Raw genomic sequence first — 56,772 nt, forward strand, 5'->3', positions numbered from 1 at the left:
TCGCCGGGCGGCTGCCGGATGCCGGTCACGGCCGCCAGCTCACTCGGTGTTCACCCAGGTGGGCCAGGACGGCGTGGTTCGCCTCCCAACCGTCCGGACTGTGTTGGTCGGCCGCCTCCGGCGGCGTGCCGGACTCCGTCCGGCGGGTGGGCGGCGATGGGCTGGGCGCTCGCCGGGCGGCTGCCGGATGCCGGTCACGGCCGCCAGCTCACTCGGTGTTCACCCAGGTGGGCCAGGACGGCGTGGTTCGCCTCCCAACCGTCCGGGAACTTCACCAGCGTGCCCAGCTGGACCGGTTCCGTGGAGGGATAGTCGTCCAGGAGGTCGCCCACGCCGGCCCGGCAGACCACGATGCAGGCGTGGCGGTGCCGGGAGGCCAGGACGCACAGGCGGCCGGTCTCCAGGTGGAAGGCGGTCGCGTCGGGGCGTCCGGAGAGCGGGTGCAGGACGACCGTGACGTCGTACTCGCGGCCCTGGAGACGGTTCGCGGTGTCGACCGTCACGTCGGACACGCCGAGGTCGGTCAGGGCCGCCCGGACGGCCGCAGCCTGGTCGCGGTGGGCGGTGCCGACGGCGATGCGGTCGGCGGTGAGGGGGGAGGGCGCCGGGGAGCGCTCCGAGGTCGCCGCACCGCCGCGGTCCAGCAGGCGGCGGACGACCGTGGCCACCGCGCGCACCGCCTCCGGGTCCGTGCGCGGAGTGTGCCGGGCGGGCAGTTCCAGCAGGCCCCAGCCGGACTCCGCCGCCTCGTCGATCACCCGGTCCGGGCCGGACCCGTCGGAGGGGACGGCGAAGGTGAGACGGCGGTCGCCGTGGCCGGTGCCGCTGCGGAACGGGGTGTACGGGTAGAAGGCGTCCGAGACCAGCGGGGCCGCCGAGGCTGGCAGCCGCCAGGAGACCGGGAGGCGGTGCTGGGGAAGGCCCGGATTGTGGGCCAGAAGGGTGGTGACCGCGGAGGCCGACGGGTCGTACGACAGGCCCGCCCACTGCTCGCTGCCGACGATCGCGAAGGGGTCCAGCTGCCCCGGGTCGCCCACGAACAGCGCCCGCTCGAACAGGCCGGCCACGGCGAGCAGGGAGTCCGAGCGCATCTGGTACGCCTCGTCCACGATCGCGTGCCGCCAGCGCTCGTCCACCTTCACGTGCGCCCACTTCGCGGCCGTGGAGAGCACGACCGGCAGGCCGTTCAGGTCGGCCGCCTTCGCCGACGTACGGACGTTCGGCAGGTCGTCCAGCGTCTTGTCGTACGCGTCGGTGTCGTTGCTGTGCAGGCGCCCCACCGGCAGTTCCGGGTCCTTCTCCGCCAGCCGCAGGACCAGGTCGTCCACCTGGGCGTTCGTCTGGGCCACCACCATCAGCGGGCGGCCCGCGCCGGCCAGTTCCAGGGCGGCGCGGACCACCAGCGTGGACTTGCCGGCGCCGGGCGGGGAGTCGACCACCACGCCCCGCTCGGTGCCGTGCAGGGTGTCGCGCAGGATCGCGTCGGTGGCGCGGGCGGCCGCGGCTCCGGGGTCGAAGTCGACGGTCGTCACAGCACGTCCTCCTCGGTGACGGTGTCCGGGGCTTCCGCCGCGGGCTCGCCCGGCGGGCCGCCGTGCGTCCATGGGGTCTCCTCCGGGTCGGGCAGCTTCGCCCCGCCGCGCTGCTCGTGCTCGAAGAGGGTGAAGCAGACCCGGTCGCCCTTCTCCGGCACCGAACCGGGCTCCGGCTCCTTGCCGCGGCCCATCTTGTCCACGATCCGCAGCACCAGCAGGCTCCCGTCCGCCCCGGCCTCGAGGCCGACGAACTCCGCCGACTGGGGCTTGCCGCCCAGCGAGCGGTAGACCTTCGCACGCTCCGCCAGATGCGGCCGGTCGTCCGTGCGGACCGTCACCAGCGGGCGCGGGCTCGGCCGCTTGCCCTCGCTGTACGTCATCACGACATCGGTCACCTCGCCCGCGAAGGCCTCACCGGCCAGCCGCCGCCCCGCCATCACCAGCGGGTCGTCCAGCGCCTCCTGCGCCTCCAGTCGGGCCTGCTCACGCTCGCGCGTGGCCAGCTTGTTCGCCGCCGTCACGGCGTCGTCCCGGCGCGGCTGCGGCGGCTCGCCGGCCAGCACCCGGTCCCGGTGGCCGGTGAACGACCAGCGGTCCCGGGTCCAGCGCTCCTCGACGCGTGCGCCCTCCGGCAGCGTCCGCAGCAGGTCCAGGCCCCGCCACACCGCGTCCCAGGTCGGCCGCGTGCGGCTTTCGACCAGGTCGCGGATCTCCCGCTCGGCCCTGGTGAGCGCACCGAGCCGGTCGTCGGCGACCAGCGGGTCCTCGGCGGCGGCGAGGGCGGTACGCGCGCGGTCGTAGCGCTCGATCGCCGGGGCCAGCAGCTTGTTGTCGAACGCCGGGTCGGTGGCCGGACCGGCCGGCGGGCACAGCAACTGCCCGGCCGGGTCCCGCTCCAGCTCGGCCCGCCGGGCGGCCTCGGCACCGGTCGCGCCCTCGGGAGGGTCGATCCAGGCGAGCAGCGCGCCCAGGTGCTGGTCCTCCAGGCTGGACTGGCCCGTCGCCCAGTGACGGGACAGCACCTCGGTGAGGGCGAGCAGCAGCGAGGAGCCGGGCACCCGGGCCCGCTCGGCGTAATGGGTCAGCCACCGGCCGAGCAGCGGCACCCGGGGCGGCGCCGGATAGGGCGCCTCCGGGTCCTGCTCGGCGGTGCGGCGGAACCGCATCGAGCGGCCGAGCAGCCGTACGAAGTCCAGGCCCGCGCGGCTCGGCAGGATCAGCTGGGGCGCGTCCGCGCACAGCTGGACCTCGACCTTGACCCGCTTGCCGGTCTCCGGGTCGGTCTCGGTGCGCTCGGCCGCCTCCACGGACTGCGCGTGCGAGTCGATGTACGGCAGGACGACGTCGGCCAGCTCGGTGAGGAACGCGAAGCGCAGGTCGCGGTCGCGGGGCTGGGGTACGACCAGCAGGCGGGGCGCGTCCCGGTCGGTGCCGACCAGCGCGCCGAGCGGGGCGCCAGCCTCGCCGGCGGTGGTGAGCGGCACGAACACCAGCGGGCGGTCGGACAGATGCCGGTGGCGGACGGTCGCGGCGGGCTGGGCCCGGCCGCTGCTGACGGCCTCGAGCCGGGCGAGGGTGGTGATCAGGGACACCGGGCCACCTCCCGGCCGGCGGTCTCGCCGCGCGCTCCGGCCGTCCCGAGGGCCTCCGCGCGCAGTTGTGCCGCCCGGCGCAACGCCGCCACCGCCGGGTCGTCCGGGTCGCCGCTCTCGCCGCGGGCGGCGGCCAGGACCTCCTCGACCGTGGTCAGGCCGCCCAGTTCGGCCCGCAGGGGCCGGCCCAGGCGGGTGACGGCGCCGGCCGCGCGGGAGCGTTCCCGGCAGTGGAAGGCCAGTTCGCAGGCGGACAGGCACTCGGGCGCGTACGTCGCCGGTACCGCCGCCACGGCGGCCGTCAGCTCCTCGGCGGGCCGGTCGGGCGCGAAGCACGTGCCCTCGGGAAGGGCGTCGGCGATCTCCTCGATCCGGGTGAGCCGGGCCAGCTGGCGCGCGGTGACCGCGCGCTGCTTGCGGACGTCCACGGCGGAGCCCGCGGGCAGGTTGGAGAAGTCCTTGGGGCACACCAGCAGCACCCGGTGACGCACGACCGGAGCGGGATCCAGACGCGCGGCGACCTCCTCCAGGGCGAGCACGTACACCGCCGCCTGCCGGGCGGCCGCGCCCACCTTTCCGGGGTCCGCCGAACCGTCCAGCACCGGGAAGGACTTGATCTCCACCACCGACCAGCTGCCGTCCGGGTGCACCACCACCGCGTCCGGCTCGAGGAAGGCGAGCGAACCCGCCACGTCCAGGGCGAGCATCGGATGGTCCAGCAGCGTCCAGCCGCCCGCGCGCGTGGCCTCGCGCAGCGCCAGCGCCGTACGAGCCGTGCGCCCCTCGGGGCCCTGCGCGGTCAGGTCGGGTACGACCGCCGTCTCCGGCGGTACGGCGCCCGGGTCCAGGCGGGCGTGGGCCAGCCGCAGCAGCTCCGCGCCGCCGTCCGCCTTCACCTTCGCCTCGAACGCGTTGCCCCGGGTCAGCGCGAACTGCGACTGCCCGAAGCCGGACGGCGCGCCCAGCGCGCTCGCCAGCCGCGCCTTGTCCACCCCGGCGCCGTCCAGGATCGCCCGCCTGCGGCACCCGGGGTTCGCGGCGAGCGCCGCGAGGGCGCGCGCGTCCAGGGCCTTGGCCGGTACGTCGGGACCGCGCAGCTCAGCGAGCCGGTGCCGCAGCCCCTTCGCCCGCGTCCGCGGGGGAGGCGTCCGGCCGGCCGCCGGCGTCGAGCTGCGACTCGCGCTGCCGTGGAATTCGCTCACCCGCGGAAGTCTGGCATCCGGCACTGACAATCGGGGCACCGGTGCCGCTCGTGACCGGTGTGGTGCGCAGCGACAGGCGGGCCCGGAGCAAGTCCACGGCCCGCATCAGGCGCGGCGCCAGCAGCAGGCCGACGCCCATCACGGCGACGCCCGCGGCCGCGTCCAGGAAGTAGTGGTTGGCGGTGCCCATGACCACGATCGCGGTCAGCAGCGGGTAGGCCACGCCGCAGACCTTGGTCAGGCGCGTGCCGCCGTACCGCCACAGCATCACACCGCACCACAGCGCCCAGCCGACGTGCAGGCTGGGCATGGCCGCGTACTGATTGGTCATGCCGCCCATGCCGCGCGGCGCGCTGGCCTCGCCGCCCCACCAGCCGTACGAGCTGTAGTGGGCCATCGTGTCCACGAAGCCGTGGCCGGCCGAGAGCAGGCGGGGCGGGCAGGTCGGCAGCAGCGTGAAACCGATCAGGCCCATGAAGGTCGACGTCATCAGCCAGGTGCGGGCTGCCCGGTAGTGGCGGGCGCGGGCCCGGAACAGCCAGACGAGGACGGCGGGCGTGACCAGGTAGTGCAGCGAGGCGTACCAGAAGTCGGCCGGCACCCCGAGCCACGGCTCACGCGTGAACAACCGGTTCAGCGGGTGCTCGGCGTTCAGGTACAGCAGCTTCTCGATGCGCAGGATCGCCAGACCGTGGTCGACGGCGCCGCTCACGTCACCGCGCGCGAGGAGGCGGCCGGCCGAGTAGCAGCCGTAGACCAGGAGGATCAGGGGCAGCTCGGTCCACCAGCGCAACCGGGGACGGGCAGCCACCTCGGTGCCCGGTGTCTCGGTCTGCGGCATCCGATCGCCCTCCCCCTTCGGCTGTGCGGCGCGCCCCCGCGGGCGACCGTGCCACTTTACGGTGTCCTTGGACCGCCCTCGAGGGCGCTCCCGTCCCGCCCGCGCGGGCGCTCAGTCCTCGAAGACGTCGAGATCGCCCGCCGGGTTGCCCGGTCCCGGGGTGAGCGATGATGGAGGGATCCCGTCCCCCTGTTCTCGTGTGGTCTTCGTGGCGTCCGTGTGGCGCCCCTCTTCCGGAAAGGTCTCCCATGGCACCGCGCATCCTGCTGGCCCGGCACGGACAGACGGCATGGTCGCTGTCCGGCAAGCACACCGGCCGGACGGACGTACCGCTGCTGGAGGAGGGCCGGCGTGGGGCCAAGCTGCTCGGCGAGCGGCTGCACCGCGCTCCGCTGGACGGGCTGGCTGAGGCGGAGGTGCGGACGAGTCCGCTGTCCCGCGCGCGCGAGACGTGCGAACTCGCCGGCTTCGGTGACCGTGCCACCGCGTGGGACACCCTCATGGAGTGGGACTACGGCGCGTACGAGGGCATGACCCCGGACGAGATCCAGGCCGTCCGGCCGGGGTGGCTGATCTGGCGGGACGGTGTCCCCGAGGGGGAGGGCATCGCCGAGGTCACCGCGCGCGCGGACGAGGTGGTCCACTGGGCCCGCTCGGCCGACCGTGACGTGCTGGTCTTCGCCCACGGGCACATCCTGCGGTCGATCGGTGCACGCTGGCTGGGACTCCCGCTGGACTTCGCGGCCCGCATACGCCTGAATCCCACCTCACTGTCCGTGCTCGGCTGGGCGTACGGCGAACCGGCGATCGAGAGCTGGAACGATCTCGGGCATCTCGCGGGGTAGCCGGTCGCCTGTGCCGTGAGCGCCCCGCGCGGGCGCGCGCAACGCGCCGTCGGCCACGGCGTGCCCGCCGCCGACGGCAAGCCGCTACACCCGCCCCGTCCGTGGCAACGACGCGTGCCGGTCCAGGAAGTCCGACACCCCCGACGCCCGCCGGTGCGGCAGCAGCACCCTCGCCGTGCCCGCCAGCATCGTCTGGATGCGGGAGGACTGGACCTGGTCCAGCAGGGCCAGCACGCGCAGCCCCGCCGCGGCCGCCTCGTCGGGGCGGCCCTCGCGGGCGAGGTCGTCGGCCAGTTCCGCGGTGTACAGCGCGATGTTGCGCGTGAAGTGCGGATCCTGCAGGTGGGCCGCACGGCGGGCGTGCCGGGACGCGCGCCGCCAGTCGCCCAGCGTGGACCAGCACTGCGCCTTCAGTCCCTCCAGCTCGGCCTCTCCGTAGAAGCTCATCCACTCGGGGTCGGCGTCCGAGCGTCCTCGCTCGAAGAGGGCCTGGGCCCGGACCAGCGCCTGCTCGCACCCGGTGCGGTCGGCGAGCCCCGCCCAGCCGCCCGCCTCGCGCAGTGCGAGCAGGGACATCAGGCGCGCGGAGCCCAGGGGGCGGGCGGCGCGCTGGGCGGCCTGCGCGGCCCGGACCGCTTCCCGGGGGCGGCCGGCGTCCCGGGCGAGGAACGCGGTGTTGCAGAAGGCGTGCGCCTCCAGTGCCGGATCGCCGGTCATGCGGGCGGTGGCCAGTGCCTCCGCGTAGTGCGAGCGGGCGTCGTCGAAGCGGCCGGAGTCATGGGCCAGCCAGCCGACGGAGATGGCGAGTTCACCGGCGCCCGCGTGCAGCCGGTCGGCGGTGGTCTGCCGGGTCGCGCCTGCGTCCAGCAGCGCGTAGGCCGCACGCAGCGGGGCCGCCGCGCGCCGGTAGAGGCCGTCCGCGCCGTGCCGGTCGTCGAGCAGCCGGATGCGACGGACGGCCTCCTCCAGGGCGGCCGCCTCGGAGGTACCGGGCCGGCGCGAAGGCCGGGTCGCGGCCGCCGCGTCCGTGGTGAGCCCCAGCGGGCCCAGCGTGGCGGCGGCCACCGTGGCGCCTCCGCCGGTCATGAATGCGCGACGCAGCACGTCGCTCTCCTCGTGGTTCAGGTGGTCTTTCGCGTACGGCTCGTGCGGGTCGTACGGGTCCTGGGGGTCATACGGGTCGTGCGGGTCCTGCGTCTCATACGGCTCGAACGCCCCTGTGGTCTCAGCGGACCCGTCGGCCTCGGCGGCCCCCGGCGTGCCGGCGGCGGCTAGCTCCTCCGGTGCCTCGGGCGTGTCCGGCGCCGTGCGCGCCGCGCGTCCGCGGACGGACGAGCGGGGCGAGAAGCCGAGGTCGGTGAGCGTGCGGCCGGGGAACATGTGCAGGAACACCCGTTCGTACGCGTAGTTGGGGCAGCGGATCTCACCCGCCTCGACCCGGCCGACGTAGCGCGCGTCACAGCTCACCCGCTCACCGATCTCGCGCGCGGCACGCCGTACGAGCGCCGCGAACTCGGCCGGTGAACGCCTGCCGCGCAGGTGCCGGAAGGCGAGGTTCGGCCGGGGTGGCCGTTCGGGCTGTGACGAGGTCACGGTTGACGACGCCATGGCCGGGTCCTCTCGTGCGAACCGTCGAACCATGCCGGTGCCGGGGCGGTTCGGGACGAGTTGTCCGAGTGGCGCCCTGGTTCCGGCGGGCATGAACGTACCTGTTGTGAAGGACCCGGCACGCAGTGTTTAGCTACAAACCGGATATGTCATCCACGATCTGCCATGAAGTGCCATCCTTTGCGGCGCACTTGTGCCGTAGCCGTTGACGCGCTCACGCGTTGGACTCCATGGACCGCAACAGGGCTGTGTGGTGGAGGCCGGCATGGAGACCAGCCAGAGCAACGAACCTTGTACGTCGCCGTTGTCGGCACCCCCGTCGGGGGGTGACACGGGATGCGACCTCGTGACGGTGCCGGCCCGGCAGGGGCTGGAGGCGGTCGACATCCTGCGGCGCGGTGCCACGGACGCGATGGGGCCCGTCCTGCACGACGACGGCTGCGGCACCCTCGGCTTCCTGGTGCCGGCCGGCACGGCGGCCTGCTGGGACGTACCGGGCAGCACCTGCACCGAGACGAACGGCCGCGGGCTGCGGCTGAACCCGGAGCCACCGGTGGAGGGCTCCGACTGGCTGCTGCCGCCCGGCGAGGCCGACCTCGCCACCGACCCGGTGGTGCTGCGCCGGGCCCTCGGGGAGGCCGCCCGGCTGATCGAGGCGGCCGACAACTGCCGGTGAGGCGACGGGCAGGTCCCGCGGCCCCCCGGCGCCGGTGCGGCACCCGCCCGGGGCACCTGGGAGACTGGACGGATGGGCAGGTCCAGGAACACGCGGCGGGGGTCGGCCGCCGTCGAAGCCGTCGAGGAAGCGGTCGACGGCGGGCTCGCGCAGCTCGTACCCGATCCCGACCGCGGCCGGGCCTGGACCCTGCTGATCGACGGGGCGCCGCAGTCGCACGTCGACCTGGACGATCCCGCGTACCTCTCCTTCGAGTACCAGCGCCGCCTCGGCCATGTCATCGACCTCGCCGCCCCGCCCGGCAAGCCCGTGCACGCCGTGCACCTCGGCGGTGGCGCCCTCACCCTCGCCCGGTACGTCGCCGCGACCCGGCCCCGCTCCACCCAGCAGGTCGTCGAACGGGACGCCGGGCTGGTCCGGCTGGTGCGCAGGGAGCTGCCGCTGGACCCGAACGCGCGCATCCGGGTGCGGTCGGCGGACGCCCGCGCGGGGCTGGCCAAGGTGCCGGACGGCTGGGCCGACCTGGTCGTCGCCGACGTCTTCAGCGGCGCCCGCACCCCGGCCCACCTCACCTCCGTCGAGTACCTGGACGAGGTCCGCCGGGCCCTGAAGCCGTCCGGGGTCTACGCCGCCAACCTCGCCGACGGACCGCCGCTCGCCCACCTGCGCGGCCAGATCGCCACCGCCGCCGCCCGGTTCGGTGAACTCGCGCTGATCGCCGACGCGGCCGTGCTGCGCGGCAAGCGCTTCGGCAACGCCATCCTCGTCGCCGCCGACCTGCCGCTGCCCCTCGCCGAACTCACCCGCCGCGCCGCCTCCGACCCGCACCCCGGCCGGGTCGAACACGGCAGGCGGCTCACCGACTTCACCGGCGGCGCGCTCCCCGTGACGGACGAGGCGGCGGTGCCCTCACCGGCCCCGCCGCCCTCGGTGTTCCGCTGAGCACCCGCCCCCTCAGTAGGTCCCGACCTCCACCCGCGGCGGGCCGTCGTGCCAGGTGCAGAACACCGACACCCGGTCCGCACCCCTGCTGAACTCCACCCGGATCCAGTTCTGCGTCTTCCACAGCTGCATCGACCAGCCGGCCCCCGGCGTGGCCGAGACGAGGGTCGCGCTGGACGTGCCCAGCTCGAACACCGCCCGGCCGCCGTCGGTGTCGTAGGCCTTGACGTGACCGGACGCCGGGGCGGAGGCGCCGGGAGCGGGGCGGTGGGTGCGGGCCGGGGTCCGCGAGGGTGTGGGTGCCGGTGCTGCCGACCGCTTCCGCGACGGGGTCGGCGAGACGGACGGCGCCTTCGACGCCGACTGCGCGTCCGGTGCCGCCGCGTCGGCCGCCGTGACCGGCAGAGCGCGCGGCGGGTCGTACGCCGTCCCCGCCATCACCGTGTGCACACCCCACCACGACAGCGTGACCGCCGCTCCCGTCGCGAGCAGCCACGCCAGTACGTGTACGAGTCCTCTGCGCATCGCGGGCCATACTGCCCCAGGGGCACCGCCGTACGCACTCGGGGCGAGTTGTCCACAGGCCCCGGACCGGTGTCCGGCACATGGCGTACGGTGCGGCGCATGGCAAGTGTGCTCGTGGTCGAGGACGACCAGTTCGTACGCTCGGCGCTCATCCGGCATCTGACCGACGCCTCGCACACCGTGCGCAGCGTCGGTACGGCACTGGAGGCGCTGCGCGAGGTCGCCCATTTCCCTTTCGATGTCGTCGTCCTGGACCTCGGACTGCCCGACCTGGACGGCTCCGAGGCCCTGAAGATGCTGCGCGGCCTCACCGACGTGCCCGTCATCATCGCCACCGCCCGGGACGACGAGACCGAGGTCGTCCGGCTGCTGAACGCCGGCGCGGACGACTACCTCACCAAGCCCTTCTCCGTCGAGCACCTCTCCGCCCGTATCGCGGCCGTGCTGCGCCGGGCCCGCTCCGGCGCGGCGGACGCCCCGCCCTCGTCCGTGCTGCGCGTCGGCGGGCTGACCGTCGACCCGCTGCGCCGCCAGGCCGAACTGGACGGCACGCGCCTGGATCTGACCCGCCGTGAGTTCGACCTGCTCGCCTTCCTCGCCGGCCGCCCCGGCGTCGTCGTCCCGCGCAAGGAACTCCTCGCCGAGGTATGGCAGCAGTCCTACGGCGACGACCAGACCATCGATGTCCATCTGTCCTGGCTGCGCCGGAAACTGGGGGAGACGGCCGCCCGGCCGCGCTATCTGCACACCCTGCGCGGCGTCGGCGTGAAGCTGGAGCCGCCCGTGCCGCCCGAGGGGGAAGGGGCGCCGCCGCGATGAGATGGGCCCTGGTCAAGGTCTGCCTGGCGGTCACCACGATGGTCGTGGTCGCCTTCGCCGTCCCGCTCGGCCTGGTCGTCAAGGAGATGGCCCGCGACCGCGCCTTCTCGAACGCCGAACGGGAGGCCGCCGCGGTCGCGCCCGCGCTGTCCATCACCACCGACCAGGACAAGCTGGAACGGGCGGTGGCCTCCGCCGGTGCCGACTCCGGGATGGCGGTGCACCTGCCCGCCGACAGCGGCCGGCCCGCGCTCGACCTCGGCCGGCGGCGCGCCGCGGAACGCGACATCCAGACCGTGCGCCGGCTCGGCCGCGCCTCCACGACCACCGTCGCGGGCGGCTCCACCCTGCTGCAGCCGGTCGCGCTCGGCTCCGGTTCCATCGCGGTCGTCGAGGTGTACGTCCCCGAGTCCGAGGTGACCAACGGCGTCGGCACCGCCTGGGCGGTCCTCGCGGCCGTCGGCCTCGCGCTGATCGTCGGCTCGGTCGCCGTCGCCGACCGGCTCGGAGTGCGCATGGTGCGGCCGGCCCGGCGGCTGCTCGAGGGCGCGCACGAACTGGGCGAGGGCAAGCTGGGCGCCCGGGTGCCGGAGGAGGGCCCGACCGAACTGCGGCTCGCCGCGGTCGCGTTCAACTCCATGGCCGACCAGGTCGTCCAACTCCTCGCCAACGAACGGGAACTGGCTGCCGACCTCTCCCACCGGCTGCGCACCCCGCTCACCGTCCTGAGGCTGAACGCGGCCTCCCTCGGCGCCGGACCCGCCGCCGAGCAGACCCGGGCCGCCGTCGCCCAGCTGGAGGGCGAGGTGGACACCATCATCCGTACGGCACGTCAGGCCAAACCGCAGACGGCCGCGGCCGGTCCCGGTGCCGGGTGCGACGCGGCCGCCGTGGTCCGCGAGCGCATGGAGTTCTGGTCCGCGCTCGCCGAGGACGAGGGCCGCAAGTGGCGGGTGGCCGGAGTCGACCGGCCGGTACGCGTACCCGTGGCCCGCGCCGACCTGGCCGCTGCGCTCGACGCCCTGCTCGGCAACGTCTTCCGGCACACCGCCGAGGGCACCGCCTTCGCGGTCGACGTGCACAACGGCGAGGACGCGGTGATCGTGCTGGTCTCCGACGCGGGCCCCGGCATAGCCGACCCGGACGCCGCGATGGCCCGTGGCCGCGGCTCCGGGAACGCCGGTTCGACCGGCCTCGGCCTCGACATCGTCCGCCGGCTCGCCGAGTCCACCGGCGGGGACGTCCGTATCGGCGCCTCGGTCCTGGGCGGCGCCGAGGTGCGGATCTGGTTCCAGCTGGACGGCCGGGGACCGGTGCGGCGGGGCCACCGGGGAGCCGTACGGAGACGACGATCGGGCAGATCGGTCTCGACCTTTAACCGTTCCCGATCGCTTCCTTAAGCGAACCCTAAGGTCTTCGACAGCGGTCCCCGACGGGCCGTTTGTCCGGTTCCGGATCGCTAGCGTGCTGCCGCACCCACAGGCCGGGAGACCCCTGTGAACCCCCGTGAGCAGCGAAAGCAGGCACGCGCATGAGCACGCACCGGCGCAGGATCAGTGGCAGGAACAAGGCGATAGGCGGCCTGCTGGCCGCGGCCGTGGCCGGTGGCGGCGCGGTCCTGCTCACCGGCACCGCGAACGCGGCCGGAGTGAACGCCGCGTACACCAGGACCAGCGACTGGTCGACGGGCTTCACCGCCCAGTACGTCGTCACCAACAACAGCGGCCAGACCGAGAGGACCTGGACGCTGGAGTTCGACCTCCCGGCAGGCGCCGAGCTCTCCTCCCTCTGGAACGGCGAGTTCGGTGTCAGCGGCCGGCACGTCACCGTGAAGCCCGCGAAGTGGGACACCGACGGCCTCGCCCCCGGCACGTCGGTGACCGTCGGCTTCGTGGTCGACGGCAGCGGCGACCCGACGGGTTGCCGTATCGACGACGCCCGGTGTTCGGCGGACGACGGCGCCACCCCCGAGCCGAGCGGCCGCCCCACCGAGACCCGGCCCCCGGCACCGGCCCCCACCACGCCGGCCACCCCCACCCGGAGCGCGACGCCCACCCCCACGGGCAGCACCGGCAGCGGCACCACCGCCTCCGCCGGGTTCGCCCCCTACGTCGACACCTCCCTCTACCCGGCCTTCGACCTCGTGGGCGCCGCCGACGCGACCGGCGTGAAGAACTACAACCTCGCCTTCCTCACCGACGGCGGCGGCTGCACCCCCAAGTGGGGCGGCGTCACGGACCTGAACAGCGACGGCGTGGCCGCCCAGATCGGCTCGCTGCGCGCCGAGGGCGGTGACGTCCGGGTGTCCTTCGGCGGCGCCTCCGGCTCGGAGCTGGCCACCACCTGCTCCTCCGCGGACGCCCTGGCGGCGGCGTACGGCAAGGCCGTCGACGCCTTCAAGCTGACCAAGGTCGACTTCGACGTCGAGGGCGGCGCGCTGCCCGACACGGCCGCCAACACCCGCCGCGCCCGGGCCATCGCCAAGCTCCAGGCCCAGCACCCCGACCTGGACGTCTCCTTCACCCTCCCGGTGATGCCCGAGGGCCTCACCCAGGACGGCGTGAACCTGCTGTCCGACGCCAAGTCCAACGGCGTGCGGATCCACACCGTGAACATCATGGCGATGGACTACGGCGCCTCCTACAGCGGCGACATGGGCACCTACGCCGAGCAGGCCGCCACCGCCACCGAGGCCCAGGTCAAGGGCGTCCTCGGCCTGTCGGACCCCGCCGCCTGGAAGACGGTCGCCATCACCCCGATGATCGGCGTCAACGACGTCTCCTCCGAGGTCTTCAAGGTCGACGACGCCACCCAGCTGGTGAACTTCGCCAAGTCCAAGGGCCTCGGCCGGCTCTCCATGTGGTCCGCGACCCGTGACAAGCAGTGCGACGGCGGCCCCAAGCCCACCGCCGACGCGACCTGCAGCTCGATCAGCCAGGAGAAGTTCGCCTTCTCGAAGGCGTTCGGGGCGCTCGACTGACGCCCACCCGTTGACGGGGCGCGGCACCACGGTGGGGTGCCGCGCCCCCGTGCGGCCGGGTCAGGCAGCCGGCTCCACCGGCGGCAGCGCCCCCGTCCGCGCCGCCTGCGCGTACCACCGCGCGCTCGACTTCGGCGTCCGCTCCAGCGTCGCGTAGTCCACGTACACCGCGCCGAACCGCTTGCCGTAGCCGTACGCCCACTCGAAGTTGTCCAGCAGGGACCACAGGTAGTAGCCGCGGACGTCGGCTCCGTCGGTGAGGGCGCGGCGCACCTCCGACAGGTGGCCGTGCAGGTAGGCGATGCGCTCGGGGTCGTGCACGCGGCCGTCCGGGTCGGGCTCGTCGTCGTAGGCGGCGCCGTTCTCGGTGATGTACAGGGGCAGGCCGGGGGCCTCGCGCGTGTAGCGCATCAGCAGGTCGTACAGGCCCGTCGGGTCGATCGTCCAGCCCATCTGCGTGCGCTCGCCGGGCGTCTGGTGGAACAGCACGTCGTCGGCGGCCGGCCAGGGGGAGTGCTCGCCGCCGCCGTGACCGTCCGCGCGCGGGCCGTCGATCGTGCCGGAGGCCGCCGAGACCAGGGCCGGGGTGTAGTAGTTCAGGCCCAGCGCGTCCAGCGGCGCCTTGATCGTGCCGAGGTCGCCGTCGAGGACGTACGACCAGTCGGTGACGGAGGCCGTCGCCGTGAGCAGCGTCTGCGGGTACGCCCCGTGCAGCATCGGCCCGTGGAAGATCCCGTTGGCCAGGTCGTCGATCCGGCGGGCCGCCGCCAGGTCGGCCGGGTCCTGGGAAAGGGGCCGTACGACCGAGGAGTTGAGGCTGATCGCGATCTCGTTGCCCGCCGGCATCACCGAACGCAGGGCCGCCGCGCCCAGGCCGTGCGCCAGGTTGAGGTGATGGGCCGCGCGCAGGGCGGCGGCCGGGTCGGTACGGCCGGGGGCGTGGACGCCGGAGCCGTAGCCCAGGAAGGCGCTGCACCAGGGCTCGTTGAGGGTGATCCAGTGCTCCACCCGGTCGCCGAGCGCCTCGCCGACGAGCTGCGCGTACTCGGCGAACCGGAGCGCGGTGTCCCGCTCCGGCCAGCCGCCCGCGTCCTCGAGCTCCTGCGGCAGGTCCCAGTGGTAGAGGGTGACGGCCGGCTTGATGCCGTGCGCCAGCAGTTCGTCCACCAGGCGGCGGTAGAAGTCCAGGCCCCGCTGGACGGCCGGGCCCCGGCCCGTCGGCTGCACCCGCGACCAGGAGACGGAGAAGCGGTACGCGCCCAGGCCCAGCTCCGCCATCAGCGCCACGTCGTCGCGGTAGCGGTGGTAGTGGTCGACCGCGATGTCACCGTGGTCGCCGCCCGCCGTCCTGCCCGGCGTATGGCTGAAGGTGTCCCAGATCGACGGGGTGCGGCCGTCCTCCCGCACCGCCCCCTCGATCTGGTACGCCGAGGTCGCCGCGCCCCACAGGAAGGCGGGAGGGAAGGTCACGGTCATCGGTTTGGGCATGGAATCGCTCCCACGAGTCGACTGGGCCCCATTATGCATGGGAGCGCTCCCACAGCGCCATGGGCCGGTCCCCCGTGCGGCAGGTGCGCCCGCCGGGGCACCGCCGGCCGGTGTCACCGCGTGCCACGTCCCGCGCCCGATCTGCGTCGGCGTGGGACGGGACCCCTACGCCGACTCGCGCACCACCAGCTCCGTCGGCAGGACCACTTCACGGTGACCGGTGCCGCGGTGGGCGATCTCGTCCAGCAACAGGCTCGCCATGGTGCGGCCCATCTCCTCCAGCGGCTGGCGGACGCTGGTCAGCGGCGGATCGACGTGCCGGGCCACGATCGAGTCGTCGAAGCCGACGAGGGCGACGTCATGCGGCACCCGGCGCCCCGCCGCGCGCAGTTCCAGCATCGCGCCGGACGCCATCACGTCGGAGGCGGCGAAGACGGCGTCCAGCTCCGGGTGGCGGCGCAGGAGCCGGCGCATCGCCGCCCGCCCGCCCTCCTCGGTGAAGTCGCCGCACGCGATCAGGTCCTCGTCGGCGGCGGCCCCCGCCTCCCGCAGCGCCTCCCGGTAGCCGTCCAACCGGCCCTGCGCCGCGTCCATGTCCAGGGGCCCGGTGATGGTGCCGATGGTCCGGCGGCCGCCCGCCAGCAGGTGCTCGACCGCGATGCGGGCGCCGCCCCGGTTGTCCGCGCGGACGTGCCCCAGCCGCTCCCGGTCGCTGCGCCGCCCCGCCAGCACGGTCGGCACGGCCAGCTCGTCCAGCCGGTCGGGCAGCGTGTCGTCGCCATGGACCGCCATCATCAGCACCCCGTCCACCCGTTGTGCGGACAGGTAGGCGGCGAGCCGGTCGTACTCCCTCTCGTCGCGCGCCAGCACCAGCAGCAGCTGCAGCCCCGCGTCGGCGAGTCCGGCGGACGCCCCGAGGATGATCTCCGAGAAGTAGGGCTCGGAGAAGAGCCGGGTCTGGGCGTCGGGCACGACCAGTGCCACCGAGTCCGTGCGGCGGGTGGCCAGGGAGCGGGCCGCGCGGTTGGGTACGTATCCGAGTTCGGCGATCGCCCGCTCGACGGCCTTCCGGGAGCGGTCGCTGACCTTCGGGGAGCCGTTGATCACCCGGGACACCGTGCCCCGGCCGACGCCGGCGCGGGCGGCCACGGCGTTCAGGGTCGGGCGCCGGACGGCCGCGGTCTGGTGCGGCTGCGACTGTTCGGCAGGGCTCATCGTTCACCTTCCGGCGTTCCTTGGCGTGGCCGCCTCATTCTGGCCCAGGAAATCCCCCAGCCACCGGGCTGCGCGGGGCAGTTGCCGCCCGGAGCCGGTTCACCCGGCTGTGACCTGCTGGAATCCTGGACGGGGCGGGCATATGACCGGCCGGTGACGGCTTGTCGCGCGACACGTTCGCGTGACGTGCGGAACACGCTTACGCAACAACGCCGTTTTCAAGTCTTGACACCCGGCCCGGCAGCAACGAGTCTTCCGGCATGCCGCGTGGGAGCGGTCCCACGGGGGGACCGGGCCTCTCTCCCATGCGGATCGAAGCACTTACGGCCTTCCCCTCTACCCTGCATGGCACACCGTTGACCAGCACCGTTTCACCGCACGCCGCGTGCTGTGGGCTGGCCGCTGCTCGAACCAAGAGGGCAGGTCCGGACCGTCGGATCCGGCGGTCCGATTCCTGAGGTCCCGTTCCCCACTGGAACAAGGAGTAGTGGAATGCGCATCACCCGTACCGGCGGCGGTCACGGCCGCAGGGCAGCGGCTCTGACCACATCGGTCCTGACGGCCTCGGCCTTGCTGCTGACCGGCTGCAGCAGCGACGACGACTCGAGCACGGATGCCAACGGGAACATCACCCTCAAGGTGGCGGACTTCGGGCAGTTCGGCTACAAGGAGGCCGATCTGTTCGCCAAGTACCACAAGTTGCACCCGAACATCACGGTCAAGGAAGAGACCACTGCCAACGAGCAGGACTACTACCCGAAACTCCTTCAGCAGCTGAACACGGGCAGTGGCCTGGCGGACGTCACGGGTATCGAGGTCGGGCGCATCAAGGAGGTCGTGGACACCCAGTCGGGCAAGTTCGCCGACCTGAGCAAGACGATCGACGTGAACAACTGGGTGTCCTGGAAGGAGAAGCAGGCAACCGCCAAGGACGGCACGGTCATCGGCGCCGGCACCGACATCGGCCCGATGTCCCTGTGCTACCGCAAGGACCTGTTCGAGAAGGCGGGCCTGCCCACCGACCGCGAGGCCGTCGCCAAGGCCGTCGCGGGCGGCTGGGAGGACTACCTCAAGCTCGGTGAGCAGTACAAGAAGAAGGCGCCCTCCGGCACCTACTTCATGGACTCCGCCTCCGCCATGTACAACGCGGTCGTCAGCTCCTCCTCCGAGCAGTACTACGACGCCGACGGCAAGCCGGTCTACAAGGACAGCCAGTCCGTGAAGCAGGGCTGGGACCTGGCCGCCGAGGCCGCCGACAAGAAGCTGTCCCAGGGCCTGCCCCAGTTCACCGACGCCTGGACGGCGGCCCTGCGCAAGGGGTCCGTGGCCACCGTGGCGTGCCCCGCCTGGATGGCCGGCCAGATCTCCACGAACTCCGGTGACGCCTTCAAGGGCAAGTGGGACATCTCCCGCGCGCCCGGTTCCACCGCGGCCAACTGGGGCGGCTCCTTCCTCGCCGTCCCCAAGAGCGGCAAGCACGTGAAGGAGGCCACCGAGCTGGTCAAGTGGCTGACCGCCCCGGAGCAGCAGGCCGAGGTGTTCAAGGCGATCGGCGTCTTCCCGTCCAACAAGGGCGCCTATGACCTGGCCAGCGTGAAGAACGCCAAGCTTCCGTACTTCAGCGACGCCCCGATCGGCCAGATCTACGCCGAGGAGGCCAAGTCCATCCCCGAGGCGGTGCTCGGCCCGAAGGACGGCGTGATCAAGGACACCATCTCCACGCAGATCAACAACATGGAGCAGCGAGGCACCAAGCCCGCCGACGCGTGGAAGGCCGCGACCGAGTCGATCGACAAGGCGCTCGGCTAGACACCCCCGGTGCGGGCGGCCCGTCGGCCGCCCGCACCACGCCTGCGCGCGGGGGCCGTCCACGCGGCACCGGGCGGACGGCGCACCGTACGGCACGGGCCGCGCGGGAGGCGGAAGGCACCGCACCGTCCGCGGCGGCGCACCACCTGGCGGGCCCGGTGGCCGGGCTCCGCCTCACACGCACGTCAGGCCGCGCGGGCCGCTCGGCACCGCACCGATCCGCGCAGGGGGCGGCGGGACCGCACCCGGCCCCTGAACTCCCCTCCCGCCCCACCGGCCGAAACCTCCAGGGAAGGACTCCCTCCGTGGCAACGACAACCCCCGCACGGGGTGCCTACACTCCGCCACCCGGCGGCACCGGCGCCGCGTCGAACGGACGCGGCAAGTGGCGTACCCGGCTGTGGCGCCTCGACGACAAGGCGTCGCCGTACGCCTACATCGCCCCCTTCTTCCTCATCTTCGGCGCCTTCGGGCTCTACCCCCTCCTCTATACCGGCTGGATCGCCCTGCACCGGGTGGAGATGACGAGCCTCGACCAGTCCCAGTGGGTCGGCTGGGACAACTTCGCCAAGATCCTCCAGGACTCCGAGTTCTGGACGGCCGTCGCCAACACCTTCATCATCGGCGTCATCTCCACCGTTCCGCAGCTCCTCGTGGCCCTGGGTCTGGCCCACCTGCTCAACTACAAGCTGCGGGCCAGCACCTTCTGGCGGACGGTGATCCTCACCCCGTACGCCACCTCGGTGGCCACCGCGGCCCTCGTCTTCGCCCTGGTCTTCCGTGCCGACGGCGGCATCCTCAACTGGGTGCTGCACTTCTTCGGTGTCGGCAACACCGACTGGGGCAACGGGGAGTGGACCTCCAAGATCGCCATCTCGGTCATCGTGATCTGGCGCTGGACCGGTTACAACGCCCTGATCTACCTGGCGGCCATGCAGGCGGTGCCCACCGACCTGTACGAGGCGGCCTCGATCGACGGAGCGTCGCGCTGGCAGCAGTTCCGCAAGGTGACCATTCCCTCGCTGCGGCCGACGATCCTGTTCACCATCGTCATCTCGACCATCGGCTCCATGCAGCTGTTCGGTGAACCGCTGCTGCTGCAGGGCGGCACGCTCGGATCCATCGGCGGCAGCGAGCACCAGTACGAGACGCTCAGCATCTACCTCTTCAACTACGGCTGGAAGCTGGGCCACTTGGGTCCGGCGGCGGCCGTGGCCTGGGCCATGCTCGTCCTGCTGCTGCTCATCGCCCTGATCAACTGGATCGTCGGCCGGTTCGTGCGCAAGAACGCGGCCTGACGGGAGCGACATCGATGACCACGACCAGTCCCACCAAGACCGCGCCGGGCCCCGCTCCGGCACCGCTCGCCCCCGCCGACGGCAAGGGCCGCAGCCGTTTCAGGATCGGCGCCGGCCAGCAGCTCAGGGGCGGCCCGTTCACCTACGCCGCCCTGATCGTCGTCGGTCTGGGTTCGATATTCCCGCTGTACTGGACGCTGGTGGCCGCTTCCCACGACCAGCAGCGGGTCCTGGACAGCCCGCCGCCGCTCGTGCCGGGCGGCCGGCTGTGGAGCAACCTCCAGGCGGCCTGGGAGCAGGCCAACCTGGGGAAGGCCATCGTCAACAGCGTCATCGTGGCCGGCTGCATCACCGCCGCCACCCTCTTCTTCTGCACGCTCGCCGGCTACGCCTTCGCCAAGATGCGGTTCCGCGGCCGCGGGGCGCTGATGACCGCGGTCATCGCCACGCTGACGATTCCGCCGCAGCTCAGCGTCGTCCCGCTGTTCATGATGATGTCGGACATCGGGTGGGGCGGAAAGCTGGAGTCGGTGATCTTTCCGACCCTGGTCGGCGCCTTCGGTGTCTTCTTCATGCGCCAGTACCTGCTGGAGGCCCTGCCGTACGAGCTGATCGAGGCGGCCAAGGTGGACGGGGCGAGCAACATCCGCATCGTGTGGAACGTGGTCCTGCCCGCGGCCCGGCCCGCGATGATGGTGCTCGGCATGCTCACCTTCGTCCAGGCGTGGAACGACTTCTTCTGGCCCTTCCTCGCGCTGAACCAGGAGAACCCGACGATCCAGGTGGCCCTCGGCCAGCTCAGCGCCTCCTACACCCCAGACCAGAGCATCGTCATGGCCGGCGCGCTGATCAGCACCCTGCCCCTGCTGCTCGTGTTCGTCGTCTTCGGCAAGCAGATCGTCGGCGGCATCATGGCGGGCGCGGTCAAGGGCTGACCGGCAGGCATCCGTACGGCCCGTCCGGTACGACCCGCCTCCAAGGCCGCCCCGCACGCGGGCCGTACCGGACCGGGCGTCGTCCCGCCCCGCGGCCTGCCGCACCTTCCCCGCCCCTCCTCGCGCGCCTCGCGCCGTCCCCCTTTTCCCCGGCCGCCGGACCCACGGTCCGCCGTCGCCCTCACCTGACGCCACTTTGGGAGCGCTCTCACCATGACTGCCGTACGACCCGAGACCACCACCCGGTCGGCATCGGACACCTCCTTCCCGGCCGGATTCGTCTGGGGCGCCGCCACCGCCGCCTACCAGGTGGAGGGCGCCGCCGCGGAGGACGGCCGCACCCCGTCCATCTGGGACACCTTCAGCCACACCCCCGGCAAGGTCCGCAACGGCGACACCGGTGACATCGCCGCCGACCACTACCACCGGTACCGCGACGACGTGGCGCTGATGAAGGACCTGGGCCTGAAGGCCTACCGCTTCTCCATCTCCTGGTCCCGCGTCCAGCCCACCGGCCGCGGACCCGCCGTCGAGCGCGGCCTGGACTTCTACCGCAGGCTCACCGACGAACTCCTCCAGGCGGGCATCACCCCGGTCGCCACGCTCTACCACTGGGACCTGCCGCAGGAGCTGGAGGACGTGGGCGGCTGGCCGCACCGCGACACCGCGCACCGCTTCGCCGAGTACGCCGACATCATGGCCCGCGCCCTCGGTGACCGCATCGGCGTGTGGACCACCCTCAACGAACCCTGGTGCTCGGCCTTCCTCGGCTACGGCTCCGGCGTTCACGCGCCCGGGCGCACCGACCCGGCGGCCACCCTGCGTGCCGCGCACCACTTGAACCTGGCCCACGGCCAGGCGGTGGGGGCGCTGCGCGCGGTGCTGCCGGCGTCGGCCCAGACCTCCATCACCCTCAACCTGCACCAGGTGCGCCCGCTCACCGACAGCCCCGAGGACGCCGAGGCCGCGCGCCGCATCGACGCGGTCGGCAACCGGATCTTCACCGGCCCTCTCCTGGACGGCGCCTACCCCGAGGACCTGCTCGCCGACACCGAGCGCCTCGTCGACTGGGGGCAGCTGGTGCAGGACGGCGACCTGGCGGAGATCTCGCGCCCCATCGACGTGCTCGGCGTCAACTACTACTCGCCGACCGTGGTCTCCCAGCCCACCGACGGCAGGGGCAGCGCCCGCAACGACGGCCACGGCGCGAGCGACCACTCCCCGTGGACCGGCTCCGAGGACGTCGCCTTCCACCTCGCCAACGACGAGCTGACCGCGATGAACTGGGCCATCGACGCCAACGGCCTGCACACCCTGCTGACCGGCCTGGCGGCCTCGCACCCGCACCTGCCGCTGATGGTCACCGAGAACGGTGCCGCCTTCGACGACTACATCTCGCCCGAGGGCCGGGTCGCCGACCCGCAGCGGATCGCCTACCTCCACTCCCACCTGGACGCCGTCCGCCGGGCCATCGCCGACGGGGCCGACGTGCGCGGCTACTTCCTGTGGTCCCTGCTGGACAACTTCGAGTGGTCCTACGGCTACTCGAAGCGCTTCGGTGCCGTCTACGTGGACTACTCCACCCAGCGCCGCATCCCCAAGGCGAGCGCGCACTGGTACACCGAGGTGATCCGGAAGAACGCCCTGCCGGCCTGAGTCCGCGGTCATTCCGTTCCCGACACAGGGATGGGGCCCGCGCGCACGAGGGAAGATGGCATCGGGGTCGCGCGGGCCACGGCTGTTACATTCCTGGCCTGACGGCGGTGAACGGAAGGCGACGACTATGGCGGTCAACGGAGGGCGGAGCCGGGGTGGCCGGCGGCCGACCCTGGAAGAGGTCGCCGCCCGGGCCGGTGTCGGCCGGGGCACGGTCTCCCGGGTGATCAACGGCTCGCCCCGGGTCAGTGACACCACCCGTGCCGCGGTCGAGGCAGCGGTCGCCGAACTGGGCTACGTCCCCAACACGGCGGCCCGCGCCCTCGCGGCCAACCGCACCGACGCGATCGCCCTCGTCGTTCCCGAGCCGGAGACGCGCTTCTTCGCCGAGCCGTACTTCTCGGACATGCTGCGCGGTGTGGGCGCCGAACTCTCCGAGACCGAGATGCAGTTGCTGCTGATCTTCGCGGGCAGCGACCGCGAACGGCAGCGCCTCGCGCAGTACCTGGCGGCCCACCGGGTGGACGGCGTCCTGCTGGTCTCGGTGCACGCCGACGACCCCCTGCCCGATCTCCTGGCCGAGCTGGAGATCCCGGCCGTGATCAGCGGTCCGCGCTCGGTCGGCGAGACGCTCACCTCGGTGGACTCGGACAACTACGGCGGCGCCCGCTCGGCGGTGGAGCACCTGCTGTCCCGGGGCCGCCGCCGGATCGCGCACATCACCGGCCGCCTGGACGTCTACGGCGCCCAGCGCCGCGTCGACGGTTACCGCGCGGCCCTGCGCGACGCGGGCCACGAGGTGGACGACCTCCTCATCGAGCCGGGGGACTTCACCGAGGAGGGCGGCCGCCGCGCGATGACGACCCTGCTGGCCCACCACCGCGACCTGGACGCTGTCTTCGCCGGCTCGGACGTGATGGCGGCCGGCGCCCGCCAGGTGCTGCGCGAGGCGGGCCGCCGGATCCCGGACGACGTGGCGCTCGTCGGCTACGACGACTCGGCCATCGCCCGCCACATGGACCCGCCGCTCACCAGCGTCCGCCAGCCCATCGAGGAGATGGGCCGGGCCATGATCGACCTGCTCCTCGCGGAGATAGCCGACCGCCGACCGGCCGCGTCCCAGGGACGGGAGCGACGGCACGCGGTACTGCCGACGGAACTGGTGACACGGGCGTCGTCGTGAGCGGGGGCGCCATGCCTGCCGTCGCGCCTCCATGACCGCGGTGCCCCTGCCGGGTGAGCCCGGCCAGGGGCAGGGGCGCCGCAACGCAAACAGCCGGTGACCCGTCTTGCGACGGAGTCACCGGCTGATTACTCAGGGTGAGTGACGGGACTCGAACCCGCGGCATCCTGGACCACAACCAGGTGCTCTACCAGCTGAGCTACACCCACCATGACCGGAAGTTCGGGGAGTGTTTCCCCGACCGGCCGAGAAGAAGTCTACAGGGTCCGAAGGGGTGCTCGCGCACAGGTTTTCGCGCGGGCCTCCGAGCGGACCCCTTGGCGGTTACTGCGCGGGCAGCACGTGCTTGGCGGCGATGGTCTTCGCGGTGTCGGAGTCCGGGCCGGGCTGCGGGACGAAGATGGCCTCGCGGTAGTAGCGCAGTTCGGCGATCGACTCGCGGATGTCGGCGAGGGCCCGGTGGTTGCCGTTCTTCTCCGGGCTGTTGAAGTACGCCCTCGGGTACCAGCGGCGGGCCAGTTCCTTGATCGAGGAGACGTCGACGATCCGGTAGTGGAGGTAGTCCTCCAGGGTCGGCATGTCCCGCAGCAGGAAGCCGCGGTCGGTGCCGACGGAGTTGCCGCACAGCGGGGCCTTGCCGGGCTCCTTGACGTGCTCCCGGACATAGGCGAGGACCTGCTCCTCGGCGTCCTTCAGCGTCGTGCCGTCCGCCAGTTCGGCGAGCAGCCCGGACGCGGTGTGCATCTGACGCACCACCTCCGGCATCGTCTCAAGCGCCCGCTCCGGCGGACGAATGACGATGTCGACTCCCTCGCCGAGTACGTTCAGCTCGGAGTCGGTGACGAGGGCGGCCACCTCGATGAGAGCGTCGTCGGACAGCGAGAGGCCGGTCATCTCGCAGTCGATCCACACCATGCGATCGTTCATGCGACCACCCTAAAGCTGGCGTGCGCTTTTGGGATGCCCCCTGCCGCGGCCAGGACCCGGGGGCTGCCGTCCCCGGGCCCCGCTGCCGGCGCTCCGGGCCCCGCCCTCGACGCCTGACGGGGCTCGAGGGCGAGGCCCGGCCGAAGGTTCAGCCGGCGCTGCGCGGTCCCGGGAGCAGGCTCACCGCGCCGGCTGCCGTGCGGCGACTCTGGATCGGCACGCCGCTGTCGGGATGCAGCACGGCGGGCACGTGGCCCACCGGTCCGGGGCCGCCGGGCAGACCCGCGGGCGGAGCCTGCTGGCCGGCCGATGACACCTGGGTCTCCGGGTCACTGTGCTTGTCGCCCTGCGGCCGGCGGGCCCGGTAGGCCGCGCGGTAGGCCGCCGGGGACGAGCCGAGCTGGCGGCGGAAGTGCCCGCGCAGCGCGACGGGGGAGCGGAAACCGCACCGGCCCGCCACTTCGTCCACGGAGTAGTCCGACGTCTCCAGCAGCCGCTGCGCCTGCAGCACCCGCTGCGTGATCAGCCACTGCAGCGGTGCGCTGCCGGTCAGCGAGCGGAACCGGCGGTCGAAGGTACGGCGGCTCATGTAGGCGCGTGCCGCCAGTGTCTCCACGTCGAACTGCTCGTGGAGGTGTTCCAGCGCCCAGGCGACGACCTCGGCGAGCGGGTCGGCGCCGATCTCCTCGGGTAAAGACCTGTCGAGATAGCGCTCCTGTCCGCCGCTGCGGCGCGGCGGCACCACCAGGCGCCGGGCGAGCGCGCCGGCCGCCTCGTTGCCGTGGTCCGTCCGCACGATGTGCAGGCACAGGTCGATGCCCGCGGCCGTACCGGCGCTCGTCAGCACGTCGCCGTCGTCGACGAACAGCTCCCGCGGATCGACGTGCACCGACGGATAGCGCTTGGCCAGCGTCGGTGCGTACATCCAGTGGGTGGTCGCCGGGCGTCCGTCCAGCAGTCCGGCCGCCGCGAGCACGAACGCGCCCGTGCACAGCCCTACGATGCGGGCGCCCTCCTCGTGTGCTCGCCGCAGTGCGTCGAGCGCTTCCTCCGGCGGCGGCGAGGTGATCGAGCGCCAGGCCGGTACGACGACCGTCCCGGCGCGGGAGATCGCCTCCAGCCCATGCGGCGCGGTGAGTTCCAGGCCCCCCGTGGTCCGCAGCGGGCCTTCCTCGCCGGCGCACACCAGCAGTCGGTAGCGCGGCACTCCGGCGTCCTGGCGGTCGATCCCGAACACCGACAACGGAATGGAACTTTCGAAGATGGGGCCGCCGCTGAACAGCAGCACCGCGACGATCTCCTTGCGGCGTCGCCCGGACAGTTTCCGGGCCGCGGCTTCCGGCGCGGCAGTGGAGTCGTGGCTCATCCTGCTAAGCCCCCCTCGGTGGTCGCGGCTCCTCGGTTGTGTCGCTCCTGCACGTTTCCCCTCGGTCCTGCACGAGTCCCCCGCCGTAAGACAGTCAAGATCGAATCTACTGGCTCCCGCGGTCTCACGGTGGCCAGTTCGACACGCCGGACATTGTCGACATGACAACTTGGCGTGAAGCATTCGATCACGAAGGGTTGCACTCACGGGCCGTGGAGGGAAGTACGCCTTGTCGCAGTGGCCAAACCGCGTAGGGTGCGCAGCGGTCCGTAGACCCTTTCCGTGCAGGTGGAACGGGGGTTGGGGGGTGGTCCGGACCCCTCCTGGTCGATATCCAGAAGTTGGCTGAAAAGATGCGCGCGAGGGTGCGGAAACCGGTCAGTCGACCGGTGTCTGTCCCCGGGTGTGACGTCCGCCTCTTTGCGTGGCGCAATCCTCGGCACACCGCTCGGAGCGGCGCAGCAGCAGCCGGCAGACGGCCGTGACGGCTGCCAGGCCCAGCGCGGTGCCCGCCGCCCCGGCCAGCGAGGTGCCGTACCAGAGCAGGACCACGGGGACGAGGACGCAGCTGAAGGCCGCCCAGCGGATCACGTCACTCACGGTGTCCGGCGCGGGCTGCGGGTCGCGGGTCGGTCGGGGTCCGGACATCTCGTACTCCCTGTGGCGGTGGTTCACCCCGGTACAACGCCCGTTCGACGGGACGGTCACCGGCCGCGCATCTGTGAATCCTGAGCAAACCGCCTGTACGGGGCAGCAACCATTGCGTTACGGGCGCCGCTCGTGCATGCTCCGGTGAACCCCTGCGGACGTCGGGGGCCGCTCACGGAGCGTGCGCGGGATCTGGGCTCAGGAGGCGTGCCGCCGTACCCTTGAGGGTATGGGGTCCGGAAGATGTTTCCCGGACACAGCTCCGCCGCACACTTCCGCCGCACACTGTCGTCCCACCCATAAAGGATCACAACGCCGAGACAGCCATGGCCGGTCACGAATTCTTCGAACCCGCGGACCGCAAGCGGCCGGTCGCCGACCCCACGGCGGCCGATCCCCTGGCGGCGGCGCAATCGCGCCCTTCCTGCGACCCCGCCTTCCGGCATGGAGTCGTCGTCGGCTTCGACGGCTCGACCTCCAGCGAGCGCGCCCTCGCCTACGCGATCGGCATGGCCCACCGCTCCCAGTCCGGCCTGATCATCGTGCACGTCGCCAACCGGCTGCCCACCACCGTGTGGGCCGGCTGTGAGCCGCCCGTCTTCGTCGACGTCCCCGACCACCGCACCGAGGTCCTCGGGCTGGAGCTGGCCTGCGCGGACTATCTGGCCGAGGTGCCGTGGATCCTGGTCGAGCGGGGCGGGGACATCTGCCACGAACTCGAAGAGGTGGGGCGGGAGTACGAGGCCGACGCGATCGTCGTCGGCTCCACCCACGGCATCGTCGGCCGGATCTTCGGCTCCGTCGCGGGGCGGCTCGCCAAGCGGGCGCAGCGGCCCGTGATCGTCATCCCGTGATCGTCATTTCGTGATCTTCATCCCCGTGACGTCTCACACATCGTCAACTTCCTTTGTGCAGCGCGAAACTACTCGCGCGTAGAGGTGGTTTGTGCCCTTGTGAAGGGCATATACCGGTCACCGCACAACTGCACATGCATGAAGGGAGCCCGCCGTGGACAATGACGTCTCCGCGGGAAGCGTGAGCACTACCGTGGCCGGCCGACTCGCCCTGGGCATCACCCTGTTGGCGTTCGGACTCGGCACGACCGGCGTGATCGACGGCGTGGGCACGTCGGACGCGGTGACCGTGGCCCACTACGTGGGCGGCGTCGCCCTCTTCCTCATCGGCCTGTCGGTGCTCCGTGACGGCGCCTTCGGCGTCGGGTACGTGGCTCTCGGCGCCCTCTGGTTCACCTGGGCGGTGTCGGATCACGGGTCGGCGAACGCCGCCGGGCTGTTCCTGCTTCTGTTCGCCCTCGTGGCGCTCACGTTGACCGTGGCCGGTGGGGACGCCCTGGGCCAGGTCGTGCACGGGCTGCTGTTCCTGGCGATGCTCGTGCTCGCCGTCGCGGCCTTCGCCGACAGTTCCGCTCTCGCCAAGGTCGGGGGCTGGCTGGCCGTCGCGTCCGGGGCGGTGGCCTGGTACGCGGCGACGGCGGCGCTGGCCCACTGGCCGACCATGCTTCCTCGGCGTGCCGCGGGCCGGGGGGTGACGGCCACCGGCTGATGCGCAGCGGCACGGGAAGGACCCCCACGTGACGGGTGGCACACGTGGGGGTCCGTCCTCTTGTCGCGCCTGTACCGGTGCGCCGGGTTGCTCGCGCGGTTCCCCGCGCCCCTTCGGGCGTGCTACTCGACCGTGACCGACTTGGCGAGGTTGCGCGGCTTGTCGATGTCCCGGCCCAGGGCCTTGGCCGTGTGGTACGCGAGGAGCTGCAGGGGGATGCCCATCAGGATCGGGTCCAGCTCGTCCTCGTTCTTGGGGACGAGGATCGTCTGGTCGGCCTTCTCCTGGTCCTGGTGGGCCACGGCGAGGATCTTGCCCTCGCGGGCCTTGATCTCCTCCAGGGCCGCGCGGTTCTTCTCCAGCAGGTCGTCGTCGGGGACGATCGCGACCGTGGGGAGGGCCGGCTCGATGAGGGCCAGCGGGCCGTGCTTCAGTTCGGAGGCGGGGTAGGCCTCGGCGTGGATGTAGGAGACCTCCTTGAGCTTCAGGGAGGCCTCGCGGGCCACCGGGTAGCCCCGGACGCGGCCGATGAAGAGCATCGAGCGGGCGTCGGCGTAGGCCTCCGCCAGCTTCTTGATCTCCTCCTCCTGCTCCAGGATCTCGGAGATCTGCCGCGGCAGCTTGCGCAGGCCCTCGATGATCCGCTTGCCGTCGCGGACGGAGAGGTCGCGGGTGCGGCCGAGGTGCAGGGCGAGCAGGGCGAAGGCGACCGTGGTGTTGGTGAAGCACTTCGTCGAGACCACGCAGACCTCGGGGCCCGCGTGCACGTAGATGCCGCCGTCCGCCTCGCGGGCGATCGCCGAGCCGACCACGTTGACCACGCCGAGGACGCGGGCGCCCTTGCGCTTCAGCTCCTGCACGGCGGCGAGGACGTCGTAGGTCTCACCGGACTGGGAGACGGCGACGTACAGGGTGTCGGGGTCCACGACCGCGTTGCGGTAGCGGAACTCGGAGGCCGGCTCGGCGTCGGCGGGGATGCGGGCCAGCTCCTCGATCATCTGGGCGCCGATCATGCCCGCGTGGTACGAGGTGCCGCAGCCGAGGATCTTCACGCGGCGGATCCGGCGCGCCTCGCGGGCGTCCAGGTTCAGGCCGCCGAGGTGCACGGTGGAGAAGCGGTCGTCGATGCGGCCGCGCAGCACGCGGTCCACGGCGTCGGCCTGCTCGTGGATCTCCTTGTGCATGTAGGTGTCGTGGCCGCCCATGTCGTACGACGCGGCCTCCCACTCCACGGTGGTGGGCTCGGCGCTCGTGCGGGTGCCCTCGGTGGTGTAGGTGCGGAAGTCGTCGGCCTTGAGGGTGGCCATCTCGCCGTCGTCGAGAGTGACTATCTGCCGGGTGTGGGTGACCAGGGCGGCGATGTCGGATGCGACGAACATCTCCTTCTCGCCGATGCCGAGGACGACCGGGGAGCCGTTGCGGGCCACCACGATGCGGTCGTTGAAGTCGGCGTGCATCACGGCGATGCCGTAGGTGCCCTCGACCACGCGCAGGGCCTGGCGGACTTTCTCCTCCAGGGTCTCGGCCTGGGAGCGGGCGATGAGGTGGGTGAGGACCTCGGTGTCGGTCTCGGAGAGGAACTCGACGCCGTCCGCCTCCAGCTTGCGCCGCAGGTCGGCGGCGTTGTCGATGATGCCGTTGTGCACGACGGCGACCTTGTCGTCGGCCGACATGTGCGGGTGGGCGTTCACGTCGGACGGGGCGCCGTGGGTGGCCCAACGGGTGTGGGCGATGCCGGTGGTGCCCTTGAAGCGCGCCGGGACCTTGGCCTCCAGGTCGCGCACCCGGCCCTTGGCCTTGACCATCTTCAGGCCCGGCGTCTTCGGGGAGGTGACGACGATGCCCGCGGAGTCGTAGCCGCGGTACTCCAGCCGCTGCAGGCCTTCCAGCAGGAGGGGGGCGACGTCACGCTTCCCGATGTATCCGACAATTCCGCACATATATAGAGGTATCCCTTGGGTGTCGCTCGTCCGGTCCGGCTGGTTCTCAGCCGTAGACCATGCGGCGCAGCTGCCTGAGCGTCAGCTCCGGCGGCGCCACCGCCCGGTATTTCAGGTCCGCCTCGATCCGTCCGAAGATCTCCGTGTTCACCAGGCCCTGGGCCTGGAGTTCGCGGTGGCGGCGACGGACGAACTCCTGGGTCGTCTCGTCGAAGTAGGCGAGCACGTCCTGGACCACCCGCAGCGCCTCGCCCCGGCTCAGGGGCGTGGATCGCATCAGATGATCAACCAGTTCGTCGTGCACCCGGTAGATCCTGGAGTACCGGCCGCCGTTTCGCAAGAATCGTGCCCGATTTCGGGCAAGCGCCTGTTGAAGCTCTTATGGTGCCCTGTTCGCGCGCTGTCCATCCCGTGTCCTGTGTCTCGTTGCCGGGACCCACGAGTTTCGGACGCCATGGACATACCTCGTATGGGAGTACCCGAGAAGCTGGCCGCGCGCATGAGTATGGCCGAGCAGCATGAGTACCTGCGCGCCAGGTTCTCGCGGCGCACCATGATCAGAGGCGGCGCCGTCACCCTGGGCGCCGTCACGGGTGGCGCGTTCGTGTCGGGCGCCACCGCCCAGGCTGCCGTGCCGGCCGTGGGGGTACCTCCCACGCCCTTCAGGCAGTGGGGGAGCACCGCCCCCGCGGCCGAGTCGGTCGACGGCTCCCTCGTCGCCCCCTTCGGCCGCCACCTCGCCTTCGGCAACGACCCGCGCACCCAGATCACCGTCTCCTGGCAGGTCCCGGTCGCGGTGAAGAAGCCCTTCATCCGCATCGGCGCCCACCCCTGGGACCTCTCCCGCAAGATCGACGCCGAGGTCCGCGCCCTGTACACCCCGGCCGGTGTCGGCGCCAGCGGCGACCACACCCAGTACTACGTGCACGCCGAGCTGACGCATCTGCGCCCCGGCCGGACCTACTACTACGGCGCCGGCCACCAGGGCTTCGACCCGGCCGAGCCGCACCTGGCGGGCACGCTGGGCACCTTCACGACCGCTCCCGCCCACAAGGAGCCCTTCACCTTCACGGCGTTCGGCGACGAGGGCGTCGGCTACCACGGCCTGGCCAACAACGCCCTGATCCTCGGCCAGAACCCGGCCTTCCACCTGCACGCCGGCGACATCGCCTACGGCGACCCGTCCGGGGCGGGCAAGACCACCGACACCGGGTTCGACTCGCGCACCTGGGACCAGTTCCTGTACCAGACCGAGTCGGTCGCCAAGCAGGTCCCGTGGATGCCCGCGTACGGCAACCACGACATGGAGGCCTGGTACTCGCCCAACGGCTACGGCGGCGAGGAGGCCCGCTGGAACCTCCCGGACAACGGTCCCGACGCCAGGAACCTGCCGGGCGTCTACTCCTTCGTCTACGGCAACACGGCGGTCATCTCCCTGGACGCCAACGACATTTCCTTCGAGATCCCGGCGAACCTGGGCATCTCCGGTGGAACCCAGACGAAATGGCTGGAAGGCCAGCTGAAGAAGTTCCGGGCCGCCAAGGACATCGACTTCATCGTGGTCTTCTTCCACCACTGCGCCTACTGCACCTCCACCGCGCACGCGTCGGAGGGGGGCGTGCGCCAGGAGTGGGTGCCGCTGTTCGAGAAGTACACGGTGGACCTGGTCATCAACGGCCACAACCACCAGTACGAGCGCACCGACGTCATCAAGGGCGGCAAGGTCACCAAGAAGCTGCCGATCGGCGCCACGGCCTACCCGGAGACCGAGGGTGTGGTCTACGTCACCGCCGGCGCGGCGGGCCGCAGCCTGTACGCCTTCTCCGCCCCGGACTCCTACGAGGGGCACGAGCACGAGACCGACTCCGTGGCCTCGTTCGTCAACACCAAGGACGGCAAGGTGAACGAGACCGTCGCGTGGTCCCGGGTGCGCTACCTCGACTACTCCTTCCTGCGCGTGGACGTCACCCCCGCGCCGAAGGGCCGGCAGGCCACGCTGAAGGTGTCGGGCATCGCCGAGACCGGCAACCGCATCGACCACTTCACGGTGTCCCGCAAGGCGAAGTAGGGCCGGCCCCGCGGCAGGCCGGAACGGGCGCCGCCGGGGGGGGCAACTCCCCGCCCGCGTCGGCGGGTTGCGCCCACCGGCCGGCCGCGCCCGGGGCGGGGGGCCCGGGCGCGGGGCCCGGCGGCGGACACCCCGATAGGCGTAACAGACTGCGCACGCGTACTCACTCGCTGTTTGACTGGCGCCGAGGGGCCCGGACCCCCGGTGCCCTTCGTTCGAGAGAGGACGGACATGAAGCACCTGATACGCACGATGGTCCCTGCCGCCGCCGTGGCCCTGGCCCTCCCCCTGGCCCTGGCGACGCCCGCGGCCGCGGCGGGATCGACGGTCACCCGGTACGGCTCGAGCCTGGCCTTCACGGCCCTGGCAGGCGCCCAGAACGGTGTCACCGTCGACGTCGTCGGCGGCGTCCTGCGCATCACCGACACCTCCGGCATCCTGGCCGGCCCGGGGTGCCGGGCGGTCTCCGCGACCACGGTGACGTGCGGCACCGCGGCCGACCTGACCAACTTCACCGCGGTCCTGCGCGACCGTGCCGACTCGCTGGCCTTCACGACGCCGCTCACCGCCGCGCTCACCGTCGACGCGGGCACCGGCGGTGACTCGGTCGCCGGCTCGAGCGGCTCGGACATCATCCTCCTGCGCGACGGGACCGTCGACACGGTCACCTGCGGCGCCGGCAACGATCTGGTCATCGCCGACACGGTGGACGCGGTGGCCGCCGACTGCGAGCGCGTCATCCGCTCCTAGCGCCCATCACCGAGAGCACCGGGCGGCGGACCACGGGGGAGTGCCGCGCCGCCCGGAACTCCCGGGACAGGGCGGGGGTGCGCCTCATCGACCAGGCGGAGCCGTCACATCCGCTTGAGGACCGCCTGCTTGGCCAGGGCGAACTCCTCGTCGGTCAGCACCCCTTCGCGGCGCAGCTCGCCCAGCTCCCGCAGCCGCCGCAGCAGCGCGTCGTGGTCGTCCTCGGCCGGCTCCTTCGCGAGCGGCGCCGGCTTGGGGCGTACGGTGTCCTGCGCGGCGGCCGGGGCCGACGGGTGCGGCAGGCGGGCCTGGACCGCCGCCGCGACCAGCGCCATCAGCGGGTCCTTCTTGAAACCCCACAGCTCCACCGCGTTGGGGTCGTACTTGGGCGGTGCCGTGACGGGCGCGCCGCGCACCTCGAAGCGCACGTGCCCGTTCTCCAGCCCGGCCGCCGGCTGCCACTCCACGCCGACGATCTTGGCGAGCGGGATGGTCCGGGGGCCCGTCGCGGCCTTGGCGTCCTCCGTCTTCCAGTTCCACTCCAGCCGCACCCGCTCCCCGTCGAAGCTCGCCGTGCCGTCGCCGGCGGAGACGGACACCGGCAGTGCCGGACCCGGCAGCAGGTACTCGGCGACCGGATCCGGCGGAACCCCGTCCAGCAGCAGCGCGTTGCGCACCTCGTCCGCGACGTACTCCGCGACGCCGTACCGGTCGGGCTCCACGGTCAGCTGATACGGGTCGTTCGCCTCGGTGAGCCGGCCGCCGGTGGCCTGCAGCAGCGGGTCGGCGCCGTCGCGCAGCCGCAGCCGCAACCTCCCCGCCCTGCGCCCCTGCTCGACGGAGACACCGGCCAACGCGCGCAGCGGTACGGTGAGTTCACCCAGTTCACGGCGGAGCGGGCTCACGTTCTTGTCCCGGCCCGGGGTGAGCCGCAGGGCGTCGCCGTCGAAAACCCAGGTGCCGTCCTTCTGGATGATTTCCGCCATGCGGGGATTGTTTCACCGGATCTGCGGGACAGTGGTCTCGACCAGAACCGAAGGGAGCGCATGTGAGACGGAACCGCGGCACGACTCCCCGAACGACCCGCATCCTCGGATCCCTGCTGCTGTTGGCGGCGGTCGGCGTGTTCACCTCCGGCGCGGCCCCCGCGGCGCGCGCCGCCGCACCGATCCCGCCGGACCGCGTGGTCCCGGCACCCGCCTCCGTCAAGCCGGGCGGAACCCCCTACCGCATCACCCGGGCGACCAGCGTCCGGGTCGACGGCTCCGCCGCGGTCCGCCGGATCGGCGCGTACCTCGCCGGCATCCTGCGGCCCTCCACCGGCTACCCGCTGCCACTCACCGACCACGGCACCGGCGGCATCCGACTCCACCTGGAACAGGGTGACTTCGGTGCCGAGGGATACCGGCTGCACAGCAGCGCCGGCGGCGTCACCCTCACCGCCGCCACCCCCGCCGGCCTCTTCCACGGCGTCCAGACCCTGCGCCAGCTGCTCCCGGCGGCCGTCGAGAACAAGACCGTCCAGCCCGGCCCCTGGCAGATCGCCGGCGGCACCGTCGAGGACCGCCCCCGCTACGCCTACCGCGGCGCGATGCTGGACGTCTCCCGGCACTTCTTCACCGTCGCCGAGGTCAAGCGCTACATCGACCAGTTGGCCCTCTACAAGATCAACGAGCTGCATCTGCACCTCAGTGACGACCAGGGCTGGCGCATCGCCATCGACTCCTGGCCGCGCCTGGCCGCCTACGGCGGCTCCACCCAGGTCGGCGGCGGCGCGGGCGGCTCTTACAGCAAGGCCGACTACCGGGAGATCGTCCGGTACGCGGCCTCCCGCTACCTGGAGGTCGTCCCCGAGATAGACATGCCCGGCCACACCAACGCCGCCCTGGCCTCCTACGCCGAGCTGAACTGCGACGGCGTGGCACCGCCGCTGTACACCGGCACCAAGGTCGGCTTCAGCTCGCTGTGCGTGCCCAAGCAGGTCACCTACGACTTCGTGGACGACGTGATCCGGGAGCTGGCCGCGCTCACCCCCGGCCGCTACCTCCACATCGGGGGCGACGAGGCGCACTCCACCAGCCACGCGGACTACGTGGCGTTCATGGACCGCGTGCAGCCGGTCGTCGCCCGGTACGGCAAGACGGTCATCGGGTGGCACCAGCTCACCGGCGCCCACCCCGTCGAGGGTGCCCTCGCCCAGTACTGGGGCCTGGACGACACCAGCGCGGCGGAGAAGGCCAAGGTCGCCGAGGCCGCCCGGCACGGCACCGGCCTGATCCTGTCCCCGGCCGACCGGATCTACCTCGACATGAAGTACACCGAGGACACCGAGCTCGGCCTGGACTGGGCGGGTGTGGTCGAGGTGAAGCGGGCGTACGACTGGGACCCGGGCGCCTATCTGGCCGGGGTTCCCGCTTCGGCGATCCGGGGCGTCGAGGCACCCATGTGGTCGGAGACCCTGAAGACGCCCGCCGACATCGAGTACATGGCGTTCCCGCGCCTGGCCGGTGCGGCCGAGCTGGGCTGGTCGCCGGCGGCCGCCCACGACTGGAACACCTACAAGGTGCGGCTGGCCGCCCAGGGCCCGCGCTGGGACGCCCTCGGCATCCGCTACTACCGGTCGCCGCAGGTCTCCTGGCCGAAGAGCTGACGGAAGGCCGACGGGCACCCCGCAGGACCGTACTGCGGGGTGCCCGTACGTCTGTGGGCCCTCACAGGCCCGCCAGGGGGTTCTTCAGGCTCCCGACCAGCTGGAGCGCTCCGGAGGGATCGGCGAGGTCCACCATCTGCCGGTTGTTGCGCAGCTGGAGCCGGTTGAGGCAGGACAGCGCGAACCGCGGGGCGAACATGTCGTACTGGCGGAACCGGTCGGCGAGTTCGGGGTTCGCCTCCTGGTACTCGCGGGTGACCTCGGCGACCGTGCGCCAGAAGCCGTCCTCCTCCAGGATGCCCTCGGCGGCGAGGCGGGCGGCGAGGAAGCGGAAGAAGCAGTCGAAGACGTCGGTGAAGATCGACAGCAGCTTCTTGTCGTCCGGGACCTCGACGCGGATCCGCCGGACCTCCGGCGGCAGGACCGCGTCCGGGTCCAGCACCGCGATCTCCTCGGCGATGTCCTTGTAGACCGCCCGTCGCACGACCCCGTCCGCCAGCACCAGGATGACGTTCTCGCCGTGCGGCATGTACACCAGGTCGTAGGCGTAGAAGCTGTGCAGGAGGGGGACGTAGTAGGCCCGCAGGTACTGCCGCAGCCACTCCACCGGGGACAGGCCCGACCGCTCGATCAGCGCGCCCGCGAAGGAGGCGCCCTCGTGGTCCACGTGCAGCAGGGAGGCCATGGTCGCGAGGGACTCGCCGTCGCGCAGCGTGGGCACGGGGCTCTCCCGCCACAGCGCGGCCAGCATCTTGCGGTACGGTGAGTAGCGGTCGGTGGCCTTCTCGTACTCCAGGTGCCGGTAGCCGACGGCGGCCCGCTCCCGGATGATCGACAGGCCGGTCGACTTCAGCACCGGGTCGTTCTCGATCAGCTGGGCCAGCCAGTCGTTGATCGCCGGGGTCGCCTCCATGTACGCGGCCGACAGACCGCGCATGAAGCCCATGTTGAGGACCGACAGCGCGGTCTTCACATAGTGCTTGTGCGGGTCGCTGGTGTTGAAGAAGGTCCGGATGGACTGCTGGGCCAGGTACGCGTCGTCGCCCTCGCCGAGGCAGACGAGCCGGCCGCAGGCCACCTCGGCGGCGAAGGTGACGGTGAGCTTGTTCCACCACTGCCAGGGGTGGACGGGGATGAGCAGGTAGTCGTCAGGGTCGAGGCCCCGGTCGGTCAGCACCCCGTGGAACCGCTCGACGGTCTCCTCGCCCAGCTCCTGCCTGATGAAGTCCTCGTACGCGATCCCGGCCCCGGCCGTGAACGTGGCCCGCGAGCGGTGCGCGGCCAGCCACACCAGCCGGACGGGGCTCGCGGTCTCCGGGGCGTACGACAGGTACTCGTGGATGCCGAACCCGAGCCGTCCGTTGTTCGCGACGAAGCAGGGGTGCCCCTCGGTCATCCCCGTCTCGATGGCCTGGAAGCCCTGGCGCGCCAGCTCGGCGGAGGTGACCTGCGGCTTGGTGAGCTTGTAGCAGATGCCGGAGAGGGTGGAGGAGATCTCCTCCAGGTAGACCGGCAGGATCTCGTCGCTCAGGCCCAGCGACTCCTTCAGTTCGATGAAGAAGTCCAGGGCGGCGAGCGGGAGTCCGGTGCCGTCCCGGTGGCGGGTGATCGATGCGGCGTCGACCTCCCAGTGGTCGAGGGCCCGGCGGACGGCGGAGAACCGGTAGGAGGTCAGCCCGTCGTCGCTGCGGACGACGTACCGGTCATCCTCCGGCTCGGGCGTGATCAGGCGCTCGTGCGCGAACTCGGCGAGCGCCTTGCGTATGAGCAGGCGGTTGGCGGTCGCCCAGCGCTCGGGGGAGAGATGGGCCACGGCGTCGGCGAGGGTCATGCGGCCACCGCCTTCGCGAACTGCTCGCGCGTGCAGAAACTCAGCAGCGCCCGCTTCTCCGGCTTCCGGATCTCCCGCTCGGGGACGAACCCGACGGCTTCGTTCAGGGCGTGCACGGCCGTGTTGCGCACGTCCGGCTCGACGACGACGCGCCGGGTCGCCGGGTCCTCGAAGAGATACGCCATCACGGCCGTGATGACGGCACGCGTGTACCCGTGCACCGGGGTGTCGGTCGGCGGGACCAGGAAGTGCATGCCGACATCGCCCGGCCGCGGCTCGTACAGCCCGGCCAGCTCGCGGTGGGCGGGGTCGTACTTCTCCATCAGGAAGGCCGGCTGCCCGTCGCACAGCCCGAGGAAGGCGTGGTGGTGTTCGTCGGCCGCGATCTCCCTGTAGGCCCGCTCGACGTCCTCCGGTTTCGCGTCCTGCATCATCCAGTACACGGCCTTGGGGTGCGTGACCCAGCCGTGCAGCACCTCGGCGTCCTTCAGGGGGTCGAGGGGGCGGATCGTGAAGGTCAGGTCCTTGCTGCTCATACCGCGAACTCCTGGAAGGCGACGGACTTCTCGACCGGGTAGTAGGCGCTGCCGAGCAGCTCGCGGATGATGTACGCGTTCCGGTACGCGCCCATGCCGAGGTCGGGGCTGGTGATGCTGTGCGTGTGGACGCCGGCGTTCTGGAGGAAGACCCCGCGGCCGGTGACGTCGATGGCGTAGTTGCGGGCGATGTCGAAGTTGCCCCGGGAGTCGTAGCGCAGGCGGTCACGGACCGGGGCGAGGAACTCGGGCTCGGCGTACGTGTAGCCGGTGGCGAGGATCAGGCCCTCGCTGGTCAGCTCGTAGTCCTTCTCCTGCTCCTCCTGGCGCAGGCCGAGGGTGTAGGTGCCGTGCTGGTGACTCGCCCTCACCAAGGACGAGTTGGTGAGCAGGCGGGTGGGGACCGGGCCGCCGAGGTTCTTCTGGTAGAGCAGGTCGAAGATCGCGTTGATCAGGTCGCCGTCGATGCCCTTGAACAGGCCCTTCTGCTGGGCCGTGAGCCGGTAGCGGGTGGCCTCCGGGAGCGCGTGGTAGTAGTCGATGTACTCCGGGGAGGTCATCTCCAGCGTGAGCTTGGTGTACTCGAGCGGGAAGAAGCGCGGCGAGCGGGTGACCCAGTTCAGCTGGTAGCCGTGGACGTCGATCTCGCTCAGCAGGTCGTAGTAGATCTCCGCCGCCGACTGCCCGCTGCCGACCAGCGTGATCGACTTCTTGCGCTGCAGTTCCGCCTTGTGCGGGAGATAGCGGGAGTTGTGGATGAAGTCGCCGCCGAGGTCCCGGCAGGCGTCCGGGATGTGCGGCGGGGTGCCGGTGCCCAGGACCAGATGGCGGGCGCGAAACGTATCGCCGGCCTCGGTGCGGACCACGTACAGGTCGTCCTCGTAGGTCACCTCGGTGACCGTGGTGCCGAAGCGGACGCAGCTCAGCTTGTTCGCGGCCCAGCGGCAGTAGTCGTCGTACTCGACTCGCAGCGGGTAGAAGTTCTCACGGATGTAGAACGAGTACAGCCTGCCCTTCTCCTTCAGGTAGTTGAGGAAGGAGTACGGCGAGGTCGGGTCGGCGAGGGTGACCAGGTCCGACATGAACGGGGTCTGGAGGTGGGCTCCGTCCAGGAACATGCCCGCGTGCCACTCGAAGTCGGGCTTGGACTCCAGGAAGACGCCGTCCAGTTCGGCGATCGGCTCGGTGAGGCAGGCGAGGCCGAGGTTGAAGGGGCCGAGCCCGATCCCCACGAAGTCGTAGGTCGTGTGCGGGGCTTCAGGACGCGCGGTCAAGGGACTCTCCCAGGTACTGCTCGGCGTGGCCGGCGATCAGGTCGAGGACGGCGGCGATGTCGGCCGGCCGGGTCTCGGGGTTGAGCAGGGTGAACTTCAGGTAGTGGCGGCCGCCGACCTTGGTGCCCGCGACCACGGCGTCGCCGGAGGCGAACAGGGCCTTGCGGGCGTGGAGGTTGGCGCGGTCGATCTCGGCCGGGTCGGTGACGGCGGCCGGGAGGTAGCGGAAGACGAGGGTGGACAGGGCGGGCTCGACGACGACGTCGTAGCGAGGGTCGGCGGCGAGCAGCCTCCAGCCCTCCCGCGCGAGGTCGCACACCTCGTCGAAGAGCTGACCGATGCCGTCGGCGCCCATGGTGCGCAGGGTGACCCACAGCTTGAGGGCGTCGAAGCGGCGGGTGGTCTGCAGGGACTTGTCCACCTGGTTGGGGATGCGTTCCTGCACCATGCGCCGCGGGTTGAGGTACTCCGCGTGGTAGGTGGCGTGGCGCAGGGTGGCCGCGTCCCGGACCAGCACGGCGGAGGAACTCACCGGCTGGAAGAAGGACTTGTGGTAGTCGACGGTGACCGAGTCGGCGCGCTCGATGCCGTCGATGCGGTCCCGGTACTTCCGGGAGGCGAGCAGTCCGCAGCCGTAGGCCGCGTCGACGTGCATCCAGGTGTCGAACTGCTCGCACAGCTCGGCGATCTCGGGCAGCGGGTCGATGGAGCCGAAGTCGGTGGTGCCGGCGGTGGCGACGACGGCCATCGGCACCAGGCCGTCCTCGGCGCAGCGCTCCAGCTCGTGGGCGAGGGTGACGGTCTGCATGCGCTTGTCGTGGTCGACCGGGACGGCGACGACCGCGTCCGGCCCCAGGCCGAGCAGTTTCGCGGCCTTCTTCACGCTGAAGTGGCTGACCTCGGAGGCGAAGACGCGAAGTCGGCCCGGCGAGTCGCTCTTGGCCTCCTCCCGGGCGAGGAGGAGCGCCTGGAGGTTGGACTGGGTGCCGCCGGAGGTGAACACGCCGTCGGCCGCCGGGCCCAGGCCGATGCGGGCGGCCGTCCAGTCGATGAGCTTGCGCTCGATCAGGGTGCCGCCGGCCGACTGGTCCCAGGTGTCGAGGGAGGAGTTGACCGCGGAGAGTACGGCCTCGCCGAGCACCGCCGGGATGACGACCGGGCAGTTGAGGTGGGCGAGGTAGCGGGGGTGGTGGAAGTAGACGGCGTCCCGGAGGTAGACGTCCTCCAGTTCGTCCAGCACGGCCGCGGTGTCGCCCAGCGGCCGGTCGAGGTCGATCGCGTCGATGTGGGGGGCGAGGGCGTCCACGGTGACGCCGGTGAACGGACGGTCGGTGGTGGCGAGTTTGGCCGCCACCCGCTCGACTCCTTCGGTCACGGAGCGGCGGTAGTGCTCCGCGGTGAGGCCATTGAGCAGGTGCGAGCGCATGTGGGGGTCCTCCGAGGGGACAGTCCGTGCGGGGAACTCGAGACGGGGCGTCGAAGATCGACGGCTTCAACTTAGGTTAGCCTAACCTAAGTTCTTCGAGGGCGTACATGCCTCTCCCATGACCGCGGTCACTTCGGCCGCGGCTATCCGGCGGCGCGCAGCTGCTCTTCCGTCATTCCCTGCCGCCAGTACCCGACGAACGTCACCCGGCGCCGGTCGATCCCGCGCTCGCCGACGAAGTGCCGGCGCAGCGCCTTCACCCGGCCGGACTCGCCCGCGATCCACACGTACGGCCGCTCGGCCGCGGGGAGTCGGGAGTCCCGTACGGCGTCGACGGCCATGGGGGCGCCGTCGTGCCGTACGAGCCACGTGATCTCCGCGTCCGCCTCGGTCGCCACGTCCTGGATGTCACCGGCGTGCGGCACCTCCAGCCAGGCCCGGGCGCGGGTGCCGGCGGGCAGGGACTCCAGGACGGCGGTGGCGGCGGGTACGGCGGTCTCGTCGCCCCAGAGGACGACGAGGTCGGTGTCCTCGGGCGGCCGGAAGCGGATCGCGCGGTTGTCGGCGACCGCCGGCCCGAGCAGCAGGACGCGGTCGCCCGGGACGGCACGGGAGGCCCAGCGGGAGGCGGGCCCGGCCGGGGTGGGGGCGCCGGGTTCGACACCGTGCAGCGCGAAGTCGATGTCTATCTCGTCGGGATTCCGGCGCAGGGCGCGGAGCGTGTACGAGCGCATCACCGCCCGTACGTCGTCCGGGAGGTCCCGCCAGCCCTGCCACCAGCCGTCGCCCAGCTCCAGCGGGACGACCGGCTCGGTCTGCCCCGGATGCGGCAGGAACAGGGACAGGGACTGGTCGCGCCCGTCGGAGTGGAAGGCGTGCAGATCCACGCCGGCGAAGGTGACCCGGACCAGAGACGGGCCGAGCCGCCTCGTCCGTACGACCTGAAGGGAGAAGAAACGGAACGGGGCGGCTACGGCCGTCGTCATGTGTGGCTCCTGAGGGTGGGATTCAGGGCTTTGTCAGGGGCTTCTCTTCGGGTCAGGCGACCTTCTCGGCCTTCTCCAGCGCCTCGGCCAGGTTGGTCAGCAGCGGCACGCACTTGTCGTACGACAGGATCGGCTCGGGGGAGCGGGGGATGACCTGCCCGGCCTTCACCGCGGGCAGCTTCTTCCAGGTCGCCTTGGTGATGTCGGCCGGCTGGATGGTCGAGGAACGGTCGTCCATCATGATGATGTCGGCCTTGTACTTGTCGACGTTCTCCCAGCTCAGCGACTCGTACCAGCCGCCGCCCTTGGCCTTGGCGCTCTCCGGGGGCTCGACGAAGTTCACGCCGAGGGCCTTGAAGTACTCCAGGTCGACGGAGAGGTTGGTGCCGGAGACGTAGAAGAGCTGGTCGCTCGCCGAGCCGGCCATCACCTTGATGCCGGGCTTGGCCTTGGCCGCGGCGCGCAGCCGTGCCGCCGCGTCCTCGAACCGCTTCTTGGCGTCCGCCACCTTCGCGGCCTTCATGTCGGCGCCGAGCGACCCGGCCAGCTGCGCCATGCGCTCGAGCGAGACGGTCAGTTGGCGGTCGTAGACGGAGATGCCGACGCTGGGGGCCAGCTGGGCGATCTTCTTCTTCGACTCCTCGGGGACGTACCAGAGGGTGCCGGCGTTGTCGAACATGGTGGAGATCAGCACGTCCGGCGCGAGGGAGGCGTACTTCTCGATGCTGAACTGGCCCCAGGTGTTGCCGAGGACGGTCACCTTGCTGACGTCCATGTCGCCGGCCTGGACGTCGGGCTTGCCGTCCTGGGTCTTCGTCGGACCGAAGACACCCTTGACCTGGATGCCGTAGTCGTACAGCGCGGCGCCGACACCCGTGAAGGCGACGATGTTCGCCGGGACCTTGTCCAGCTTCACGGTGGTGCCGCGGTCGTCCTTGAAGGACCAGGGGCCCGACTTGACCGCCGCCGTGTCCTTGTCGGAGCCCGCGCCTTTCCCCTTGTCGTCCCCGCAGGCGGCGAGCGCTGCGCCGAGTCCGAGGGCGCCGCCCGCGGCGAGCAGTCCGCGGCGAGTGAGGTGGGTGGCACGGGCATGGGACATGGGTACGACTGCTTTCGAACGGGGCGAAGCGCCCGCCGGACAAGGTCGAAGGTAGGTTAGCCTAACCTTGCTAGATGTCCAGTGGGTAGGGTCGGAACGAGTCCGGCGGGCGCCCCGCGCCGCTCAGCTCACCAGCCCCAACTCCCGTGCGATCAGCATGCGCTGGACCTCGCTCGTGCCCTCGCCGATCTCCAGGATCTTGGAGTCGCGCCACATGCGGGCCACCGGGTACTCGTTCATGAAGCCGTAGCCGCCGTGCACCTGGGTGGCGTCACGGGCGTTGTCCACGGCGACCGTGGAGGAGTAGAGCTTGGCCAGGGCCGCCTCCTTCTTGAAGGGCTCGCCGGCCACCAGGCGGGAGGCCGCGTCCCGCCAGGCGAGGCGGGCCGTGTGGGCCTTCATCTCCATGTCGGCGATCTTGAACTGGACGGCCTGGTTGGCACCGATCGGACGGCCGAAGGCGTGGCGTTCCTTCGCGTACTTCACCGACTCGTCCACGCAGCCCTGCGCCAGGCCCGTCGCGAGCGCCGCGATGGCGATGCGGCCCTCGTCCAGGATGCGCAGGAACTGGGCGTAGCCGCGGCCCTCCTCGCCCAGCAGGTTGGCGGCGGGGACACGGACGTCGGAGAAGGACAGCTCGCGGGTGTCGGAGGCGTTCCAGCCGACCTTCGAGTAGGGGGCCGCCACCGTGAAGCCGGGGGTGCCCGACGGGACGATGATCGCCGAGATCCGCGGCTTGCCGTCCGGCGTGCGGCCGGTGACCGCCGTGACCGTCACCAACCCCGTGATGTCCGTACCGGAGTTGGTGATGAAGCACTTCGTGCCGTTGATCACCCACTCGTCGGTGTCGGGGTCCAGGCGGGCCGTCGTACGGGTCGCGCCGGCGTCACTGCCGCCGTCGGGTTCCGTCAGGCCGAACGCGCCCAGGATCTCGCCCGCGCAGAGGCGGGGGAGCCACTCGCGCTTCTGCTCCTGCGTGCCGAACAGATGCAGGGGCATGGCACCCAACGACACCCCCGCCTCCAGGGTGATCGCCACCGACGAGTCCACCCGGGCCAGTTCCTCCAGGGCGATGCCGAGGGCCAGGTAGTCGCCGCCCATGCCGCCGTACTCCTCCGGGAACGGCAGCCCGAACAGGCCCATGCGGCCCATCTCACGGACGATCTCGTACGGGAACTCGTGCCGCTCGTAGAAGTCGCCGATCTTCGGCGCCACCACGTCGTGCGCGAACTCCTCCACCGTACGGCGGAGTTCTTCCAGTTCGGGGCTGAGACGGTGGTCCATGCTGATCACTGGTCCTTGTGGGAGAGAGCGCGGACGGTACGGGACGGGCTGGGGCGGCCCAGCTGTTCGGCCATCCACACGCTGGTGGCGGTCAGACGGCCGAGGTCGACGCCCGTCTCGATGCCGAGGCCGTGCAGCATCCAGACGAGGTCCTCGGTGGCGAGGTTGCCGGTGGCGGACTTGGCGTAGGGACAGCCGCCGAGGCCGCCCGCGGAGGCGTCGACGGTGGTCACGCCGTGTTCCAGGGCCGCGTAGGTGTTGGCGAGCGCCTGCCCGTAGGTGTCGTGGAAGTGCACGCCGATCACATCCGTCGGCACACCCTTGTCGCCCAGGAGACCGAGGAGTTCGCGGACCTGGCCCGGGGTGGCGACGCCGATCGTGTCGCCGAGGCTCAGCTCGTCGCAGCCCATGTCCCGCAGCGCCGTGCAGACGCGGGTCACCTGGCGGAGCGGGACGGCGCCCTCCCACGGGTCGCCGAAGCACATCGACACATACCCCCGCACCTGCACGCCCGCGTCCTTCGCGCGCCGCACCACCGGCTCGAACACGGCCAGCGACTCGTCCAGCGTGCGGTTGAGGTTGGCCTTCGCGAAGGACTCGGTGGCGCTGGCGAAGACGGCGACGCGCCGCGCGCCCAGCGCCAGCGCCCGCTCCAGACCGCGCTCGTTGGGCACCAGCACCGGAAGGGCCACGTCCAGGTCCCGCACCAGCGAGAACAGCTGCTCGGCGTCGGCCAGGGCAGGCACCCACTCGGGGCGCACGAAGCTGGTCGCCTCGATGGTCGTCAGGCCCGCGTCGGCCAGGCGGCGCACGAACTCCGCCTTCACCTCGGTCGGCACGACCGTCTTCTCGTTCTGCAGCCCGTCCCGCGCGCCGACCTCGTAGATCCGCACCCGCGCGGGCAGACCCCGGGCCGGTACGACCATGGGCAGTCCGTCGGCACTCACTGCGCCGCCTCCTTGGGCGTGATGACGGCCAGCACCTGGTCCATCGCCACCGTCGTGCCCGGCGTGACGTCCAGCTCGGCGACCGTCCCGGCGTGCGGGGCGGAGACGACGTGCTCCATCTTCATCGCCTCCACCACCAGCAGGCTCTGCCCGGCGGCCACTTCGTCACCGACGGCCACCTTCACCACGGTCACCGTGCCGGGCATGGGCGCGGTCAGCGAGTCGGCGCCCGCGTGGGCCGCGCGGCTCAGCGAGGCGGCCACCGGATCGTGGTCGCGCATCTGCCAGGCGTCACCGTCCCGGCCCAGCCAGGTGCCGTCCGGCAGGGCGGCGAAGGTGTGGGTGACGCCGTCGAGCAGGAACGTGAACCGGTGCCCGAAGCCGCCCCGCGCGGGCACGGCTCGGGACGCCCGAAGCGGCGTGTCCGCACCGGGCGGGAGCAGCTCGGTTCCGCCGTCCGGCGTGCTGCGCACCCGCAAGGTCACCGGCTCCTGGCCCGGCACCCGCAGGTGGTGCGGGGTCCATGCCCGCTCGCCGCCCAGCCGCCAGCCGTCGGCGGCGGCGAACGGGTTCGTCCACCCGGAGCCGTCGGAGGGCGCGAGCGCGGTGTGCCGCAGCAGCGCCGCCGCCGCGTAGACCTCCTGCGGCACCTCCTGCGGCACCAGGTCGTCCACTTCCCGCTCGACCAGCCCGGTGTCCAGCTCGCCCGCCACCACCGCCGGGTGGGCCAGCAGCCGGCGCAGGAAGCCCGCGTTGGTCTGCACGCCCAGCGTGACCGTGTCCGCGAGGGCCGCCCGGAGCGTGCGCAGCGCACTCGCGCGGTCGGGGCCGTAGGCGATCACCTTGGACAGCATCGGGTCGTACAGGCTGCCCACCTCGGTGCCCTCGCTGAGCCCGGAGTCGGTGCGCACGGCGCCGCCCTGCGGCTCGTTCAGCAGCAGGACCGTGCCGCCGGAGGGCAGGAACCCGCGCGCCGGGTCCTCGGCGCAGATCCGGGCCTCCACCGCGTGGCCGGTCAGCCGCACGTCCTCCTGCGCGAAGCCCAGCCGCTCCCCGGCCGCCACCCGCAGTTGCCACTCCACCAGGTCGAGCCCGGTGACGAGTTCGGTGACCGGGTGCTCCACCTGGAGACGGGTGTTCATCTCCATGAAGTAGTACTGCGACGGGTCGCCGCCCGGCACGATGAACTCCACCGTGCCCGCGCCCCGGTAGCCGCAACTGCGGGCCGCCTGGACGGCCGCCTCTCCCATCGCCGCGCGCGTGGCCTCGTCGAGGAGCACGCTCGGCGCCTCCTCGATGATCTTCTGGTGCCGCCGCTGGAGGGAGCACTCGCGCTCACCGAGGTGGACGACGTTCCCGTGGCCGTCGGCCAGCACCTGGATCTCGATGTGCCGGGGCCGGTCGATCCACCGCTCCACCAGCAGGGTGTCGTCGCCGAAGGAGGCGCGGGCCTCGCGGCGGGCGGCGGCGATCTCGTCGGCGAGCCGGTCGGTGTCCCGCACGAGCCGCATGCCCTTGCCGCCACCGCCCGCGGAGGGCTTGAGCAGCACCGGCGTCCCGATCCCCCGGGCGGCGTCCGCGAGTTGGGCGTCCGTCAGCCCGCTGCCGCTCGAACCCGGCACGACCGGCACCCCGGCCGCCTGCACCGTCTCCTTGGCGCGGATCTTGTCGCCCATCAACGCGATGGCGTCCGCCGGAGGGCCGATGAACACCAGCCCCGCCTCCTCGCACGCGCGGGCGAACGCCGCGTTCTCGGCGAGGAAGCCGTACCCGGGGTGGACGGCCTGCGCGCCGGTGCGGGCGGCGGCCTCGAGCAGCCGCTCCACCGACAGATAGCTCTCGGCGGCCGGCGCCGGACCGATCCGTACCGCCGTGTCGGCCTCCCGGACGTGCCGCGCGTCGACGTCGGCGTCGGAGAAGACCGCCACCGAGCGAACGCCCAGCGAGCGGAGCGTACGGATGACGCGTACGGCGATCTCGCCCCGGTTGGCCACCAGCACTGTGTCGAACACGGTTCCCCTCCTCACATCCGGAAGACGCCGAACTGGGGGTCTCCCAGGGGCGCGTTGGCGCAGGCCGTCAGGGCGAGTCCCAGCACCTGACGGGTCTCGAGCGGGTCGATGACGCCGTCGTCCCACAGGCGGGCGGTGGCGTAGTAGGCGTTGCCCTGGCGCTCGTACTGCGCGCGGATCGGTGCCTTGAAGGCCTCTTCCTCCTCGGCCGCCCAGTCCTCGCCGCGCGCCTGGAGCTGGTCGCGCTTGACCGTGGCGAGCACGCTGGCGGCCTGCTCGCCGCCCATGACGGAGATCTTGGCGTTGGGCCACATCCACAGGAAGCGGGGCGAGTAGGCCCGCCCGCACATGGAGTAGTTGCCCGCGCCGTACGACCCGCCGACGACGACGGTCAGCTTCGGCACACGGGTGCAGGCGACGGCCGTCACCATCTTGGCGCCGTGCTTGGCGATGCCGCCGGCCTCGTAGTCCTTGCCGACCATGAAGCCCGAGATGTTCTGCAGGAACAGCAACGGGATCCCGCGCTGGTCGCACAGCTCGATGAAGTGGGCGCCCTTCTGGGCGGACTCCGAGAACAGGATGCCGTTGTTGGCGACGATCCCGACCGGGTGTCCGTGGATCCGGGCGAAGCCGGTGACCAGGGTCTGCCCGAACTCGCTCTTGAACTCGGCGAAGCGCGAGCCGTCCACCACGCGCGCGATGATCTCGCGCACGTCGTAGGGGGTGCGCGAGTCGACGGGGACGGCGCCGTAGAGCCCGTAGGGGTCGACCTTGGGCTCGACGGACGGCTGGACGTCCCAGGGCAGGGACCGCCGGGCCGGCAGCGTGGCGACGATGTTCCGGACGATCCGCAGCGCGTGCGCGTCGTCCTCGGCGAGGTGGTCGGTGACACCGGAGACCCGGGAGTGGACCTCGCCGCCGCCCAGCTCCTCGGCGGTGACGACCTCACCCGTGGCCGCCTTCACCAGCGGGGGCCCGCCGAGGAAGATCGTGCCCTGGCCGCGGACGATCACGGCCTCGTCGCTCATGGCCGGGACGTACGCGCCACCGGCCGTGCACGAGCCGAGCACGGCGGCGATCTGCGGGATCCCGGCGCCGGACATCCGGGCCTGGTTGTAGAAGATCCGCCCGAAGTGCTCGCGGTCCGGGAAGACCTCGTCCTGCATCGGCAGGAAGGCCCCTCCGGAGTCGACCAGGTAGAGGCACGGCAGCCGGTTGTCCAGGGCCACCTCCTGCGCGCGCAGGTGCTTCTTCACCGTCATCGGGTAGTACGTGCCGCCCTTGACGGTGGCGTCGTTCGCGACGATCACGCACTCGCGCCCGCTGACCCGCCCGATCCCGGCGATCACCCCGGCCGCCGGGGCCTGCCCGTCGTACATGCCGTCCGCCGCGAGCGGGGCCAGCTCGAGGAACGGCGAGCCCGCATCGAGCAGTGTGTCCACCCGGTCCCGCGGCAGCAGCTTGCCGCGCGCGGTGTGCCGGCTCCGTGCCTTCTCGCCGCCGCCGAGGGCCGCCGCGGCCAGCTTGGCGCGCAGTTCCCCGACGAGTGCGAGGTGGCCTTCCTCGTTGGCTTGCCAGGCCTCCGACGCGGGATCTGCCGCGCTCGTCAGCTCCGGTGCCTCGTGCATCCTGCGGTCCCCTCACCCGGTGATCGAACCTGTTAATGAGCGTTAACCATTTCCATCAGGTTAACGACCGCTAACCTCGCTGTCTAGAATTGCCTGCATGGTCACCAGAACCGACGCCCCCACCCGCCGCGAGCAGATCCTCAAGGAGGCCGCCCGGCTCTTCGCCGAACGCGGCTTCCACGGCGTCGGTGTCGACGAGATAGGTGCCGCCGTCGGCATCAGCGGCCCCGGCCTCTACCGGCACTTCCCGGGCAAGGACGCGATGCTCGCCGAGTTGCTGGTCGGCATCAGCGGCCAGCTGCTGACGGGAGCGAAGCGCCGTCTGGCGGAGGCCGACGGGGACAGCGGTGCCGCGGCGGTCCTCGACTCCCTCATCGAGGGCCACATCGACTTCGCCCTCGACGACCGTCCCCTGATCACCCTGCACGACCGCGAGCTGGACCGCCTGCGCGACAGCGACCGCAAGCTGGTCCGCCAGCTCCAGCGGCAGTACGTGGAGCTGTGGGTCGAGGTGGTCCGGGAGGTCTACCCAGGCCTCACCGAGCCCAGCGCCCGCTCGGCCGTCCACTCGGTGTTCGGGCTGCTCAACTCCACGCCCCACCTCGGCCGGGCCGGCACCCTGCCCGGACGCGGGGCCATGGCGGCCCTGCTGCACCGGATGGCTCGGGGGGCGTTCGCGGCGGCGGGTGCCGCATAACCGGGTCCGGCGTGCGGCCGGGATCCCGGGGCGTGACGAGCGTTACGGCCGACCCCCCCTGGACGGGGTTCCGTACTCGCCGGTACGGTGAGTGAGCAAGCGCTTAGACATGCCGAGGTACGTGGAGGTGGGCGGCGTGCGCCGTACGGTGTTCAACGAGGATCACGAGGCGTTCCGGGAGACTCTTCGCGCCTTCATCGAGGCCGAGGTCGTGCCCGTGTACGACGAGTGGTTCGCCGCCGGCCAGGCGCCGCGCGACTTCTACTACAAGCTCGGTGAGCTGGGCGTCTTCGGCATCAGCGTGCCCGAGGAGTTCGGCGGCGCGGGCCTGGACACCCACAAGTTCGAGGCCGTCCTGTACGAGGAGACCTCGCGCGCGGGCGTGCAGTTCGGCGGCTCCGGCGTGCACGTGCTGCTGGCTCTGCCGTACATCAAGATGCTCGCCACCGAGGAGCAGAAGAAGCGCTACCTGCCGAAGTTCGTCACCGGCGAGGAGATGTGGGCCATCGCGATGACCGAGCCGGGCACCGGCTCCGACCTCGCGGGCATGAAGACCACCGCCAAGCTCTCCGAGGACGGCACGCACTACGTCCTCAACGGCGCCAAGACCTTCATCACCGGCGGTGTGCACGCCGACAAGGTGATCGTCTGCGCCCGCACGGCCGCGCCGACCGCCGAGGACCGCCGCCACGGCATCTCCCTGTTCGCCGTGGACACCAAGTCCGAGGGCTACTCCATCGGCCGCAAGCTCGACAAGCTGGGCCTGCGCACCTCCGACACCGCCGAGCTGGCCTTCGTCGACGTCAAGGTGCCGGTCGAGGACCTGCTCGGCGAGGAGAACAAGGGCTTCTCCTACCTCGGCCACAACCTGGCCTCCGAGCGCTGGGGCATCGCCTTCGGCGCCTACGCGCAGGCCAAGGCCGCCGTCCGGTTCGCCAAGCAGTACGTGCAGGAGCGCACCGTCTTCGGCAAGCCGGTCGCCCACTTCCAGAACACCAAGTTCGAGCTGGCCGCCTGCCAGGCCGAGGTGGACGCGGCGGAGGCCGTCGCGGACCGTGCGCTGGAGGCGCTGGACGCCGGTGAGCTGACCCCCGCCGAGGCCGCCTCCGCGAAGCTGTTCTGCACCGAGGTCGCCCACCGTGTGATCGACCGCTGCCTGCAGCTGCACGGCGGCTACGGCTACATGAACGAGTACCCGATCGCCCGTCTGTACGCGGACAACCGGGTCAACCGCATCTACGGCGGTACCAGCGAGATCATGAAGACGATCATCGCCAAGGACATGGGTCTGTAAGGTCCCCGCAATCGCTGGCCGGTACAACTGAACGCCATGAGCCAGGCACTTCAGGATCTCCTCGATCTGCTCGACCTGGAGCAGATCGAGGAGAACATCTTCCGCGGCCGGTCCCGCTCCGCCGTCGTCCCCCGGGTCTTCGGCGGGCAGGTCGCGGCGCAGGCGCTGGTCGCCGCCGGCCGGACGGTCCCCGCGGACCGGCCGGCCCACTCCCTGCACGCGTACTTCCTGCGCCCCGGCGACCCGGGCGCACCGATCGTCTACACCGTGGACCGCATCCGCGACGGCCGGTCCTTCACCACCCGGCGCGTGGTCGCCGTCCAGCACGGCAAGCCGATCTTCCATCTGTCGGCGTCCTTCCAGACGTACGAGGAAGGGCTCGACCACCAGACGCCCGTTCCGGCCGCGCCGGACCCGGCGACCCTGCCGACCTCCCAGGAGCGGCTGCGCGGCTACGGCCACCTGGCGCCGGACGTGGTGCAGCGGTTCCTTCAGGCACGCGAGGCGATCGACCTGCGGTACGTGGACGAGCCGCCGTACGGGAGGTTCGGCGAGCCGCGTGAGCCGCACTCCCAGGTGTGGTTCCGCACCAACGGCAAGCTGGACGACGATCCCCTGTCGCACGTCGTCCTCGCCACCTATGTCTCCGACATGACCCTGCTCGACTCCGTGCTGCTCGCGCACGGACGCGGCGGCTGGGCCGTCGGCGATGTCGTGGGGGCCTCACTGGACCACGCGATGTGGTTCCACCGGCCCTTCCGCGCCGACGAATGGCTGCTGTACGACCAGGAGTCGCCGTCCGCGCACGGTGGCCGGGGCCTCGGCCAGGCCCGCATATACACGCAGGACGGGCGGCTCGCCATCTCGGTCATCCAGGAGGGTGTTGTCCGCGTACCGAGATGAAGGTGATGAGGGTGCCGCCCGAGATGACGCGTGACGCAAGTGGGATTAGGCTCGTGGAGTGAAGGCCGCAGTGAACGGCATTCCCGGTCGACGAGGTTCCGGCCCTTGGGATCTCAGCCGCCGCACCCGGACATGCGGGTGCGCTGTCGGCGTCGGCGTCGGTGGTAAACGCCATCTCTCTACATTCTCGCTGCGGTGACACCTGAAGACCGCGTCGCGTCTTTCTCCTTATTCGTGGCGACGGCCATCACCTCGCGCCTTTCAGTCGAGAGCGCGAGAGACGATGGAAATGAAAGGTATTCCCATGCGATCACAGCGCACGAGGCGTGTCATCGCTCTGTCCGCGTCCGGTCTGCTGCTGGCCGGCGGAGCCGCGATTGGCGCGGCGGGACCGGCCTCGGCCAACTCGTCGCACGACCACAGCTCTTACAGCAGTAGCTGGGGCGACAACGACAACGGCCGTCACCACGGCAACAACAGCTGGTGGGACGACGACGATGACGACGACTACGGCGGCTATGGCGGTGACCACGGCGGCTACGGCGGCGGTCACGGCAACGGCGGCTATGGCGGTGACCACGGCGGCTACGGCGGCGGTCACGGCAACGGCGGCCACGGTGGCGGCGGTCACGGTGGCGGCGGTCACGGTGGCGGCGGCGGTCACGGTGGTGGCGGCGGCGGTCACGGTGGCGGCGGAGGAGGCCACTGACGTCGATGACGCGACCATGAGGTGAGCGCGCGGTGTGCGGGTCCGGTTGACCGGGCTCCGCACCGCGCCTGTCGTCTGGCTAGGCCAGGCCGGCCTCCGCCAGCAGATACGCCGTCATCGGGTCGTAGTGGCGGGGGCTGACCACGTGGTCGTCCAGCGGTACCACCACCTGCACGGTGCCCTCGGACTCGGCGAGGAACAGCGCGGGATCGTTGCAGTCGGCGTACCCGACGGAGTCGATGCCGTGCCGGCCCGCGTATCCGGCCCAGCCGTGGTCGGCGACGACCAGGTCGGGCAGCGGACGCCCCTCGCGCTCAAGTCCCGTGAGAACGGCCCGCATCGGCTCTCCCGAATGGGTGTGCCACAGCGTCGCCCCGTGCTCCAGCACGGCCACGTCGGCGAACTGCATGACATACCCCTCGTCCGTCTGCAGCCCGTCCGGGATGACGACGATCTCGCAGCCGGCGGCGCGCAGCGCGGCGGCCGTGGCCCGGTGCACGTCCAGCAGACCGCCCGGGTGACCGGTCGCGAACAGCACCCGCTGCCGTCCGTCGGCCGCCTTGCGCAACCGCGCCGCCATCCGGTCCAGCGCGTCCACCGTCAGCTCGGGGTCGATGGTGTCCTGCCCGTACCGGTACTCGGGATCGTCGTTGACGCCGACCCGCTCGGCCATGACCGCGAGCACGTCCTGCTCGTCCGCCCAGCGGTCGCCCAGCTCCAGGCCGAGCCAGAAGTTGCGGACCCCGTTGGCGAGCTGGCGGTAGTGGGAGAGGTTGTTCTCGCGGGGCGTGGCGACGTCCCCCGCGATACGGGTTCTCACCAGGTGGTCGACGAGCTGGGCGCGGCTGGGTGTCCCGGATATCGGCATGCCTTCCATTGTGGGGCAGCGGGCAGTCGGAGTCTTCGGCATATCGGCCCCTGGGACGGGGGTCACGCGGCGTGCCGTCAGCTCTGCCGCAGCGCGAACCACAACTCCATGCGCACGTCCGGGTCGTCCAGGTCGGCGTCCAACAGCGTGGCGCAGCGGGCGATCCGCTGCCGCACGGTGTTGCGGTGCACGTCCAGCGCCACCGCGGTGCGGTCCCAACTGCCGTGCAGGGACAGCCAGGTGCGCAGGGTCTCGGCGAGTGCGGCCTGTCCCGTGAGGGGAGCGAGCCGCGCGCGGGCGTGCGTCTCGGCGTCCTCCCGCGGCACCAGGTCCGCCAGGGCCGGCCGGGCCGCGTGCCGGACCAGCGGCGTGCGGGTGGCGCGGGCGCGGGCGAGGGCACGGGCCGCCTGGGTGTCGGCGGCCGGCCAGTCGTGCGGCGCGACGGCGGCGCTCACCCCGAGCGTCCAGCCGGGCTGCGGCTCCGGTTCCCGCCCGGCCGGCACCAGCACCCGTACGACGTCACGGGCGACGTCGACCAGCGGTGAACCCAGGGCGGCGCCGAGGGCGGAGGCGGCGACCGCGTCAGGGGAGTCCCCCTCGCCCGGGTGGGGCCGGGGGCCGGCGGGAGCCCGGGTCTCCGGTCGCGCGTGCACGACGAGCCACTGTCCGGTGCCGAGCAGCGGGGCCACCTCCGCGGGCGGGGCGCCCAGCAGCAGCCGTACCAGGGCGGTCGACCGGGCGGCGCCGGTGCCGCTCCGGTGTTCACCGGTCAGCAGGGAGAGCAGGACGGCGGCGACGGAGGCGATGGTGTGGTCGCTGGGGTCGCGGCGGGGTGTGGCCACACCGAGCACGAAGCCCGCTCCGGCGCCCAGGGCGTAGACGGCGAGGTGGGTGGAGCCGAGGGTGTCGGTGGCGGAGGTGGGCAGCGGCCGGGCGGCGGGCGCCGGCGCGCCGGGGCCGCCGCCCGGTGCGGGGCCCGCCGTCGCCGCCGTCGCCGTCGTCGCCCCGGCCGTCGGCCTGACCACCCCGGTCAGCTCCGCGAGCGCCGCGCGTACCCCCTGTGCCGGGGCGCGGCCCGCCGTCGCGATCTCGGTGCCGTCGGGGCCGTGCAGGACCGCGTGCCCGCCCAGGCGCTGGGCCAGCTGGCGGAGGACCGAGGGCACCGGGTCCGGGCGTGAGGCGGCTGCCGCCAGGCTCTGCTGCGCCTCCGTGACCCGGCGCAGCTCCGCGAGGCGGGCCTGGGCCATCTGCTGCCACACCGCGCGCGCCACCCCGGAGAACGTGGTCTGCGGCGGGACCTCCAGCAGGGGCAGCCCGTAGGCGTCGCAGGCGGCGACCAGGGCGCGCGGGACCGTGTCGTGCACCGGTGCCAGGCCGAAGCCGAGGGCCGCTCCGCCCGCCGCCACGATCCGGGAGACGTAGTCGTCGAAGTAGGTGCCCGAGCCGGCCGCCTCCGGGATGTGCACGCCGGCCGTCAGCAGCAGCTCGCCGCCCAGCAGGTACGGGTAGGGGTCGGCCATCTCCGAGGTGTGTGCCCAGTGGATCACGATGCCCTGGTCCGTGGGGCCCGCGATCTGTCGCAGCCCCAGGTCCTCCCGGGCCAGCAGGGCAGCGAGCGGGACGGGTGGGGTCGGTGGGACCGCTGGGGTGATCGTCTCCGGCATGGTGTGTGCGTTTCCTCCATCCCGCCCCGTTCATATGGATGAAACGTACTCTTCGCAGTCGCTTTCCGGCCACCTAGGGTCAACACGGAACGGCAGCCGCGGGTACGGGCGGATGTCCCCGCGATCCGCTGCCGTCACACCCTCTCCGGAGGGACCCCCACGTCTCTGCACGACACGCCACCGGAAGTGCGAAGGAGGGCCGCCCATGGCCGTCGACTACACAGTGATCGTCGTCTATCTCGCCGGCATGCTGGCCATGGGCTGGTGGGGCATGCGCCGCGCCAAGTCCAAGAGCGAGTTCCTGGTCGCCGGCCGCCGCCTCGGCCCCGCCATGTACTCCGGCACCATGGCCGCGATCGTCCTCGGCGGCGCCTCCACCATCGGCGGCGTGGGCCTCGGCTACCAGTACGGCCTCTCCGGCGCCTGGATGGTCTTCACCATCGGCCTCGGCCTGCTGGTCCTCTCCGTCTTCTTCTCCGCCCGCATCGCCCGCCTGAAGGTCTACACCGTCTCCGAGATGCTCGACCTGCGCTACGGCGGCCGGGCGGGCGTGATCTCGGGCGTGGTCATGTGGGCCTACACCCTCATGCTCGCGGTGACGTCCACCATCGCCTACGCCACGATCTTCGACGTCCTGTTCGACATGAACCGCACGGTCGCGATCGTCCTCGGCGGCTCGATCGTCGTCGCGTACTCGACCCTTGGCGGCATGTGGTCCATCACGCTGACCGACATGGTCCAGTTCGTGGTCAAGACGATCGGCGTGCTGCTCCTGCTGCTGCCCATCGCGGTGGTCAAGGCGGGCGGCTTCTCCGAGATGAAGGCCAAGCTGCCGACCGGCTACTTCGACCCGCTGGGCATCGGCGGCGAGACGATCTTCACCTACGTCCTGATCTACACGTTCGGCATGCTGATCGGCCAGGACATCTGGCAGCGCGTGTTCACCGCCCGCAGCGACACGACCGCCAAGTGGGGCGGCACGGTGGCCGGAACCTACTGCCTGGCCTACGCCCTCGCCGGCGCGGTGATCGGCACGGCCGCCAAGGTGCTCTACCCGAAGCTCGGCAGCCCCGACGAGGCCTTCGCCACCATCGTCAAGGACGAACTCCCCGTCGGTGTGCGCGGACTGGTGCTGGCCGCCGCCCTGGCCGCCGTGATGTCCACCTCCTCCGGCGCCCTGATCGCCTGCGCCACGGTCGCCAACAACGACATCTGGTCCCGGCTGCGCGGGATCGTACGACGGGACGGCGAGGAGCACGACGAGGTCGCGGGCAACCGCGCGTTCATCCTGCTCATGGGTCTGGCGGTGATCGGCACGGCGATCGCGCTCAACAACGTGGTCGAGGCGCTGACCGTGGCCTACAACCTCCTCGTCGGCGGCCTGCTCGTCCCCATCCTCGGCGGGCTGCTGTGGAAGCGCGGCACCGTGCAGGGCGCCCTCGCCTCCGTGATCGTCGGCGGCCTCGCCGTGATCGGCCTGATGGCCGGGTACGGCATCCTCGCCAACGAACCCGTCTACTACGGCCTGCTCGCCTCCCTCGCCGCCTACGTCGCCGTCTCCCTGGCGACGAAGCCCACCGACGAGACCGTCCTCGCCGCCTGGCGCGAGCGCCTCGCCGGACGGTCCCCCGAACTCGCGTCCGAACCGGTCCCGGCTCACCAGTAGAGTCGTACGGAAAGCAGTACATGCGCGACGAAGCGCAGGAAAGAAGGCATTTCATCATGAGCAGCAACGAGACGCCCCGCGGCCCCGTCGACTCCTCCCGCATCCCGCGGTACGCCGGACCCGCGACCTTCGCCCGGCTGCCCCGCCTCGACGAGGTCGGCACCGCCGACGTCGCCGTCGTGGGCGTGCCGTTCGACTCCGGCGTCTCGTACCGGCCGGGCGCCCGCTTCGGCGGCAACGCCATTCGCGAGGCGTCCCGGCTGCTGCGCCCCTACAACCCCGCGCAGGACGCCTCCCCCTTCGCCCTCGCCCAGGTCGCGGACGGTGGCGACATCGCCGTGAACCCGTTCAACATCAACGAGGCCGTGGAGACCGTCGAGGCGGCGGCGGACGAGCTGCTCGGCACGGGCGCCCGCCTGATGACGCTGGGTGGCGACCACACGATCGCGCTCCCCCTCCTGCGCTCGGTGGCGAAGAAGCACGGCCCGGTCGCCCTGCTCCACTTCGACGCCCACCTCGACACCTGGGACACCTACTTCGGCGCCGAGTACACCCACGGCACCCCGTTCCGCCGCGCGGTGGAGGAGGGCATCCTCGACACCTCGGCCCTCTCCCACGTCGGCACGCGCGGCCCGCTGTACGGCAAGCAGGACCTCACCGACGACGAGAAGATGGGCTTCGGCATCGTCACCTCCGCCGACGTCTACCGGCGCGGCGCCGACGAGGTCGCCGACCAGCTCCGCCAGCGCATCGGCGACCGCCCGCTGTACATCTCCATCGACATCGACTGCCTGGACCCGGCCCACGCGCCCGGCACGGGCACGCCGGAGGCGGGCGGCATGACGTCCCGTGAACTCCTGGAGATCCTGCGCGGGCTGGCTTCCTGC

Annotated in this window: 48 protein-coding genes and 1 tRNA gene (1 of these 49 cut by a window edge); 22 read left to right on the plus strand and 27 right to left on the minus strand. The window is 71.8% G+C overall.

The annotated features are described in order from the left end of the window. Window positions 1-194: 194 nt before the first annotated feature. From ACGFRF_RS20080 to ACGFRF_RS20095, 4 genes are read right to left on the minus strand one after another with little or no spacing between them, the layout of a single operon-like run. Window positions 195-1,532: an AAA domain-containing protein gene (locus ACGFRF_RS20080; protein ID WP_393741675.1), complete on the minus strand. Its 1,338-nt coding sequence runs from the start codon at window positions 1,530-1,532 to the stop codon at window positions 195-197. Further along, entirely contained in the window at window positions 1,529-3,127 is a 1,599-nt protein-coding gene (locus tag ACGFRF_RS20085) for a hypothetical protein (protein ID WP_393741677.1), read from the minus strand. The genes ACGFRF_RS20080 and ACGFRF_RS20085 overlap by 4 nt, the downstream gene beginning before the upstream one ends. Then, complete coding sequence (locus ACGFRF_RS20090) at window positions 3,118-4,329, minus strand: hypothetical protein (protein WP_393741679.1); 1,212 nt, start codon at window positions 4,327-4,329, stop codon at window positions 3,118-3,120. Before ACGFRF_RS20090 ends, ACGFRF_RS20085 begins: the two co-directional genes overlap by 10 nt. Continuing rightward, complete coding sequence (locus ACGFRF_RS20095) at window positions 4,226-5,170, minus strand: phosphatase PAP2 family protein (protein ID WP_393741681.1); 945 nt, start codon at window positions 5,168-5,170, stop codon at window positions 4,226-4,228. Before ACGFRF_RS20095 ends, ACGFRF_RS20090 begins: the two co-directional genes overlap by 104 nt. Before the next feature lie 248 nt (window positions 5,171-5,418). Here ACGFRF_RS20095 and ACGFRF_RS20100 point away from each other — a divergent pair, with 248 nt between their 5' ends. After that, entirely contained in the window at window positions 5,419-6,015 is a 597-nt protein-coding gene (locus tag ACGFRF_RS20100; RefSeq protein ID WP_393741683.1) for a histidine phosphatase family protein, read from the plus strand. Between the two features lie 84 nt (window positions 6,016-6,099). Here ACGFRF_RS20100 and ACGFRF_RS20105 read toward each other — a convergent pair whose 3' ends face one another. Beyond that, complete coding sequence (locus ACGFRF_RS20105) at window positions 6,100-7,623, minus strand: hypothetical protein (RefSeq protein ID WP_393741685.1); 1,524 nt, start codon at window positions 7,621-7,623, stop codon at window positions 6,100-6,102. Window positions 7,624-7,888: 265 nt separating this feature from the next. Here ACGFRF_RS20105 and ACGFRF_RS20110 point away from each other — a divergent pair, with 265 nt between their 5' ends. Together ACGFRF_RS20110 and ACGFRF_RS20115 are read left to right on the plus strand one after the other, a co-directional pair. After that, a complete protein-coding gene (locus tag ACGFRF_RS20110) occupies window positions 7,889-8,299 on the plus strand; it encodes a hypothetical protein (protein ID WP_393741687.1) in 411 nt (136 codons plus the stop codon). A 72-nt stretch (window positions 8,300-8,371) separates the two neighbouring features. Further along, a complete protein-coding gene (locus tag ACGFRF_RS20115; RefSeq protein WP_393741689.1) occupies window positions 8,372-9,241 on the plus strand; it encodes a spermidine synthase in 870 nt (289 codons plus the stop codon). 12 nt (window positions 9,242-9,253) lie between these two features. On the opposite strand, the gene ACGFRF_RS20120 is transcribed toward ACGFRF_RS20115, so the two are convergent. Continuing rightward, window positions 9,254-9,766 (minus strand): hypothetical protein, encoded by a 513-nt coding sequence (locus ACGFRF_RS20120; protein ID WP_393741691.1) that lies wholly within the window; start codon window positions 9,764-9,766, stop codon window positions 9,254-9,256. A 99-nt stretch (window positions 9,767-9,865) separates the two neighbouring features. Here ACGFRF_RS20120 and ACGFRF_RS20125 point away from each other — a divergent pair, with 99 nt between their 5' ends. From ACGFRF_RS20125 to ACGFRF_RS20135, 3 genes are all read left to right on the plus strand, one after another. Then, window positions 9,866-10,585 (plus strand): response regulator transcription factor, encoded by a 720-nt coding sequence (locus ACGFRF_RS20125; RefSeq protein ID WP_393741692.1) that lies wholly within the window; start codon window positions 9,866-9,868, stop codon window positions 10,583-10,585. Continuing rightward, window positions 10,582-11,985, plus strand: coding sequence for a sensor histidine kinase (locus ACGFRF_RS20130; RefSeq protein ID WP_393741694.1), 1,404 nt, complete (start codon window positions 10,582-10,584; stop codon window positions 11,983-11,985). The genes ACGFRF_RS20125 and ACGFRF_RS20130 overlap by 4 nt, the downstream gene beginning before the upstream one ends. A gap of 131 nt (window positions 11,986-12,116) precedes the next feature. Next, entirely contained in the window at window positions 12,117-13,565 is a 1,449-nt protein-coding gene (locus ACGFRF_RS20135; protein WP_393741696.1) for a cellulose binding domain-containing protein, read from the plus strand. Window positions 13,566-13,625: 60 nt separating this feature from the next. On the opposite strand, the gene ACGFRF_RS20140 is transcribed toward ACGFRF_RS20135, so the two are convergent. Together ACGFRF_RS20140 and ACGFRF_RS20145 are read right to left on the minus strand one after the other, a co-directional pair. Beyond that, window positions 13,626-15,053 (minus strand): GH1 family beta-glucosidase, encoded by a 1,428-nt coding sequence (locus tag ACGFRF_RS20140; protein WP_393741698.1) that lies wholly within the window; start codon window positions 15,051-15,053, stop codon window positions 13,626-13,628. 165 nt (window positions 15,054-15,218) lie between these two features. Then, window positions 15,219-16,268: a LacI family DNA-binding transcriptional regulator gene (locus tag ACGFRF_RS20145; protein ID WP_393741700.1), complete on the minus strand. Its 1,050-nt coding sequence runs from the start codon at window positions 16,266-16,268 to the stop codon at window positions 15,219-15,221. 492 nt (window positions 16,269-16,760) lie between these two features. On the opposite strand from ACGFRF_RS20145, the gene ACGFRF_RS20150 reads away from it, so the two are divergent. The 5 genes from ACGFRF_RS20150 (at window position 16,761) to ACGFRF_RS20170 (ending at window position 23,149) form a co-directional block, all read left to right on the plus strand. Further along, a complete protein-coding gene (locus tag ACGFRF_RS20150; RefSeq protein WP_393741702.1) occupies window positions 16,761-18,077 on the plus strand; it encodes an ABC transporter substrate-binding protein in 1,317 nt (438 codons plus the stop codon). A gap of 305 nt (window positions 18,078-18,382) precedes the next feature. Further along, window positions 18,383-19,375, plus strand: a complete 993-nt coding sequence (locus ACGFRF_RS20155) for a carbohydrate ABC transporter permease (protein ID WP_393741704.1) — start codon at window positions 18,383-18,385, stop codon at window positions 19,373-19,375. 14 nt (window positions 19,376-19,389) lie between these two features. Next, the gene (locus tag ACGFRF_RS20160) at window positions 19,390-20,310 is read left to right on the plus strand and encodes a carbohydrate ABC transporter permease (protein ID WP_393741706.1); all 921 of its coding nucleotides are present in this window, start codon (window positions 19,390-19,392) and stop codon (window positions 20,308-20,310) included. A 213-nt stretch (window positions 20,311-20,523) separates the two neighbouring features. Further along, on the plus strand, window positions 20,524-21,966 hold the full coding sequence (locus ACGFRF_RS20165) for a GH1 family beta-glucosidase (protein WP_393741708.1): 1,443 nt from the start codon (window positions 20,524-20,526) through the stop codon (window positions 21,964-21,966). A 127-nt stretch (window positions 21,967-22,093) separates the two neighbouring features. Then, window positions 22,094-23,149, plus strand: a complete 1,056-nt coding sequence (locus tag ACGFRF_RS20170) for a LacI family DNA-binding transcriptional regulator (protein WP_393741710.1) — start codon at window positions 22,094-22,096, stop codon at window positions 23,147-23,149. 136 nt (window positions 23,150-23,285) lie between these two features. Here ACGFRF_RS20170 and ACGFRF_RS20175 read toward each other — a convergent pair. From ACGFRF_RS20175 to ACGFRF_RS20190, 4 genes are all read right to left on the minus strand, one after another. Further along, window positions 23,286-23,358, minus strand: a tRNA-His gene (locus ACGFRF_RS20175). Between the two features lie 115 nt (window positions 23,359-23,473). Next, entirely contained in the window at window positions 23,474-24,076 is a 603-nt protein-coding gene (gene orn / locus ACGFRF_RS20180) for an oligoribonuclease (RefSeq protein ID WP_393741712.1), read from the minus strand. A gap of 148 nt (window positions 24,077-24,224) precedes the next feature. Beyond that, window positions 24,225-25,442, minus strand: coding sequence for a helix-turn-helix domain-containing protein (locus tag ACGFRF_RS20185; protein WP_393741714.1), 1,218 nt, complete (start codon window positions 25,440-25,442; stop codon window positions 24,225-24,227). A gap of 378 nt (window positions 25,443-25,820) precedes the next feature. Then, on the minus strand, window positions 25,821-26,090 hold the full coding sequence (locus ACGFRF_RS20190; RefSeq protein WP_393741716.1) for a hypothetical protein: 270 nt from the start codon (window positions 26,088-26,090) through the stop codon (window positions 25,821-25,823). 326 nt (window positions 26,091-26,416) lie between these two features. Here ACGFRF_RS20190 and ACGFRF_RS20195 point away from each other — a divergent pair, with 326 nt between their 5' ends. Together ACGFRF_RS20195 and ACGFRF_RS20200 are read left to right on the plus strand one after the other, a co-directional pair. Next, window positions 26,417-26,944, plus strand: a complete 528-nt coding sequence (locus ACGFRF_RS20195; RefSeq protein ID WP_393741718.1) for a universal stress protein — start codon at window positions 26,417-26,419, stop codon at window positions 26,942-26,944. 154 nt (window positions 26,945-27,098) lie between these two features. Beyond that, window positions 27,099-27,653 (plus strand): hypothetical protein, encoded by a 555-nt coding sequence (locus tag ACGFRF_RS20200; protein ID WP_393741720.1) that lies wholly within the window; start codon window positions 27,099-27,101, stop codon window positions 27,651-27,653. A gap of 122 nt (window positions 27,654-27,775) precedes the next feature. On the opposite strand, the gene glmS is transcribed toward ACGFRF_RS20200, so the two are convergent. Together glmS and ACGFRF_RS20210 are read right to left on the minus strand one after the other, a co-directional pair. Next, window positions 27,776-29,593, minus strand: coding sequence for a glutamine--fructose-6-phosphate transaminase (isomerizing) (gene glmS, locus ACGFRF_RS20205; protein ID WP_393741722.1), 1,818 nt, complete (start codon window positions 29,591-29,593; stop codon window positions 27,776-27,778). Between the two features lie 46 nt (window positions 29,594-29,639). Further along, window positions 29,640-29,897, minus strand: coding sequence for a hypothetical protein (locus tag ACGFRF_RS20210; protein WP_393741724.1), 258 nt, complete (start codon window positions 29,895-29,897; stop codon window positions 29,640-29,642). 165 nt (window positions 29,898-30,062) lie between these two features. Here ACGFRF_RS20210 and ACGFRF_RS20215 point away from each other — a divergent pair, with 165 nt between their 5' ends. Together ACGFRF_RS20215 and ACGFRF_RS20220 are read left to right on the plus strand one after the other, a co-directional pair. Continuing rightward, window positions 30,063-31,661: a purple acid phosphatase family protein gene (locus ACGFRF_RS20215; RefSeq protein WP_393741726.1), complete on the plus strand. Its 1,599-nt coding sequence runs from the start codon at window positions 30,063-30,065 to the stop codon at window positions 31,659-31,661. Window positions 31,662-31,892: 231 nt separating this feature from the next. Then, window positions 31,893-32,411, plus strand: coding sequence for a hypothetical protein (locus ACGFRF_RS20220; RefSeq protein WP_393741728.1), 519 nt, complete (start codon window positions 31,893-31,895; stop codon window positions 32,409-32,411). 104 nt (window positions 32,412-32,515) lie between these two features. Here the strand turns inward: ACGFRF_RS20220 and ACGFRF_RS20225 are convergent, their stop codons facing one another. Beyond that, entirely contained in the window at window positions 32,516-33,397 is an 882-nt protein-coding gene (locus tag ACGFRF_RS20225) for a DUF4429 domain-containing protein (RefSeq protein ID WP_393741730.1), read from the minus strand. A 62-nt stretch (window positions 33,398-33,459) separates the two neighbouring features. Here ACGFRF_RS20225 and ACGFRF_RS20230 point away from each other — a divergent pair, with 62 nt between their 5' ends. Further along, window positions 33,460-35,061 carry a beta-N-acetylhexosaminidase gene (locus tag ACGFRF_RS20230; RefSeq protein ID WP_393741732.1) on the plus strand — a complete coding sequence of 534 codons (1,602 nt, stop codon included), beginning with the start codon at window positions 33,460-33,462 and terminating at the stop codon, window positions 35,059-35,061. Window positions 35,062-35,122: 61 nt separating this feature from the next. On the opposite strand, the gene ACGFRF_RS20235 is transcribed toward ACGFRF_RS20230, so the two are convergent. The 10 genes from ACGFRF_RS20235 to ACGFRF_RS20280 form a co-directional block, all read right to left on the minus strand. Then, a complete protein-coding gene (locus ACGFRF_RS20235; protein WP_393741734.1) occupies window positions 35,123-36,892 on the minus strand; it encodes an IucA/IucC family protein in 1,770 nt (589 codons plus the stop codon). Then, window positions 36,889-37,428, minus strand: coding sequence for a GNAT family N-acetyltransferase (locus ACGFRF_RS20240; RefSeq protein ID WP_393741736.1), 540 nt, complete (start codon window positions 37,426-37,428; stop codon window positions 36,889-36,891). The genes ACGFRF_RS20235 and ACGFRF_RS20240 overlap by 4 nt, the downstream gene beginning before the upstream one ends. Continuing rightward, a complete protein-coding gene (locus ACGFRF_RS20245) occupies window positions 37,425-38,702 on the minus strand; it encodes a lysine N(6)-hydroxylase/L-ornithine N(5)-oxygenase family protein (protein ID WP_393741738.1) in 1,278 nt (425 codons plus the stop codon). Before ACGFRF_RS20245 ends, ACGFRF_RS20240 begins: the two co-directional genes overlap by 4 nt. Continuing rightward, window positions 38,686-40,128: a lysine decarboxylase DesA gene (desA, locus tag ACGFRF_RS20250; RefSeq protein WP_393741740.1), complete on the minus strand. Its 1,443-nt coding sequence runs from the start codon at window positions 40,126-40,128 to the stop codon at window positions 38,686-38,688. Before desA ends, ACGFRF_RS20245 begins: the two co-directional genes overlap by 17 nt. Before the next feature lie 143 nt (window positions 40,129-40,271). Further along, window positions 40,272-41,114, minus strand: a complete 843-nt coding sequence (locus ACGFRF_RS20255) for a siderophore-interacting protein (RefSeq protein ID WP_393741742.1) — start codon at window positions 41,112-41,114, stop codon at window positions 40,272-40,274. 52 nt (window positions 41,115-41,166) lie between these two features. Next, a complete protein-coding gene (locus ACGFRF_RS20260; protein WP_393741744.1) occupies window positions 41,167-42,213 on the minus strand; it encodes an ABC transporter substrate-binding protein in 1,047 nt (348 codons plus the stop codon). 123 nt (window positions 42,214-42,336) lie between these two features. Further along, on the minus strand, window positions 42,337-43,497 hold the full coding sequence (locus ACGFRF_RS20265; protein WP_393741746.1) for an acyl-CoA dehydrogenase family protein: 1,161 nt from the start codon (window positions 43,495-43,497) through the stop codon (window positions 42,337-42,339). Between the two features lie 5 nt (window positions 43,498-43,502). Next, window positions 43,503-44,444: a hydroxymethylglutaryl-CoA lyase gene (locus ACGFRF_RS20270; protein ID WP_393741748.1), complete on the minus strand. Its 942-nt coding sequence runs from the start codon at window positions 44,442-44,444 to the stop codon at window positions 43,503-43,505. Continuing rightward, window positions 44,441-46,456 (minus strand): acetyl/propionyl/methylcrotonyl-CoA carboxylase subunit alpha, encoded by a 2,016-nt coding sequence (locus tag ACGFRF_RS20275; RefSeq protein WP_393741750.1) that lies wholly within the window; start codon window positions 46,454-46,456, stop codon window positions 44,441-44,443. Before ACGFRF_RS20275 ends, ACGFRF_RS20270 begins: the two co-directional genes overlap by 4 nt. An 11-nt stretch (window positions 46,457-46,467) precedes the next feature. Further along, window positions 46,468-48,084 carry a carboxyl transferase domain-containing protein gene (locus ACGFRF_RS20280; RefSeq protein WP_393741752.1) on the minus strand — a complete coding sequence of 539 codons (1,617 nt, stop codon included), beginning with the start codon at window positions 48,082-48,084 and terminating at the stop codon, window positions 46,468-46,470. 97 nt (window positions 48,085-48,181) lie between these two features. Here ACGFRF_RS20280 and ACGFRF_RS20285 point away from each other — a divergent pair, with 97 nt between their 5' ends. The 4 genes from ACGFRF_RS20285 (at window position 48,182) to ACGFRF_RS20300 (ending at window position 51,687) form a co-directional block, all read left to right on the plus strand. After that, a complete protein-coding gene (locus tag ACGFRF_RS20285; RefSeq protein WP_393741754.1) occupies window positions 48,182-48,781 on the plus strand; it encodes a TetR/AcrR family transcriptional regulator in 600 nt (199 codons plus the stop codon). 136 nt (window positions 48,782-48,917) lie between these two features. Beyond that, the gene (locus ACGFRF_RS20290; protein ID WP_393742128.1) at window positions 48,918-50,075 is read left to right on the plus strand and encodes an acyl-CoA dehydrogenase family protein; all 1,158 of its coding nucleotides are present in this window, start codon (window positions 48,918-48,920) and stop codon (window positions 50,073-50,075) included. Between the two features lie 36 nt (window positions 50,076-50,111). Then, on the plus strand, window positions 50,112-50,978 hold the full coding sequence (gene tesB, locus ACGFRF_RS20295) for an acyl-CoA thioesterase II (protein WP_393741756.1): 867 nt from the start codon (window positions 50,112-50,114) through the stop codon (window positions 50,976-50,978). Between the two features lie 304 nt (window positions 50,979-51,282). Continuing rightward, a complete protein-coding gene (locus ACGFRF_RS20300) occupies window positions 51,283-51,687 on the plus strand; it encodes a hypothetical protein (protein ID WP_393741758.1) in 405 nt (134 codons plus the stop codon). A gap of 79 nt (window positions 51,688-51,766) precedes the next feature. On the opposite strand, the gene ACGFRF_RS20305 is transcribed toward ACGFRF_RS20300, so the two are convergent. Then, window positions 51,767-52,555, minus strand: coding sequence for a phosphatase (locus tag ACGFRF_RS20305; protein ID WP_393741760.1), 789 nt, complete (start codon window positions 52,553-52,555; stop codon window positions 51,767-51,769). A 77-nt stretch (window positions 52,556-52,632) separates the two neighbouring features. Next, the gene (locus tag ACGFRF_RS20310; protein ID WP_393741762.1) at window positions 52,633-54,219 is read right to left on the minus strand and encodes a PucR family transcriptional regulator ligand-binding domain-containing protein; all 1,587 of its coding nucleotides are present in this window, start codon (window positions 54,217-54,219) and stop codon (window positions 52,633-52,635) included. Window positions 54,220-54,424: 205 nt separating this feature from the next. Between ACGFRF_RS20310 and ACGFRF_RS20315 the strand changes: the two genes are divergently transcribed. Beyond that, entirely contained in the window at window positions 54,425-55,885 is a 1,461-nt protein-coding gene (locus ACGFRF_RS20315; protein ID WP_393741764.1) for a sodium:solute symporter, read from the plus strand. 56 nt (window positions 55,886-55,941) lie between these two features. Then, a protein-coding gene (gene speB / locus ACGFRF_RS20320; protein WP_393741766.1) for an agmatinase crosses the window boundary here: on the plus strand, window positions 55,942-56,772 show its 5' portion. It continues 138 nt past the right edge of the window; 831 of the gene's 969 nt are visible here — the first part of the coding sequence; its start codon is at window positions 55,942-55,944; the stop codon falls past the right edge of the window.

Origin of the sequence: Streptomyces sp. NPDC048521 (assembly GCF_043199855.1) — a bacterium.
In the GTDB taxonomy this organism is placed as follows: domain Bacteria; phylum Actinomycetota; class Actinomycetes; order Streptomycetales; family Streptomycetaceae; genus Streptomyces.

Excerpts from the sequence above, each read along its gene's own strand:
- ACGFRF_RS20095 (WP_393741681.1), bottom strand. The coding sequence starts at position 5,170 with ATGCCGCAGACCGAGACACCGGGCACCGAGGTGGCTGCCCGTCCCCGG.
- ACGFRF_RS20100 (WP_393741683.1), top strand. The coding sequence starts at position 5,419 with ATGGCACCGCGCATCCTGCTGGCCCGGCACGGACAGACGGCATGGTCG.
- ACGFRF_RS20105 (WP_393741685.1), bottom strand. The coding sequence starts at position 7,623 with ATGGCGTCGTCAACCGTGACCTCGTCACAGCCCGAACGGCCACCCCGG.
- ACGFRF_RS20110 (WP_393741687.1), top strand. The coding sequence starts at position 7,889 with ATGGAGACCAGCCAGAGCAACGAACCTTGTACGTCGCCGTTGTCGGCA.
- ACGFRF_RS20115 (WP_393741689.1), top strand. The coding sequence starts at position 8,372 with ATGGGCAGGTCCAGGAACACGCGGCGGGGGTCGGCCGCCGTCGAAGCC.
- ACGFRF_RS20120 (WP_393741691.1), bottom strand. The coding sequence starts at position 9,766 with ATGCGCAGAGGACTCGTACACGTACTGGCGTGGCTGCTCGCGACGGGA.
- ACGFRF_RS20125 (WP_393741692.1), top strand. The coding sequence starts at position 9,866 with ATGGCAAGTGTGCTCGTGGTCGAGGACGACCAGTTCGTACGCTCGGCG.
- ACGFRF_RS20130 (WP_393741694.1), top strand. The coding sequence starts at position 10,582 with ATGAGATGGGCCCTGGTCAAGGTCTGCCTGGCGGTCACCACGATGGTC.
- ACGFRF_RS20135 (WP_393741696.1), top strand. The coding sequence starts at position 12,117 with ATGAGCACGCACCGGCGCAGGATCAGTGGCAGGAACAAGGCGATAGGC.
- ACGFRF_RS20140 (WP_393741698.1), bottom strand. The coding sequence starts at position 15,053 with ATGCCCAAACCGATGACCGTGACCTTCCCTCCCGCCTTCCTGTGGGGC.
- ACGFRF_RS20145 (WP_393741700.1), bottom strand. The coding sequence starts at position 16,268 with ATGAGCCCTGCCGAACAGTCGCAGCCGCACCAGACCGCGGCCGTCCGG.
- ACGFRF_RS20150 (WP_393741702.1), top strand. The coding sequence starts at position 16,761 with ATGCGCATCACCCGTACCGGCGGCGGTCACGGCCGCAGGGCAGCGGCT.
- ACGFRF_RS20160 (WP_393741706.1), top strand. The coding sequence starts at position 19,390 with ATGACCACGACCAGTCCCACCAAGACCGCGCCGGGCCCCGCTCCGGCA.
- ACGFRF_RS20165 (WP_393741708.1), top strand. The coding sequence starts at position 20,524 with ATGACTGCCGTACGACCCGAGACCACCACCCGGTCGGCATCGGACACC.
- ACGFRF_RS20170 (WP_393741710.1), top strand. The coding sequence starts at position 22,094 with ATGGCGGTCAACGGAGGGCGGAGCCGGGGTGGCCGGCGGCCGACCCTG.
- orn (WP_393741712.1), bottom strand. The coding sequence starts at position 24,076 with ATGAACGATCGCATGGTGTGGATCGACTGCGAGATGACCGGCCTCTCG.
- ACGFRF_RS20185 (WP_393741714.1), bottom strand. The coding sequence starts at position 25,442 with ATGAGCCACGACTCCACTGCCGCGCCGGAAGCCGCGGCCCGGAAACTG.
- ACGFRF_RS20190 (WP_393741716.1), bottom strand. The coding sequence starts at position 26,090 with ATGTCCGGACCCCGACCGACCCGCGACCCGCAGCCCGCGCCGGACACC.
- ACGFRF_RS20195 (WP_393741718.1), top strand. The coding sequence starts at position 26,417 with ATGGCCGGTCACGAATTCTTCGAACCCGCGGACCGCAAGCGGCCGGTC.
- glmS (WP_393741722.1), bottom strand. The coding sequence starts at position 29,593 with ATGTGCGGAATTGTCGGATACATCGGGAAGCGTGACGTCGCCCCCCTC.
- ACGFRF_RS20215 (WP_393741726.1), top strand. The coding sequence starts at position 30,063 with ATGGGAGTACCCGAGAAGCTGGCCGCGCGCATGAGTATGGCCGAGCAG.
- ACGFRF_RS20220 (WP_393741728.1), top strand. The coding sequence starts at position 31,893 with ATGAAGCACCTGATACGCACGATGGTCCCTGCCGCCGCCGTGGCCCTG.
- ACGFRF_RS20225 (WP_393741730.1), bottom strand. The coding sequence starts at position 33,397 with ATGGCGGAAATCATCCAGAAGGACGGCACCTGGGTTTTCGACGGCGAC.
- ACGFRF_RS20235 (WP_393741734.1), bottom strand. The coding sequence starts at position 36,892 with ATGACCCTCGCCGACGCCGTGGCCCATCTCTCCCCCGAGCGCTGGGCG.
- ACGFRF_RS20240 (WP_393741736.1), bottom strand. The coding sequence starts at position 37,428 with ATGAGCAGCAAGGACCTGACCTTCACGATCCGCCCCCTCGACCCCCTG.
- desA (WP_393741740.1), bottom strand. The coding sequence starts at position 40,128 with ATGCGCTCGCACCTGCTCAATGGCCTCACCGCGGAGCACTACCGCCGC.
- ACGFRF_RS20255 (WP_393741742.1), bottom strand. The coding sequence starts at position 41,114 with ATGACGACGGCCGTAGCCGCCCCGTTCCGTTTCTTCTCCCTTCAGGTC.
- ACGFRF_RS20260 (WP_393741744.1), bottom strand. The coding sequence starts at position 42,213 with ATGTCCCATGCCCGTGCCACCCACCTCACTCGCCGCGGACTGCTCGCC.
- ACGFRF_RS20265 (WP_393741746.1), bottom strand. The coding sequence starts at position 43,497 with ATGGACCACCGTCTCAGCCCCGAACTGGAAGAACTCCGCCGTACGGTG.
- ACGFRF_RS20280 (WP_393741752.1), bottom strand. The coding sequence starts at position 48,084 with ATGCACGAGGCACCGGAGCTGACGAGCGCGGCAGATCCCGCGTCGGAG.
- ACGFRF_RS20285 (WP_393741754.1), top strand. The coding sequence starts at position 48,182 with ATGGTCACCAGAACCGACGCCCCCACCCGCCGCGAGCAGATCCTCAAG.
- tesB (WP_393741756.1), top strand. The coding sequence starts at position 50,112 with ATGAGCCAGGCACTTCAGGATCTCCTCGATCTGCTCGACCTGGAGCAG.
- ACGFRF_RS20300 (WP_393741758.1), top strand. The coding sequence starts at position 51,283 with ATGCGATCACAGCGCACGAGGCGTGTCATCGCTCTGTCCGCGTCCGGT.
- ACGFRF_RS20305 (WP_393741760.1), bottom strand. The coding sequence starts at position 52,555 with ATGCCGATATCCGGGACACCCAGCCGCGCCCAGCTCGTCGACCACCTG.
- ACGFRF_RS20310 (WP_393741762.1), bottom strand. The coding sequence starts at position 54,219 with ATGCCGGAGACGATCACCCCAGCGGTCCCACCGACCCCACCCGTCCCG.
- ACGFRF_RS20315 (WP_393741764.1), top strand. The coding sequence starts at position 54,425 with ATGGCCGTCGACTACACAGTGATCGTCGTCTATCTCGCCGGCATGCTG.